Annotated in this window: 56 protein-coding genes (2 of these 56 only partly in view); 27 read left to right on the top strand and 29 right to left on the bottom strand. The window is 63.3% G+C overall.

The window, feature by feature from the left end:
* Nucleotides 1–592 carry the 5' end (the start) of a ribonuclease R gene (rnr, locus tag I2H38_RS11850; protein ID WP_196272073.1) on the bottom strand. Its footprint begins 1718 nt before the window's first position, so 592 of the gene's 2310 nt are visible here — the first part of the coding sequence; it begins with the start codon at nt 590–592; its stop codon lies off the left edge, out of view.
* 181 nt (nt 593–773) lie between these two features.
* On the opposite strand from rnr, the gene I2H38_RS11845 reads away from it, so the two are divergent.
* Entirely contained in the window at nt 774–1346 is a 573-nt protein-coding gene (locus I2H38_RS11845) for a hypothetical protein (RefSeq protein ID WP_196272072.1), read from the top strand.
* 3 nt (nt 1347–1349) lie between these two features.
* On the opposite strand, the gene I2H38_RS11840 is transcribed toward I2H38_RS11845, so the two are convergent.
* The 4 genes from I2H38_RS11840 to I2H38_RS11825 form a co-directional block, all read right to left on the bottom strand.
* Nucleotides 1350–1706, bottom strand: a complete 357-nt coding sequence (locus I2H38_RS11840; RefSeq protein WP_196272071.1) for a hypothetical protein — start codon at nt 1704–1706, stop codon at nt 1350–1352.
* A 277-nt stretch (nt 1707–1983) separates the two neighbouring features.
* The gene (gene parE, locus I2H38_RS11835; RefSeq protein ID WP_196272070.1) at nt 1984–4050 is read right to left on the bottom strand and encodes a DNA topoisomerase IV subunit B; all 2067 of its coding nucleotides are present in this window, start codon (nt 4048–4050) and stop codon (nt 1984–1986) included.
* A 242-nt stretch (nt 4051–4292) separates the two neighbouring features.
* Entirely contained in the window at nt 4293–4700 is a 408-nt protein-coding gene (locus tag I2H38_RS11830) for a hypothetical protein (protein WP_324617386.1), read from the bottom strand.
* Between the two features lie 326 nt (nt 4701–5026).
* On the bottom strand, nt 5027–5587 hold the full coding sequence (locus I2H38_RS11825) for an MgtC/SapB family protein (RefSeq protein ID WP_196272069.1): 561 nt from the start codon (nt 5585–5587) through the stop codon (nt 5027–5029).
* Between the two features lie 164 nt (nt 5588–5751).
* Between I2H38_RS11825 and I2H38_RS11820 the strand changes: the two genes are divergently transcribed.
* Nucleotides 5752–6285 carry a GNAT family N-acetyltransferase gene (locus I2H38_RS11820; protein WP_196272068.1) on the top strand — a complete coding sequence of 178 codons (534 nt, stop codon included), beginning with the start codon at nt 5752–5754 and terminating at the stop codon, nt 6283–6285.
* Nucleotides 6286–6343: 58 nt separating this feature from the next.
* On the opposite strand, the gene topA is transcribed toward I2H38_RS11820, so the two are convergent.
* Both topA and I2H38_RS11810 read right to left on the bottom strand, forming a co-directional pair.
* Entirely contained in the window at nt 6344–9058 is a 2715-nt protein-coding gene (gene topA / locus I2H38_RS11815) for a type I DNA topoisomerase (protein WP_196272067.1), read from the bottom strand.
* Nucleotides 9059–9195: 137 nt separating this feature from the next.
* Nucleotides 9196–10851 (bottom strand): isovaleryl-CoA dehydrogenase, encoded by a 1656-nt coding sequence (locus I2H38_RS11810; protein WP_196272066.1) that lies wholly within the window; start codon nt 10849–10851, stop codon nt 9196–9198.
* 164 nt (nt 10852–11015) lie between these two features.
* Between I2H38_RS11810 and I2H38_RS11805 the strand changes: the two genes are divergently transcribed.
* The gene (locus I2H38_RS11805; protein WP_196272065.1) at nt 11016–12146 is read left to right on the top strand and encodes a calcium-binding protein; all 1131 of its coding nucleotides are present in this window, start codon (nt 11016–11018) and stop codon (nt 12144–12146) included.
* A 73-nt stretch (nt 12147–12219) separates the two neighbouring features.
* On the opposite strand, the gene I2H38_RS11800 is transcribed toward I2H38_RS11805, so the two are convergent.
* Entirely contained in the window at nt 12220–12909 is a 690-nt protein-coding gene (locus I2H38_RS11800; protein WP_196272064.1) for a phosphatase PAP2 family protein, read from the bottom strand.
* Nucleotides 12910–13071: 162 nt separating this feature from the next.
* Here I2H38_RS11800 and I2H38_RS11795 point away from each other — a divergent pair, with 162 nt between their 5' ends.
* The 5 genes from I2H38_RS11795 to dprA are packed head-to-tail and all read left to right on the top strand — an operon-like array spanning nt 13072 to nt 17508.
* A complete protein-coding gene (locus I2H38_RS11795; RefSeq protein WP_196272063.1) occupies nt 13072–14019 on the top strand; it encodes an aspartate carbamoyltransferase catalytic subunit in 948 nt (315 codons plus the stop codon).
* 7 nt (nt 14020–14026) lie between these two features.
* Nucleotides 14027–14401 (top strand): DUF4406 domain-containing protein, encoded by a 375-nt coding sequence (locus I2H38_RS11790; protein WP_196272062.1) that lies wholly within the window; start codon nt 14027–14029, stop codon nt 14399–14401.
* Complete coding sequence (locus I2H38_RS11785) at nt 14401–15699, top strand: dihydroorotase (protein ID WP_196272061.1); 1299 nt, start codon at nt 14401–14403, stop codon at nt 15697–15699. The genes I2H38_RS11790 and I2H38_RS11785 overlap by 1 nt, the downstream gene beginning before the upstream one ends.
* A gap of 7 nt (nt 15700–15706) precedes the next feature.
* Nucleotides 15707–16306, top strand: coding sequence for a glycerol-3-phosphate 1-O-acyltransferase PlsY (plsY, locus tag I2H38_RS11780; protein ID WP_196272060.1), 600 nt, complete (start codon nt 15707–15709; stop codon nt 16304–16306).
* A gap of 5 nt (nt 16307–16311) precedes the next feature.
* Nucleotides 16312–17508 carry a DNA-processing protein DprA gene (dprA, locus tag I2H38_RS11775; RefSeq protein WP_196272059.1) on the top strand — a complete coding sequence of 399 codons (1197 nt, stop codon included), beginning with the start codon at nt 16312–16314 and terminating at the stop codon, nt 17506–17508.
* A gap of 2 nt (nt 17509–17510) precedes the next feature.
* Here the strand turns inward: dprA and I2H38_RS11770 are convergent, their stop codons facing one another.
* Both I2H38_RS11770 and I2H38_RS11765 read right to left on the bottom strand, forming a co-directional pair.
* Complete coding sequence (locus tag I2H38_RS11770; RefSeq protein WP_210324785.1) at nt 17511–17759, bottom strand: hypothetical protein; 249 nt, start codon at nt 17757–17759, stop codon at nt 17511–17513.
* Nucleotides 17760–17842: 83 nt separating this feature from the next.
* On the bottom strand, nt 17843–18793 hold the full coding sequence (locus I2H38_RS11765) for an AEC family transporter (protein ID WP_196272058.1): 951 nt from the start codon (nt 18791–18793) through the stop codon (nt 17843–17845).
* A 149-nt stretch (nt 18794–18942) separates the two neighbouring features.
* Between I2H38_RS11765 and arfB the strand changes: the two genes are divergently transcribed.
* Nucleotides 18943–19365: an alternative ribosome rescue aminoacyl-tRNA hydrolase ArfB gene (gene arfB, locus I2H38_RS11760; protein WP_196272057.1), complete on the top strand. Its 423-nt coding sequence runs from the start codon at nt 18943–18945 to the stop codon at nt 19363–19365.
* A 50-nt stretch (nt 19366–19415) separates the two neighbouring features.
* Nucleotides 19416–20129, top strand: coding sequence for an alanyl-tRNA editing protein (locus I2H38_RS11755; RefSeq protein ID WP_196272056.1), 714 nt, complete (start codon nt 19416–19418; stop codon nt 20127–20129).
* Nucleotides 20130–20151: 22 nt separating this feature from the next.
* Here the strand turns inward: I2H38_RS11755 and I2H38_RS11750 are convergent, their stop codons facing one another.
* The 3 genes from I2H38_RS11750 to epmA all read right to left on the bottom strand — a co-directional run bounded on the left by I2H38_RS11750 (nt 20152) and on the right by epmA (nt 23387).
* On the bottom strand, nt 20152–21156 hold the full coding sequence (locus tag I2H38_RS11750; RefSeq protein ID WP_196272055.1) for a hypothetical protein: 1005 nt from the start codon (nt 21154–21156) through the stop codon (nt 20152–20154).
* 129 nt (nt 21157–21285) lie between these two features.
* Nucleotides 21286–22338, bottom strand: coding sequence for a lysine-2,3-aminomutase-like protein (locus tag I2H38_RS11745; protein WP_196272054.1), 1053 nt, complete (start codon nt 22336–22338; stop codon nt 21286–21288).
* Nucleotides 22335–23387 (bottom strand): EF-P lysine aminoacylase EpmA, encoded by a 1053-nt coding sequence (gene epmA, locus I2H38_RS11740; protein WP_196272053.1) that lies wholly within the window; start codon nt 23385–23387, stop codon nt 22335–22337. The genes I2H38_RS11745 and epmA overlap by 4 nt, the downstream gene beginning before the upstream one ends.
* 155 nt (nt 23388–23542) lie before the next feature.
* Between epmA and efp the strand changes: the two genes are divergently transcribed.
* The 6 genes from efp to I2H38_RS11710 all read left to right on the top strand — a co-directional run bounded on the left by efp (nt 23543) and on the right by I2H38_RS11710 (nt 28978).
* Complete coding sequence (efp, locus tag I2H38_RS11735) at nt 23543–24109, top strand: elongation factor P (protein WP_196272052.1); 567 nt, start codon at nt 23543–23545, stop codon at nt 24107–24109.
* Between the two features lie 131 nt (nt 24110–24240).
* Nucleotides 24241–25425, top strand: a complete 1185-nt coding sequence (locus I2H38_RS11730; protein ID WP_196272051.1) for an aminotransferase — start codon at nt 24241–24243, stop codon at nt 25423–25425.
* 194 nt (nt 25426–25619) lie between these two features.
* A complete protein-coding gene (locus tag I2H38_RS11725) occupies nt 25620–26657 on the top strand; it encodes a Ppx/GppA phosphatase family protein (protein ID WP_229426681.1) in 1038 nt (345 codons plus the stop codon).
* On the top strand, nt 26654–27355 hold the full coding sequence (locus I2H38_RS11720; protein ID WP_196272049.1) for an RlmE family RNA methyltransferase: 702 nt from the start codon (nt 26654–26656) through the stop codon (nt 27353–27355). Before I2H38_RS11725 ends, I2H38_RS11720 begins: the two co-directional genes overlap by 4 nt.
* Nucleotides 27356–27397: 42 nt before the next feature.
* Nucleotides 27398–28378 (top strand): Gfo/Idh/MocA family protein, encoded by a 981-nt coding sequence (locus I2H38_RS11715; protein ID WP_196272048.1) that lies wholly within the window; start codon nt 27398–27400, stop codon nt 28376–28378.
* Nucleotides 28379–28504: 126 nt separating this feature from the next.
* Nucleotides 28505–28978, top strand: coding sequence for a hypothetical protein (locus tag I2H38_RS11710; protein ID WP_196272047.1), 474 nt, complete (start codon nt 28505–28507; stop codon nt 28976–28978).
* Nucleotides 28979–29077: 99 nt separating this feature from the next.
* On the opposite strand, the gene I2H38_RS11705 is transcribed toward I2H38_RS11710, so the two are convergent.
* Nucleotides 29078–29932: a dienelactone hydrolase family protein gene (locus I2H38_RS11705; protein WP_196272046.1), complete on the bottom strand. Its 855-nt coding sequence runs from the start codon at nt 29930–29932 to the stop codon at nt 29078–29080.
* Between the two features lie 43 nt (nt 29933–29975).
* Nucleotides 29976–31409: a DHA2 family efflux MFS transporter permease subunit gene (locus I2H38_RS11700; RefSeq protein ID WP_196272045.1), complete on the bottom strand. Its 1434-nt coding sequence runs from the start codon at nt 31407–31409 to the stop codon at nt 29976–29978.
* A 172-nt stretch (nt 31410–31581) separates the two neighbouring features.
* Here I2H38_RS11700 and guaB point away from each other — a divergent pair, with 172 nt between their 5' ends.
* Genes guaB through I2H38_RS11685 form a run of 3 tightly spaced genes read left to right on the top strand, consistent with a single transcriptional unit; the run spans nt 31582 to nt 34134 of the window.
* A complete protein-coding gene (guaB, locus tag I2H38_RS11695; RefSeq protein ID WP_196272044.1) occupies nt 31582–33075 on the top strand; it encodes an IMP dehydrogenase in 1494 nt (497 codons plus the stop codon).
* Between the two features lie 11 nt (nt 33076–33086).
* Nucleotides 33087–33659, top strand: a complete 573-nt coding sequence (locus I2H38_RS11690) for a hypothetical protein (protein WP_196272043.1) — start codon at nt 33087–33089, stop codon at nt 33657–33659.
* Between the two features lie 43 nt (nt 33660–33702).
* The gene (locus tag I2H38_RS11685; RefSeq protein ID WP_196272042.1) at nt 33703–34134 is read left to right on the top strand and encodes an MAPEG family protein; all 432 of its coding nucleotides are present in this window, start codon (nt 33703–33705) and stop codon (nt 34132–34134) included.
* A gap of 45 nt (nt 34135–34179) precedes the next feature.
* Here I2H38_RS11685 and I2H38_RS11680 read toward each other — a convergent pair whose 3' ends face one another.
* Complete coding sequence (locus tag I2H38_RS11680) at nt 34180–34326, bottom strand: hypothetical protein (protein WP_196272041.1); 147 nt, start codon at nt 34324–34326, stop codon at nt 34180–34182.
* Between the two features lie 123 nt (nt 34327–34449).
* On the opposite strand from I2H38_RS11680, the gene I2H38_RS11675 reads away from it, so the two are divergent.
* From I2H38_RS11675 to rpiB, 4 genes are all read left to right on the top strand, one after another.
* The gene (locus I2H38_RS11675) at nt 34450–35745 is read left to right on the top strand and encodes an RsmB/NOP family class I SAM-dependent RNA methyltransferase (protein ID WP_196272040.1); all 1296 of its coding nucleotides are present in this window, start codon (nt 34450–34452) and stop codon (nt 35743–35745) included.
* A gap of 361 nt (nt 35746–36106) precedes the next feature.
* A complete protein-coding gene (locus I2H38_RS11670; protein WP_196272039.1) occupies nt 36107–36808 on the top strand; it encodes a hypothetical protein in 702 nt (233 codons plus the stop codon).
* Nucleotides 36809–36982: 174 nt separating this feature from the next.
* A complete protein-coding gene (gene guaA / locus I2H38_RS11665; RefSeq protein WP_196272038.1) occupies nt 36983–38539 on the top strand; it encodes a glutamine-hydrolyzing GMP synthase in 1557 nt (518 codons plus the stop codon).
* 62 nt (nt 38540–38601) lie between these two features.
* The gene (gene rpiB, locus I2H38_RS11660; RefSeq protein WP_196272037.1) at nt 38602–39051 is read left to right on the top strand and encodes a ribose 5-phosphate isomerase B; all 450 of its coding nucleotides are present in this window, start codon (nt 38602–38604) and stop codon (nt 39049–39051) included.
* Between the two features lie 153 nt (nt 39052–39204).
* On the opposite strand, the gene I2H38_RS11655 is transcribed toward rpiB, so the two are convergent.
* Both I2H38_RS11655 and I2H38_RS11650 read right to left on the bottom strand, forming a co-directional pair.
* Nucleotides 39205–39840, bottom strand: a complete 636-nt coding sequence (locus tag I2H38_RS11655) for a DNA-3-methyladenine glycosylase (protein WP_196272036.1) — start codon at nt 39838–39840, stop codon at nt 39205–39207.
* Nucleotides 39819–40199, bottom strand: a complete 381-nt coding sequence (locus I2H38_RS11650) for a nuclear transport factor 2 family protein (RefSeq protein WP_196272035.1) — start codon at nt 40197–40199, stop codon at nt 39819–39821. Before I2H38_RS11650 ends, I2H38_RS11655 begins: the two co-directional genes overlap by 22 nt.
* Nucleotides 40200–40383: 184 nt before the next feature.
* Here I2H38_RS11650 and I2H38_RS11645 point away from each other — a divergent pair, with 184 nt between their 5' ends.
* Nucleotides 40384–40752 (top strand): ArsC family reductase, encoded by a 369-nt coding sequence (locus tag I2H38_RS11645; RefSeq protein ID WP_267875963.1) that lies wholly within the window; start codon nt 40384–40386, stop codon nt 40750–40752.
* A 23-nt stretch (nt 40753–40775) separates the two neighbouring features.
* Here I2H38_RS11645 and I2H38_RS11640 read toward each other — a convergent pair whose 3' ends face one another.
* The 3 genes from I2H38_RS11640 to I2H38_RS11630 form a co-directional block, all read right to left on the bottom strand.
* The gene (locus I2H38_RS11640) at nt 40776–41459 is read right to left on the bottom strand and encodes an alpha/beta hydrolase family protein (RefSeq protein WP_196272034.1); all 684 of its coding nucleotides are present in this window, start codon (nt 41457–41459) and stop codon (nt 40776–40778) included.
* A 184-nt stretch (nt 41460–41643) separates the two neighbouring features.
* Nucleotides 41644–43530, bottom strand: coding sequence for a TRAP transporter large permease (locus I2H38_RS11635; protein WP_196272033.1), 1887 nt, complete (start codon nt 43528–43530; stop codon nt 41644–41646).
* Nucleotides 43531–43571: 41 nt separating this feature from the next.
* Nucleotides 43572–44192 (bottom strand): TRAP transporter small permease subunit, encoded by a 621-nt coding sequence (locus tag I2H38_RS11630; protein ID WP_196272032.1) that lies wholly within the window; start codon nt 44190–44192, stop codon nt 43572–43574.
* Nucleotides 44193–44520: 328 nt separating this feature from the next.
* On the opposite strand from I2H38_RS11630, the gene I2H38_RS11625 reads away from it, so the two are divergent.
* The 3 genes from I2H38_RS11625 (at nt 44521) to der (ending at nt 47371) form a co-directional block, all read left to right on the top strand.
* Nucleotides 44521–45102 (top strand): NnrU family protein, encoded by a 582-nt coding sequence (locus tag I2H38_RS11625; protein ID WP_196272031.1) that lies wholly within the window; start codon nt 44521–44523, stop codon nt 45100–45102.
* Between the two features lie 240 nt (nt 45103–45342).
* Nucleotides 45343–46014: a tetratricopeptide repeat protein gene (locus I2H38_RS11620; RefSeq protein WP_196272030.1), complete on the top strand. Its 672-nt coding sequence runs from the start codon at nt 45343–45345 to the stop codon at nt 46012–46014.
* Nucleotides 46015–46027: 13 nt separating this feature from the next.
* The gene (der, locus tag I2H38_RS11615) at nt 46028–47371 is read left to right on the top strand and encodes a ribosome biogenesis GTPase Der (protein WP_196272029.1); all 1344 of its coding nucleotides are present in this window, start codon (nt 46028–46030) and stop codon (nt 47369–47371) included.
* 158 nt (nt 47372–47529) lie between these two features.
* Here the strand turns inward: der and I2H38_RS11610 are convergent, their stop codons facing one another.
* The 8 genes from I2H38_RS11610 to I2H38_RS11575 all read right to left on the bottom strand — a co-directional run.
* The gene (locus tag I2H38_RS11610) at nt 47530–48273 is read right to left on the bottom strand and encodes an SDR family NAD(P)-dependent oxidoreductase (RefSeq protein WP_196272028.1); all 744 of its coding nucleotides are present in this window, start codon (nt 48271–48273) and stop codon (nt 47530–47532) included.
* A gap of 6 nt (nt 48274–48279) precedes the next feature.
* Nucleotides 48280–49767: an amidophosphoribosyltransferase gene (purF, locus tag I2H38_RS11605; protein ID WP_196272230.1), complete on the bottom strand. Its 1488-nt coding sequence runs from the start codon at nt 49765–49767 to the stop codon at nt 48280–48282.
* A 115-nt stretch (nt 49768–49882) separates the two neighbouring features.
* Entirely contained in the window at nt 49883–50494 is a 612-nt protein-coding gene (locus I2H38_RS11600) for a CvpA family protein (RefSeq protein ID WP_196272027.1), read from the bottom strand.
* An 87-nt stretch (nt 50495–50581) separates the two neighbouring features.
* Nucleotides 50582–52006 (bottom strand): DNA repair protein RadA, encoded by a 1425-nt coding sequence (gene radA, locus I2H38_RS11595; RefSeq protein ID WP_196272026.1) that lies wholly within the window; start codon nt 52004–52006, stop codon nt 50582–50584.
* A complete protein-coding gene (gene alr, locus I2H38_RS11590) occupies nt 52006–53157 on the bottom strand; it encodes an alanine racemase (RefSeq protein ID WP_196272025.1) in 1152 nt (383 codons plus the stop codon). The genes radA and alr overlap by 1 nt, the downstream gene beginning before the upstream one ends.
* A gap of 8 nt (nt 53158–53165) precedes the next feature.
* A complete protein-coding gene (locus I2H38_RS11585) occupies nt 53166–54659 on the bottom strand; it encodes a replicative DNA helicase (protein ID WP_196272024.1) in 1494 nt (497 codons plus the stop codon).
* A gap of 267 nt (nt 54660–54926) precedes the next feature.
* On the bottom strand, nt 54927–55490 hold the full coding sequence (gene rplI, locus I2H38_RS11580) for a 50S ribosomal protein L9 (RefSeq protein WP_196272023.1): 564 nt from the start codon (nt 55488–55490) through the stop codon (nt 54927–54929).
* Nucleotides 55491–55515: 25 nt separating this feature from the next.
* On the bottom strand, nt 55516–55995 hold the 3' end of the coding sequence (locus I2H38_RS11575) for a DUF2232 domain-containing protein (RefSeq protein WP_196272022.1). 492 nt of this gene lie beyond the right edge of the window; the window shows 480 of its 972 coding nt (coding positions 493–972); its start codon lies off the right edge, out of view; its stop codon occupies nt 55516–55518.

The raw sequence follows: 55995 nt of genomic DNA, 5'->3' as shown, positions 1-55995 counted from the left end.
CCTCAGCACCCGCTTCGTCACCCGGCCGGATCAGAAGTTCCCGCTCGCGGGATTTCTTGTCGACGGGGATCAGTCGCCCGCCGCCTTCCGGGATCGCCTTGAAGATGCCGAGCAACTGCGCACGCTGCTTGGCGATGATCTTGGTCACGCGGCCGGAATAGCGATGGATGTCGCCGGGTTTCAGCGGCTCGACGCGCAGGAGCGCGCGGTCGCCGACGCCCGCCACCGGCATTCCGGGGCGCGGCTTGCGCGATGGCATGATGACGATGGTCGGGACGGGGCCGTGCTCCTCCGCATCCCACTCGGTCGGCTCGGCGATGAGTTCGCCGTCCCGGTCGCGCTTCTTGATGTCGGCCAGCACCACGGGAGGAAGTTGGCCCGCCTTGTGGACGTTCTTGCCCCGGCGATCGACGATTCCCTCGATCTCCAGACCCTTCAGCATCTGCTTGAGCCAGATGCGATCCCCGCCCTTGATGCCGAAGGCCTGCGCGATCTCGCGCTTGCCGACCTTGCCCGGCGTCTTGGCGATGAAGGCGACAATGTCCTCCCGGGAAGGGAGTGTGGAAGGGACTGGTTTGATACGTTTGGCCAAGGTCACACCTTTTTACGGCGTGCCGAAAAGGACGCTCTAAAAACAGAGCTTTGTCGCATGCAGGCGAAGCTGCCGCTAGGGGGCGTCACGCGGGAGCCATAAGAGAATGACACAAGGCTCGCGAAGCCGTGTAGCTTTAGCATCGGCTGAAGCAGCAACCGCCGCCTTGAATGAGGATATCATGCGTCTCAAACACTCTCTTTGCCTCTCCTTTGCATTAGCCCTGCTGTCGGTTCCCGCCGGCGCCCAGGATTTCGACGTCAAAGCCTTCTTCGCCAAGGCGGCGGAAAATGGCCGCGCCGGAATGGCGCAGAAGACGAAGATGGTGGACGCGAAGCCCGCCGCCGCCGGCGAGGTGGTGGTCACCATCATTCGCTCGGAAGGCGTCGAGACCAAGAGCAAGCCTGCCGAGAGCGGCGACATGGTGGTGCGCAACCGCTGCCCCGAGACAGGCCACGAGATCTACTTGGTGAAGGCGGCGTCTTTCGCCAAGCGGTATGGCGCTGCCCAGAACGAGGCGGACGGAGAAGGGTGGCGGGCCTATCGGCCTTCCGGCGTGCCGATGCGCTACTTGACCCTCAGCGCATCGGAAGGTCCGTTCAGCTTCATGGCGCCCTGGGGCGAGGCGATGGTCGCGAAGCCCGGCGACGCCATCGTTCAGGATCCGACCAATCCGACAGACACCTATCGCGTTGCGGCGGCGTCCTTCTCCTGCACCTACGACATCGTCGAGAAGCCGAAGGCAGGCTCATAGGGCCTAGCCTCCCTTCCGGCAGGAAAAGGGCGGGAAGGTGCTCGCGGTCCCCGCGTTCATGGCGGCGACGACCATCATGTTGGCGAGGGCGAACTCTTCGTCGGTCTGTGGACAGACTGCGGGTCTGTCCGTGCAGCCGGATGCCAGGAAGGTCTCGTGATTGTCGAGGAATTCCCGTCCCAGCCCCTTCGTCCCGCGCACGGCGAGCGCGTCGGTCCAAGCTCTCTTGTAGCGGGCGCACTTCACTTCGGACCAACTTGGGGACCGGCTGTCCTGGGCGGTCGCGGGCAGAGCGAGACTCGCCGTCGCGACGAAGGTCAGGGCGGCGAGGGTGACAGTCGGTTTCGTGGGGCGGCTCATGATGCTCGGCATAGGTGAGAATTGCGGCCTGTTCACGCTTCCCCGGGATGCGGCGGACAAAAAAAAGGCCCCTTGCGGAGCCTTTGAGGGACCGGCCCGTGGGGGCAGAATGAGCCGGTGATGCTCATTAACGTAGGAGGTATGGGGAAGGTTCCAAGGGATCCGAAAAATATTTCAAATATTTTCGGATTTTTGAAATATCGAAGAAACCAAAGGGTTTTAACCCCACACAGCTCGAACAGGCGCGGAGGATCGGTTCCGCGCCTCTTCTTTTTTGTCAGATGTCGAGCTGGGCCTCGTCCGCGAAGGCCGCCCGTTCCTGGATGAAGGTGAAGCGGGCCTCGGGTTTGTTGCCCATCAGGCGCTCGACCGCATCACCGGTCTCCGGCCGCTCGTCCGCCTCGACCACGACTTTCAGAAGCAGGCGCTTCTTCGGGTCCATGGTGGTTTCCTTCAGCTGGGCGGGCAGCATCTCGCCGAGGCCCTTGAAGCGTCCGATCTCGACCTTCCCGCTGCCTTTGAAGGTGGTCTTCAACAGCCGCTCGCGGTCGGCGTCGTCCCGGGCATAAGCCGATTTCGAGCCCTGCGAGAGCCGGTAGAGCGGGGGGACCGCGAGGTAGAGGTGCCCGGCATCGATGAGGCGCGGCATCTGGCGGTAGAAGAAAGTGATGAGGAGCGAGGCGATGTGGGCCCCGTCCACGTCCGCGTCGGTCATGATGATGACCTTCTCGTAGCGCAGATCCGCATCGCGGTAGTGAGAGCCCATGCCGCAGCCCAGCGCCTGAACCAGATCCGAAAGCTGCTGGTTTTGATGCAGTTTGTCTCGACCGGCGGAGGCCACGTTCAGGATTTTGCCGCGCAAGGGCAGGATCGCCTGGCTCTTGCGGTCGCGCGCCTGCTTGGCCGAGCCGCCCGCCGAGTCGCCCTCGACGATGAACAGTTCGGACCCCGCCGCGCCCGCGTTGGAGCAATCCGCGAGCTTGCCGGGCAGGCGCAGCTTGCGGGTCGCGGTCTTGCGCGCGACCTCCTTCTCCTGACGGCGGCGCAAACGCTCCTCGGCCCGGTCGATGACCCAGTCGAGCAGCTTGTTGGCCTGTTGCGGCGAGGCAGCGAGCCAGTGATCGAAGGCGTCGCGGATGGCAGCCTCGACGATGCGGCCCGCCTCCAGCGTCGCAAGCTTGTCCTTGGTCTGGCCCTGGAATTCCGGCTCGCGGATGAAGACGGAGAGCATCGAGGCGCAGGTCGCCATCACGTCGTCGGTGGTCGCGGGCGCGATGCGCTTCTGCTGGCCGACGCGCTCCGCATGGTCGCGCAAGCCGCGCAAAAGCGCGATGCGCAGGCCGTTTTCGTGCGTGCCGCCCTCGGGCGTGGGCACGGTGTTGCAGTAGGATGAGGAGAAACCGTCCTCGTTCGCCATCCAGGCGACGGCCCATTCGAGCGAGCCATGGCCGCCCGGCTTGGTGATCTTGCCGGAGAAGATCTGGTCCGTGACCAGCTCCTTCCCGTCGATGTCGTGGGAGAGATAGTCCTTCAGCCCGTTCGGGAAGCGGAAGGTCGCCTCGGCCGGAACGCTGTCGACGCCCTCAAGCAGGGACGGGGCGCATTTCCATCGGATCTCGACGCCACCGAAGAGGTAGGCCTTGGACCGCGCCATCTTGAACAGACGGCGGGGCAGGAAATGGGCGTCCTTGCCGAAGATCTGATGGTCGGGCAGGAAGCGCACCTTGGTGCCGCGCCTGTTCAGCACCCGGCCCACGGTCTCCAGCTTCGTCTGCGGAATGCCCCGCGAAAAGATTTGGCGATAGAGGGTCTGGCCGCGCGCCACCTCGACTTCAAGGGTCTCGGAGAGCGCGTTCACCACCGAAACGCCGACGCCGTGCAGGCCGCCCGAGGTTTCATAGACCTTCGAATCGAACTTACCGCCCGCGTGGAGCGTGGTCATGATGACTTCGAGCGCCGACTTCTTCGGGAACTTCGGGTGCGGGTCGATCGGAATGCCGCGCCCGTTGTCCATCACTGAGAGCCAGCCGCCTTCCTCCAGCTCCACCTCGATGAAGGTCGCGTGGCCCGCTACCGCCTCGTCCATGGAGTTGTCGATCACCTCGGCGAAGAGATGGTGCAAAGCCTTCTCGTCCGTGCCGCCGATATACATGCCAGGGCGACGGCGGACAGGCTCGAGTCCTTCCAGCACCTCGATGGACGAGGCGTCATAACCATTTTCGCCCGGCGTGCCTTGTTGAACGGGGCGGGCGGCCTTGGCGGCAGCGGCTTTGGCCGGGGCGGGCGCGGCCCGTTTCACAGGCGCAGCCTCGTCGCCCCCGAAGAGATCGTCATTATCAGTCATTGGGACCTTGGTCCGAGATGATTCGCGTTTCTTTGCACTATAGCCCATCCGCAAGTCATACGTGAACGAAACGGAAACGAAAAGAGCGGCGTCGGGTCACAACGCTGCTTGATCGCTCCGACGGCGGTTGGACGCCGACGTGTCCATAACGCAACAAGCCTGACGGCACATACGGCGCATCAGGCTTGTGGTTCTTTTCTGGCGAGAAAGCCAGCGAAGAGAAATGTCGCTGGCCCCTATCCTCAGCGTGCGGGGGCGACGGCTGCCGGTTTGGAGGCGGCTGAGGATTTCGTCGTGGAGAAAACGTTCCACGCGAAGATCAGCATCGAAGCGAAGGTCACCAGCGAGCCGACGATGGCGAGGGGCTCGAAGGACCCGTTGCCGAGCATGAGGCCGGCGACGCCAGCCATCATGGCCAGAAAGCCCGGCAAAGCGACGTAGTAGTGGATTTTCGCCAGCTTCGAATCCGCAGCGGGCACTACGTGATAGTAGAGCCCGAACAGGAACATCGAGGCCCAGCCGACAAGATTGATATGGGCGTGGACGCTACGCAACGTATGGTCCTGGGTAATGCCCATCGAAATGCCCAGGCCCATGCCGAAGATGGCCGCGAGAGCGCCGGTCCGCAAAAAGAGTGAGCTCGCCTTCACGATGATCTCCTGTGTGATAGCTTGACGGTGAACTCTGTAGCATAAATTTCGCGCGGGTAGAATTGTTTCCGTGAGGTTGGAACCTTGCAATTTGGAGCGGTGCAACCTGCGTGGATAGAAGCGGAACCGTTCGGCTATCGTTCACGTTTGGGTTCTAAGCTTGAGGATGACGGAGGGGAGATTCGACGTTGACGTCAAGAACAGCACTCGGATCCGCACGGAACCTGCACCTCAATCGCGCGGCCCGCGTGGCCGGTGAGGCCTTCGCTTTCAATGAACCGGAATACACGCCCGTTGCCGCCGGCCGCTCGCTTCCATCCAACGCCTTATGGCTGACGATTGCCCTGGTCGCCGCTTTTGCCCTCTGGCTGACTTTCTGAGTTCGAAGCGGTCGATCCGTTTGAATCCTCGCCGCTTGTGCCGCCGAGCAGCTGGATAAGGTTGCGTTCAACGGGCTTGCCCAAGCTCAACAGAGACAAGGCGATCAGGCTGCCGGCGAAGGTGATGAACCAGGCCCCGACCCCTGCCGTCACACCGAGGGCCGCCGCGATCCAAACCGTGGATGCCGTCGTCAGGCCGTGAACCTCGAAATTGTCCCTGCCGCGCATGATGACGCCCGCGCCGAGGAAGCCGACGCCGGTCAAGATGCCCTGCACGACACGGCTGAGTGCATCTTGATGGAATTGCAACTCGCCGAAGGCGGTACCGGACAATACGACCGCCGCGGCGCTCAGCGAGACGAGGCCCAGCGTCCGCATGCCGATCGGTTTGTTGCGCCTGTCGCGATTCAGGCCAATCGCCATTCCCGCAAATGTCGCGACGACGAGGCGCAGCAGGATTGCGAGATTGCTTTCATACTCGGCAAACTTCGTTAAAAGCCAATCCATGGTTTTGCCTCAACGGCCGCCGTTTCAGGAGCGCGGCCTTACCATCTTCGAATAGGTTGTCATTATTCTTCATCGGGGACTTTGGTTCGAGGGCAATTCGCGTCTCTCGACATAATATTCAACCGTCACGCATAAGCAGGGGAGAGAAGAGACAGGGGAGAGATATGAGGGAGGTCACCTTGCGCCGCGCGCAGCAGGGCGACGCGCAAACCATCGCGCGGCTGCATGTCGATGTCTGGCGTGAGACCTATCGGCATCTAGCCCCGGAAGCGGCCTTTCTGGCACTCGATGAAGCTTCGCGGCTTTCGCGCTGGCGGGGGATCCTTGCTGCACCGGAAGCCCGGCAGACGGTCCTCCTAGCCGAGACACAAGGCCGTGTGGCAGGTTTTGGCTTCGCCGGTTCACCTTCCACCGAGGCTTTTGGAGAGCGCGGTGAGATTAGGTTTCTCTACGTGGATCGCACTTGCAAGCGCCAAGGCATAGGGCGTCGCCTTCTCGCCGCGCTGGCACGCGACCTGCGCAGCTTCGGCTACAAGAGTGCAGCTCTCGGCGTAGTTGTCGGAAACAAGCCAGCCATTGAATTTTACGAGGCCTTGGGAGGAAAGCCGATAGGTCGGTATGTCGACCCCGGCCCTCTGTGGCGTTCGGAAAACATCATTTACGCCTGGGACGACCTTGAGCGATTGATCGCCGCGTGAGCCCGGGGTCGCGCGGAGCGATCCCGGAGCGTCGGTTCAAACTTGAGTTCGGCGAAGATTAATCTGCCGTGCTTGCCTTCGCCGGAGGCTTTTTCGTCGCGACCTTTTTCGCGGCGCTCTTCTTCGCCGCCGTTTTTGTCGCCGCTTTCTTCGCGGGAGCCTTCTTGGCCGCGGCCTTCTTCGCAGGAGCCTTCGCGGCCGCTTTCTTGACCGGGGCCTTGCGTCCGCGCGCCTTCTTGCTCGGCCCAGCTGCACGCCGTGCGGCGAGGAGGCTGATGGCCTCGTCGAGCGTCACGGCTTCGGCCGTGACCGTCTTCGGCAGTGTCGCGTTTGTCTCGCCGTCGGTCACGTAAGGCCCGAAGCGTCCGGCTTTCACCACGATGGGCTTGCCGGATACGGGATCGTCACCAACTGGACGGCCCGGGTCGGCAGCACCCCGCCGGAAGCCGCCCGCGCCGCTTTCCTTGGCGATGATGAGGTCGATGGCCCGGTTCGCGCCGATCTCCAGCACGTCATCGTCCTTGCCGATATTGGCGTAGACCTTGCCATGCTGAACATACGGCCCGTAGCGGCCGATATTGGCGAGGATCGGCTCGCCCGTTTCCGGGTGCATGGCGACCGTGCGCGGAAGCGAGAGGAGCTTGAGCGCCTTTTCCAGATCGACCGAACTCGGCGACGTGCCCTTCGGGACGGAAGAACGCTTCGGCTTCTCGCCTTCGCCGAGCTGGACGAAGGGGCCGAAACGGCCATCGCGAAGCGTGACCTGCATTCCGGTTTCCGGGTCGTCTCCCAGAACCTTCACGCCCGGCGTGCCGCCGTTTTCCGACGAACCCTCGCCGTCGCCCGAAACGCCGGAGGCGGCAAGCTGGCGGGTGTATTTGCACTCAGGATAATTCGAGCAACCGATGAACGCCCCGAACTTGCCGAGCTTCAGCGAGAGCTGGCCTGAACCGCATGTCGGGCAGGTGCGCGGGTTCGAGCCGTCGCCCTTATCGGGGAAGATGTGCGGGCCGAGCAATTCGTTGAGCGCGTCCAGCACCTCCGTGGTGCGCAGCTCCTTCGTCTCGCCGATGGCGGCGTTGAAGTCGCGCCAGAAGTCGCGCAGAACCTGCTTCCAATCGATCTCGTGGTTCGAGATGCGGTCGAGCTGCTCTTCGAGATCCGCCGTGAAATCGTATTCCACGTAGCGGCGGAAGAAGCTTTCCAGGAATGCGATGACGATGCGGCCCTTGTCCTCGGGGACGAGGCGCTTCTTGTCGATGCGCACATATTCGCGGTCGCGTAAGACCTGAAGCACGGCGGCGTAGGTGGAAGGACGCCCGATGCCGAGTTCTTCCATGCGCTTCACGAGGCTCGCCTCGGAGAAACGCGGCGGCGGCTCGGTGAAATGCTGATTGGCGGCGATACGGCGGCGTTCCAGGCCGTCGCCCGCCTTCATGGGCGGCAGGCGGCCTTCATCCTCGTCCGTCTCGTCGTCCTTGCTCTCGTTATAGAGCGTGAGGAAGCCGTCGAACTTCACCACCTGGCCGGTGGCGCGAAGATCGAGCTTGCGGGGGCCGACCTGCGCCGAGATGTCGGCGGTGGTGCGCTCAAGCTCAGCCGATTCCATCTGGCTCGCGATCATGCGGGTCCAGATGAGATCGTAAAGGCGCGCCTGTTCCGGCTCGAGATATTTCGCCACGTATTTCGGCAGGCGACTCATATCGGTCGGGCGGATGGCCTCGTGCGCTTCCTGTGCGTTCTTCGCCTTCGTGGTGTACTTGCGCGGCACACCCGGCACGTACTTCTCGCCGTATTCCTTGCCGATGACGCGGCGGGTCGCCTGCACGGCCTCCGGAGCCACGTCGACGCCGTCGGTACGCATATAGGTGATGAGACCGACCGTCTCGCCGCCGATATCGACACCCTCATAAAGCCGTTGCGCGACGCGCATGGTCTGCGCCGGAGCAAGGCCGAGCTTGCGCGAGGCCTCCTGCTGCAAGGTCGAGGTCGTGAAGGGCGGGTAGGGGTGACGCCTGGCGGGCTTCGATTCGATATTCGCCACCGAGAAGGTCGCCAGTTCCAGATCGCGCTTGAAGGCTTCGGCCTGTTCGCCGTTGCCGATGTCGAGGCGCTGGATCTTCTTGCCGTCCGCGCCGACGAGGCGGGCATCGAACACGGCGCCTTCCTTCGTGGCAAGGGTGGCCAGGATCGACCAATATTCCTGCGTCTTGAAGGTCTCGATCTCGAGTTCGCGGTCGCAGACGAGGCGAAGCGCCACGGACTGAACGCGGCCTGCGGAGCGGGCACCCGGCAGTTTGCGCCAGAGCACCGGCGAGAGAGTGAAGCCGACGAGGTAATCCAGCGCACGGCGGGCGAGATAAGCATCGACCAGTGCCTGGTCGATCTCGCGCGGGTTGCGCAGAGCCGTCTGCACAGCATCCTTGGTGATGGCGTTGAAGGTTACACGCTCAACGGGCAGGTCCTTGAGTACCTTCTTCTCGCGCAGGGCCTCCAGAACGTGCCAGGAAATAGCTTCTCCTTCACGATCCGGGTCGGTGGCGAGAATGAGCTTCTCGGCCCCCTTGATCGCCTTCGCGATATCGGAGACTCGCTTCGAGCCCCGGTCCTCAAGGGTCCAGATCATGCGGAAATCGGCATCCGGGTCGACCGAGCCATCCTTGGCGGGCAGATCGCGGATATGCCCGAAGGAGGCCAGGACCTCGTAGTCCTTGCCGAGATACTTGTTGATCGTCTTGGCCTTGGCAGGCGACTCGACGACGAGGACTTTCATAGAGCGATTTCCTAAAAGCAGCCGCGAGGGATGCTCAATGGTCACAGAAAAACCGGCGGTCAGCCCCTGACCGCCGAAAGGCGGGATAAGTGGTCAATGATTGCCGACAAGTCAAATCGACTCGAAGGACGGGGTCGTTATATGGCGGTAAAGACCCGGTCCAGCAAGGGTTTGGTGGCGGACCCGAGATCGTTCGCGCCCGGCATCCGGGCAGGAGATGCCAGCCGGGTGAGAGCATAGGCCTCCGCAACCTCGGCTGGAGCCGATCGGGCAAGCGCTGCCGTTGCGGCCAATGTGAACAGCCGGTCGGCGATCAACCGGGCCTTGGCTTCAGCCTCCGGCGACTGGAGCGCGAGCACGATGTCCCGCGCCGCGTCCGATGCGCCGGGAAGCGCCCCGATATCGCTCATGAGGTGGTCGAGAACGGAGGCCGCCACTTCCGGCTCGCGGTTCTCGGCGCGCAGAATGTCGAGGGCGATGACATTGCCCGACCCCTCCCAGATCGCGTTGACCGGAGCCTCCCGGTAGAGCCTGGGCAAGAGGCTTTCCTCCACATAGCCGTTGCCGCCAAGGCTCTCCATGGCCTCGTAGAGCAGGCGTGGGGCGGCCTTGCAGATGCCGAACTTGGCGGCGGGCGTCATCAGCCGCGCATAGGCGGCCTCGTGCTGGTCCGCCTGCGCAAGGTCGAAGCTGCGCGCCAGCCTCAAAGCCAAAGCCGTCATGGCCTCGGTCTCCAAGGCGAGATCGGCGAGGACGGCGCGCATGGCGGGCTGGTCGATGAGCTTTTTCTGAAACACGCTGCGGTGCCGAGCGTGGTGATGGGCGAGCCCCAAGCCCATACGCACGAGCCCGGCGGAAGCCACCGCGCAATCGAGGCGGGTCAGTTGCACCATGTTGAGAATGGTGCGCACCCCGCGCCCTTCCTCACCAATTCGCCACGCGAAGGCCCGCTCGAACTCGACCTCGGATGAGGCGTTCGAACGATTGCCGAGCTTGTCCTTGAGCCTTTGAAGATGAAGCGCGTTCACGCTGCCACCCGGCCGGAAGCGCGGAACGAGGAGGCAGGTCAGCCCTCCGGGGGCTTGCGCCAGAACCAGGAAGGCGTCGCACATGGGCGCGGACATGAACCATTTGTGGCCCGTCAGCTCATATTCCTCGCCGCTCGTCGGATCGGCGCGGGTGGTGTTCGCGCGAACATCGGTGCCGCCCTGCTTCTCGGTCATCCCCATGCCGAGGGTGACGGCCTTCTTCTCCCAGAATGGGATGAAGCGCGGGTCGTATTCCCGCGTCCGGATCTTCGGCAGCCATTCCTTCAAGAGGTTCGGAGCTTCCGCCAGCGCCGCGACGGCGGCGTGGGTCATGGTCAGGGGGCAGACATGCCCGCTCTCGACGCCGGACACGGTGTAGATCCGCGCCGCCCGCGCCGCGTGGCCGTGGCTGACGAGGTGGGCCGGCTCGGCATCGTCCCAGGTCGAGGCATGAAGCCCGTCCTCCATGCTCGCCTGCATCAGAATATGATAGGCCGGATGAAACTCGACCACGTCGAGCCGGTAGCCGCGCGCATCGTGCGTGCGCAGCTTCGGCGGGTTTTCGTTGGCGAGCCGCCCGAGATCGAACCGCTCAGCAGAGCCCCAGTGCTGCCCGAAGACGGAAAGCCCTTCCTCGTCGAGATCCACCCCATTCGCCTGCAACGCGTCAAGCAAGGGCTGGTCATTCGCGATGAGGTTGATGTCCACGAAAGGCGGCGTCTGGTTGAAGACGTCGTTTGTGTCATGGGCCTGGGAGACGTTCATGGGGTGGCTCCGCGTTCGCCGACCGGCGGATTATGCCACAGATCCCGTCGTGGTGATCGCCTGCCCTTGTTGTCGCGTCACAGCCGAAGCGCGTCGTTAGTTTATACTGTTGCAAACAATATAGGCCCGAGCTACTGCTCTACGATGCGACATCAGGAAGTGCCATGACATCCTACGTAGGAGCTTTTACCGCTGGAGCAGGTTTTCGCGTCGACACGCGGACGATCGATTTCGGTAAGTTCGCCACTGATGGCACCCCGGTCCTTCGCACCCCAACCCTCTATCGCATCGAGACCGCGGCGGGGACCTACACCGACTTCATCGGCAATTTCTTCCGTTACACCAGCGTTGGCGACATCATCGACGGTAATGTCACCCAGATCGTGCATATCTCGAGCGGTCAAACAGGCTTTATCGCGCAGGGCCATGCCACTTTTTCCAGCCTCGTCGGTGGGGGAAAGGGGGCAGGGTCTTTCGTGGGCGACGCATCCGTTGGTAAGATTGCTCCTGCGATCTATAAAGGCAGCGACAAGAAAGACGTCTTGATTGCCTCCGGCCTTGGTGGGAGCTTCATCGACGGAAAGGGTGGCGCCGACTTCATGAAGGCCTACGGAGGCGGAAACAGGTTCATCGTGGATGCTTCGGCAGATCGCGTGATCGTTTCAAAGGCCGGGCCAGGGGCTGGTTTCGACAAGCCGAACCTGATTTATGCGAAGGTCAGCTACGCTATGCGTGCGGAATCTGGCCTGTCTGATATTAAAGCCTTCAGCGTTACGTCCACCAAAGCCATCAACCTATCCGGAAACAACCTCGACAATACTGTTACCGGAAGCAATGGTTCCAACTACCTGCAAGGCAACGACGGGGACGATAAGTTGATCGGCTTGGGCGGCAACGATGTTCTGATCGGTGGCAATGGCAACGACATCCTCGTTGGTGGCACCGGTAGAGATGCGTTTGTGTTTGATTCTGCCCTTGGACGTGATCCTTTCGATACGCCCGCCAATCCCTTCGCACCTCAGAACATAGACACAATCTCGGACTTCACCGTTGGGGAAGACACGATCCACCTGGCAAATTCGATCTTCAGCACCTTGACGGTGAAGGGGGCGTTGGCTCCGTCGGCCTTCGTTGCTGGAACCGAGGCGACAAAGGCGGACCAGCATATCGTCTACGACCCAGCGACTGGGCGATTGTCCTATGATGCGGATGGATCGGGTGCGCAGAAGGCGGTTGTCTTTGCCATCCTCTCGGCGCGGCTGCCGCTCTCCAGCTCGGATTTCTTGGTGATCTAGGCGCAAAGGCGCGCTCGGCGCGACATCGTCAATTCAGATGCGATCCCCCGGAGCCGAATCATTGAAATAACTTCTAGAGTCCCAGAGCGCCGCGCAATTCCGGGGCGACGTTGTCGAGCCGTTTCACAAAGGCCGGATCGTTCAGAAGCGCCGCCGCAGCGAGACGGCCGCCTGTCCGTCCCGCTTCGATGTCCGATGGATAGTGGAACCCGCACACGACGCGGCTCCAGCCGTAATCGAGCCCGCGCGCCTCGAGCTCTGTCTTTCGCTCGGGGGCGATGTGGGCGAGGAGGGCTGCAAACAGCGTTCCTGTGCCCGCATGGGTCGAGGGGAAGGAGCTACTCGGGGGCAGCTTGATTTGGCAGGTTTTCACCTCCGCGCTCGCGCGGAACGGGCGCGGCCGCTCGAAGCGGCCCTTCACGGGAGCGAGAGCCTCTTCGAGCGCCGCCGTCGCCTCCTTGAACAGGCGGCGCGCCTTCTTCAACCCGTCCTTGTCGGCAGTGGCGTCCATACCTTTGAGAAAGCTCGACAGGGATTGTTTCGCGTCCGCGACGGCCAGCTCCTCGCGCGACGGCGTCCGCTCGGCTTGCGTCGAGAGAACGGAGGCGAGCTCCTTCGCGGTGGCGGCCGCATCAGGCGGCGTGCCGACCTGGGCCGTGTCGATCACCACGGTGAGACGTGCTTTGTCCTTGGCGACGGCGTGCGTTGCCGGGGAGAGGCAGAGGGCGAGGAGCCCCGCGATCAGGAGAGCTTGGCGTTTCATTCCCCTTGCATCGAACCGAACGCGAATGCCGTCAAGGGATCAACGCTCAGGATCAACACTCGGGATCAACACTTGGCGGATGCTGTTCGATTGAAGAACGCCGCAAGAAATCAGACTTCGCTTGCCGCTGCCGCCGTCTGAGCCTATAGCCATCATTTTAAGATGAAAGACACAAGCTCCACCGCATTTCCTCACCGTCACCTGCTCGGGATCGAGGGGCTTTCGCCTTTGGATATCAAGGCGCTGCTCGATTTGGCTGATGATCAAGTCGAGGTCAGTCGCCAGGTTGAAAAGAAGAAGACGACTCTTCGGGGTCGGACACAGATCAATCTTTTCTTCGAACCGTCGACCCGTACGCAGTCCTCATTCGAGATCGCGGGCAAGCGTCTCGGCGCGGACGTGATGAATATGTCGGTGGCGTCGTCCTCGGTGAAGAAGGGCGAGACGCTGATCGACACGGCGGCGACGCTCAACGCCATGCACCCCGACCTCATCATCGTGCGCCATCACGCGGCGGGCGCCGTGCATCTTCTGGCGCAGAAGGTCGATTGCTCGGTGGTGAATGCCGGCGACGGCGCGCATGAGCACCCGACCCAGGCGCTGCTCGATGCTCTCACCATCCGCCGCAACAAGGGCCGCATCGAGGGCCTGACGGTGGCGATCTGCGGCGACATCCTGCATTCGCGGGTCGCCCGCTCCAACATGATCCTGCTCGCCGCCATGGGCGCGCATGTGCGCCTCGTCGCACCCTCGACCCTGCTGCCGCCCGGCATCGAGCGCCTGGGCTTCGAGATGCACACCAACATGCGCGACGGCCTGCGCGATGCCGATATCGTCATGATGCTGCGCCTGCAGCGTGAGCGCATGAATGGCTCCTTCGTGCCTTCAGTGAAAGAGTATTTCCGCTTCTACGGGCTCGATCAGGAGAAGCTCAGCTATGCGAAGCCCGACGCGCTGGTGATGCATCCGGGGCCGATGAATCGCGGCGTCGAGATTTCATCCGATGTCGCCGACGGCGCGCAGTCGCTGATCCGCGAACAGGTCGAGATGGGGGTTGCCGTACGCATGGCGGTGCTCGAGGCTCTCGCGAGCCATCTGCCGAACCGATAGGATCATCATGGACGCGCTTCCGCCGCTCCAAATCCTCATTGCCGGCCCTTACCGCTCCGGCACGAGCGACGATCCGGCGAAGATTCAGGCCAATGTGGACGCCATGATGGAGATGGCCCTGCGCCTCTTCCGAGCCGGGCACCTGCCTGTCTTGGGCGAGTGGTACGCGTTACCGTTGATCGAATTCGCCGGTTCCGAACGGATCGGTGATGCGATTTTTGATGAGATTTTCCACCCCATCGCACGCCGCCTTGTGGCGAGATGCGATGCCTGCCTGCGGATCGGCGGCCCCTCGACCGGAGCCGACGAGATGGTGGCGCTGGCACGGGAGAACGGAAAGCTCGTTTTCCATCGATTTGAAGATATTCCAGGTTGCGCATAATGACCTCTGACCGTCCCATCCTGTTCAAGAACGCGCGCCTCATCGATCCCGCCAGCGGGCGTGAGGAGCGGGGCGGCCTCCTGGTTAGGGACGGCGTCATCGAAGATGTCGGCCCGCAGGTGAATGCGGCCGCTGATGCCGAAATCGTCGATTGCGGTGGTCAAGTGCTCTCCCCCGGCCTCATCGACATGCGTGCCTTCATCGGCGAGCCGGGGGCGGCGCATCGCGAGACCTTGAAGAGCGCGGGCGAAGCGGCGGCGGCGGGCGGCGTTACCACCATCGTGTCGATGCCGGACACGAATCCGGTGCTCGACGATCCGGCGATCATCGACTTCGTGCTGCGCCGGGCGCGCGACACCTCCATCGTCAATGTCCGCCCCGCGGCAGCCCTGACCAAGGGGCTGAAAGGTGAGGAAATGGCCGAAATCGGCCTGCTCCAGGAAGCTGGCGCGATTGCCTTCACCGACGGCGCGCGCTCGGTCACCAACGCCCAGGTGATGCGTCGCGCGCTCACCTATGCCCGTGATTTCGATGCTCTGATCGTCCACCACGTGGAAGACCCCGATCTCGTCGGGCAGGGCGTGATGAACGAGGGCGAGTTCGCAGCCCGGCTTGGATTGCCGGGCATCCCGCGCGAGGCTGAAACGCTGATGCTGGAGCGCGACATCCGCCTCGTGCGCCTGACCGGCGGGCGCTATCATGCGGCGATGATTTCATGCGCGGATTCGGCGGAGATCGTCCAGGCAGCGAAGGCGAGGGGGCTTCCTGCCACCTGCGGCGTCTCGATCAACAATCTGGCGCTCAACGAGAACGACATCGGCCATTATCGCACCTTCTTCAAGCTCTCGCCGCCGCTCCGGCACGAGGAGGACCGGCAGGCAATGATCGATGCGCTCGTGGACGGCATCATCGATGTGATCGTCTCCGACCACAATCCACAGGATGTAGAGACCAAGCGGCTGCCATTTGCGGAGGCCGAGGACGGGGCCGTGGGGCTGGAAACGCTGCTCTCGGCGGCTTTGCGGCTGGTCCAGGCGGAGCGCATCTCGCTGCCGAAATTGCTGCGTGCCTTGTCCACTCGACCGGCAGAAATCCTTGGTTTGCCGGGCGGACGGCTGCGGCGCGGCGCGCCGGCCGACCTTATCGTATTCGACCCGGAGACGCCTTACGTACTCGACAAGCGCCAGCTTCGCTCGCTGTCCAAGAATACTCCTTTCGACGAAGCCCGTCTGGAAGGACAGGTGACGGTGACGATGGTTGCGGGCAGGATCGTTTTCGACCGCCGCACGGTTTCATGAGAATCGAATGTCTGACGCCACTCTTCTGCCTACCCTCGTAGCCCTGGTCTTCGGCTACCTCCTCGGCTCCATCCCCTTCGGCGTGATCTTCACCCGAATGGCAGGCCTCGGGGACATTCGCAAAGTCGGCTCGGGCAATATCGGCGCGACGAACGTGCTGCGCACGGGGCGCAAAGGGCTCGCAGCCGCGACCCTGGTGTGTGACGCCCTGAAGGGCACCGCCGCCGTCGTCATCGCCGGACGCTGGGGCGCGGATCTTGCGACCGTCGCAGCGTTGGGCGCTTCTCTCGGCCATCTCTTTCCGGTCTGGCTCAGTTTCAAGGGCGGCAAGGGCGTCGCCACCTTCATCGGCATTCTCATCGGCCTGAAGCCGCTTGCCGCGCTGATCTTCGCGGTGATCTGGCTCGGGCTTGCCTTCACGACCCGCTATTCCTCCCTGTCCGCGCTCATCGCCAGTGCCCTGTCGCCAGTGGTGTTGTGGTTCCTCGGTGAGCCCAGGATGGCAGGAGCGGCTGTGATCCTCGTCGTGCTCCTGTGGTGGAAGCACAGCGAGAACATCAAGCGCCTTCTGGCCGGCACCGAGGGCAAGATCGGGCAAAAGGGATGAGCGGCGTGCGCCTGACTGATGAGCAGCGCCTGGACTGGCTGCGCCTCATCCGTTCAGAGAATGTCGGGCCTCGCACCTTTCGCGCCCTGATCAACCAGTTCGGCGGCGCGTCGGCCGCCCTCGATGCGTTGCCGGATCTCGCCCGCCGTGGCGGCCGTCTTCTGCTGAAAGTTACGAGCCGCGCGGAGGCCGAAAAGGAAATGGCGGCGGCAGCGCGGCTTGGCGTCCGTTTCATCGCCATGGGCGAGCCGGATTATCCGAAAACGCTGCAAGCCGTCGATACGGCCCCGCCCTTGATCGCGGTGCGCGGCTCCAGCGAGGTCCTGTCGAAACCCTCTGTCGCCATCGTCGGTTCGCGCAACGCGTCAGCCTCCGGGCTCACCTTCGCCGAGCGCCTGTCAAGGCAACTCGGCGAGGCAGGTTACGTCGTGGTCTCGGGCCTGGCGCGCGGCATCGACACGCGGGCGCACAAGGCGACGCTCGCGACCGGCACCATCGCCGTGATGGCGGGTGGGCATGACCGGATCTACCCGGCCGAGAACGAGGGGCTTCTCCACGCCATTATCGAGCAGGGTGGGGCGATCATTTCCGAAATGCCCCTTGGCTGGGAGCCGCGCGGACGCGACTTCCCGCGCCGGAATCGAATCGTCTCCGGCTTGTCCTACGGTGTCGTGGTGGTGGAGGCGGCCCGCCGTTCCGGCTCGCTCATCACCGCCCGCTTCGCGCTCGAGCAGGGTCGCGAGGTCTTCGCGGTGCCGGGCTCCCCGCTCGATCCGCGTGCGGAAGGCACGAACGACTTGATCCGTGACGGCGCGACGCTCTGCGCCGGGCTCGACCATGTCACGAGCGTTCTGGAGCCGTTGATTGCGGCAGGACCCAAGGTCGAGACCGAAATCAGCGAGCCGCACCATCTGGTTGGGACAGAGGAGCTATGGGACGAACTCGACCTGCCGGATATTGCACGCGCCCCGGTCGGGCTTGTCGCGCCGGATGCGGGATTGTTCGAGGATCGGGCCGGCGCTCAAGAGGCTGACGTCAGCGTGATCGGACTGCTCGGCCCCTCGCCCATCGCCATCGATGATCTCGTGCGCCAATCCGGCCTCCCGATCCGAGTGGTGCAGATGGCTTTGCTTGAACTTGAAATTGCAGGGCGGCTCGAACGCCATGGCGGGAACGCGGTTTCGCTCCTCGCAAGCCGCTGAGCCTACGCCTTCCGACCCTCAGCCTGAACAGTGCGGATAGCTTCCAGACGCGCCATATCGAGAAGATAGGCCAGCAGGTCAAGCCGTCCCTTCCGGGCGAGATACGACAATTCGGCGGTGAATTCGGCGATGTACTGGGCGACCTCGACCGGAGAGGCGTCATATTTTACCGGCTGAGCCGCCTTGGCCTCAGTGTCACGCTTTTCGGCGGATAGGGTTTTAATAGACCGTGACGCGGCTTTGGGTGACATGGTGCGGATCGCTACCTGCTAGGCTTCGGTCGCGCTAAATAGCAACACAATTATAAATAAAACAAGTGCTCATCTTGTAACTACTAATTGCATAATAATGTTGCACAATCACCGAGGGAGGCAATCAGCAGCGGCATCGAGAGCAGTGCAACCAGTGTTTGAAGGGTGAGGATTTCGGCCATGAGGGAGGCGTTCCCGCCCATCTGCCGCGCCAGCACGTAGGCCGCGCTCGCGGATGGAACGGATGCGGCGATGATGGTCACGACGAGGTCGTTGCCGGTCACGCCGATCAGCCGCGCGAGGGTGACGGCGAGAAAGGGCATGAACAGCAGCTTCAGCCCCGTCGCGATCACATGCGGTGCGCCCGGCTTGGTGAGCTTGCGGATGTCGAGACCTGCTCCGACGATGAGCAGGCCCGCGGCGAGGGCTGCCCGACCCATCAACTCGACATAGCCTGCGACCGGTTTCGGCAAGGGCGGGGCGAGGAGGTTTAGTGCGAGCCCCAACGCACAGGACCAGATGAAGGGATTGACGAGAAACGAGCGCAGGATCTGTCCCGCGCTTTGCCGGGGGCGACCCGCGAAACGGATGAAGACGTAAAAGGCAAGGAGGTTGAGAAGCGGCACCATGGCGGCGATAGCCACCGCGATCAGCGCGATTCCGCGCTGGCCGAACAGGCTGCCCGCGACCGAGAGCCCGACGAAGGTGTTCCAGCGCGTAGCGCCCTGAAAGACCGATGTGAAACTCGGCCCGTCGATGCCAAAGCGACGTTCGAGCATCGGCCGCAGCGCCAGCACGAGAAGCGCCATCGACAGAATGGCCCCGATTAGCGCTCCGCCCACGCCGAGGACCGGGACCGATGTCAGGTCCGCCCGCGCCAGAGTGTCGATGATCAGTGCCGGGAAGAAGATGACATAGGTCGCCCGCTCCAGCCCGTTCCACTGCGTATCACTGACGACCCCCGTGAGCCGACATAGCCAGCCGGTCGCGATGATGAGAAACGTCGGGATGAGGCTGGCGAAGACGGCGGTCATGAGCGGAAAAACCGGATTTGAGGGTCGAACCCACGCTGCGATTTTTCAATCCGGCGTGGCTCGGCTAGAAGAGGCGCTTAGACTTTCTCCGCCAAGGCGACAAGCGCTGCTTCCGGCGCGGTTGCCTCCGCTTTCCGTCCGAGGCTCTCATGATTCCGGTGACCGATACCATCGCGCTCGACGAGGCCGAGCTTGAGGAGAGCTTCATCCGGGGCTCCGGCCCCGGCGGCCAGAACGTCAATAAGGTCGCCACCGCCGTTCAATTGCGGTTCAATGCGCGGCGCTCGCGCTCGTTGCCCGACACGGTTGCCATCCGGCTGATGAAACTCGCCGGAAGCCGCCTGACCAACGACGGCATCATCGTCATCACGGCCCAGCGCTTTCGCACCCAGGAGCGCAACCGGCAGGATGCGCTGGACCGTCTCCTCGACCTGATCCGTCAGGCAACCGAAGTGCCGAAACCGCGCCGTGCAACGCGACCGACCCTGGCCTCCAAGCAGCGGCGGCTGGAGACGAAGGGCAGACGCTCGGACATCAAGAAGGGGCGCGGAGCCAAGCCCGGGTTCGATTAGGGCGAGACGTGATGAGATGGTTGCAATACCCACGCGACGCGGAGACCTGAATGCGCCTCTTGTGCCAAGATGAGCCTGACCTTTTCGAGCTTGAGACCCGCGTGCTCGATGCGCGCCCCGGGGGCGTGCTTTTGACGCGATCTCCCGTCTTTCCGGGCGGCGGTGGACAACTTCCGGACAGGGCATCGATCGCTTGGGCAGATGGCGAGGCTTCGGTACGGGCTGTCCACTTCGATGAGCGGGGGCTTTGGCACGATATCGATAGCGACCGGGAGATCTCCGGCGTTGTCCGCGTGACGGTCGATTCCGCGTTTCGCCGATTGATGTGCGAACTTCACACGCTGGCGCACATCGCGAACAGCATCGTCTTTCAGGATTTCGGTGGGGCGCTGCTGACCGGGGCTCAGCTCTCGGCTGATGGTACGTTCCGCGTCGACTTCGACCTTCCAGGCGGCGATGCGGACCGCCTTCGGGCTCTTCACGATCCCATCAATGACGCCATCCGACAGAATTTTACCGTCCGCACTTTTCAAATGCCTTGGGATGAGGCCGATGCGGTTCCGGGCCTGTTTCGGAGCAAAGCGGTCTCGCCGCCGCGACAGGCGGATGGGAATGTGCGCATCGTCGAGATCGTGGGGCTCGATCGCCAAGGATGTGGTGGGACGCATCTGCGTTCCACGGGCGAGGCGCGACCGGTCAGGATCCTCAAGGTCGACAACAAGGGACGGCAGAATCGCCGTATCAAGGTGGGCTTCGCGGACTAGCTTGGTGTCCCGTCTACGAGGTTCAATCGAGCTTGAGTGTCCAGGCCACCGTGGCGCGTGACCTCTCCTTCGTCTCCCAGCCACCGTCCTTGATCAATCTTGGCGACGGGGAGAGCGTCTGCTCGCCGCTGAAGGATGTCTGCTTCTTGACGACATAGGGGAAGCGCAGCGTTGCATCCCACTGCAACCGAACCGGCTTGTCGCCCGCGACCGGGTTCGTGTTCTTGGCCGGAAAGCTCAGCCCGTCGAAGAGGGCAAACGAGAAGCTGACCGTGTTGTCGGGACCGACGACGGCCTTCACTTCGCAGGGCAACCGGCCTTCCGACGCGATGGGGCGGACGGGGCCGTTGGTCTTGCTGGTGCGGTCGAGATAGGACGCGCCGCCACCTTCGCTGTTGCGCCGCTCGTGCCGGAAATAATCGATGGAGGCGTCAATCGTGCAGCTCTTGGCCGTGTAAACCCGATAATCCTGCATCGATTTCTTAAACTTCGCGCTTTCCGCGGTAAGCGCGTCCTGCGATTTGGCATCGGTCAATGTATCGATGGCCTGGCAGGCGCCTGGATTGGTCTTGCAGTCTTGCTGAAGCTTGCCTTGCAGGCCGCTCGCGAGCTTCATCATGCAGGCCTGGATCTCGGTGTCGCCTTTAAGTTCGACGCATTGCTGCATGCCCTTCATCATGCTCGCGTTAGGCGACATGACGGGCGCGGCCTTCGCTGCGGCTTCGCTCAGCGGCTTCGCTTTCGCATCGAACGCGGCGGTGGGATCCTTGTACCCCTCCGCCACGGTATCGTTGGCTTCCGCATAGGCGAACGCGAGTTCGACGCTCGCCGTGACCTCGTGGTGGTTCTTCATGTCGAAAGCCGTCAGATCGGCCTTCATCGCACCGGCCGCTGTCGCATCGACGACGATCTTGATGTCGAATTTGCCCTTCACAGGCGCATTGACCGGATCGAGCGCCCAGGCGTTGGGGGCGAGAGCCGTCGAACCAAGAATGATAAGAGCAGCCGCGGTCGCATTTTTGCGCATGGGAACCCCGTTCGGAAGAGTCGGCCGGACAACGGGATGTCCGGCAGATTTCCATTTTGGGTATCGAATAACGTTTCGGAATGCAAGCTTAGGGTTGCCGCGTCCCGCGCCTCACACGTGCGGCGCGGGTCATTCCTCGGGCGGATAGCGGTGCGTCTGTCCGCGGTAGTCCGAAACCGAATATGCACCGTCCTCGCGCGCGGTGACAGCACTCAAACCGAGAGGCGCTTTCCCATGTCCGCCGGGGATGTCGAGGATGTAGGTCGGCTGGCACAGGCCGGAGATGCGTCCGCGCAAGGCGGCGACGAGCGCCTGGCCCTCCGCGATGGAGAGGCGAAAATGGCTGGTGCCTGGGGCGAGGTCGGGATGGTGCAGATAATACGGCTTGATCCGCGTTTCGACGAAGGCGCGCATGAGGGCGGCGAGGGTCTCGGGATCGTCGTTGATGCCGCGCAGGAGCACCGTTTGGCTGAGCATGACGATGCCGGAATCGACGAGCCGCGCAGAGGCCGCGCGGGCAGCCTCGGTGAGTTCGCGCGGATGGTTGGCGTGAAGCGCGAGATAGGTGGTCTTGCCGCTCGCTTTCAGGGCCGCGATCAGCTCCGCGTTGACGCGATCCGGCTCGACCACGGGAACGCGGGTATGGAAGCGGACGATCTTCACGTGATCGATGGCGGCAAGCCGTTCCATGATCTCGGAGAGGCGGCGCGGGGAGAGAACCAACGGGTCGCCGCCGGTGAGGATCACCTCCCAGATTTCCGGATGGGTGGCGATGTAGGCGAACGCCTTGTCCATCGCCTCGCTTGAGAGCGTGCCGAGTCCCTGCGGACCCACCATCTCGCGACGGAAGCAGAAGCGGCAATAGACCGGGCAGACATGGACCGCCTTCAAGAGCACTCGGTCGGGATAGCGATGCACGATGCCCTCGACGGGGCTGTGGGTGAGATCGCCGATGGGGTCGTCGCGCTCGTCGGGCGTAACGACGAGTTCCGCCGCATCGGGGACGAATTGACGGGCGATCGGGTCGTTGGGATCGTTCCGATCCATCAACGCGGCCATGGCGGGCGTGATCGCGATGGCGTAGCGCTCGGCCACGCGCTCGATGTCGCCGAGGTGTTCAGGCGACAGATGACCGGCATCGACCAGCTCTGCCGGTGTACGGACCGGACGGACGACGGTCATCGGGAAATCTCCGGCACGGGAGCCCACAGCACTTGCTCGATGCGCGATGCGCCGGTCGCGAGCATGACCAGGCGGTCGAAGCCGAGCGCGATGCCGCTCGCCTCCGGCATGTGCGCCAGAGCCGCCAGAAAGTCCTCATCTACCGGATAGCTTTCGCCGTAAACCCGCATCTTCTCCGCCATTTCCGCTTCGAACCGGCGGCGCTGCTCCGCCGCGTCGGTCAGCTCGCCGAAGGCGTTGGCGAGTTCGACGCCGCAGGCATAGAGCTCGAACCGCTCAGCGACGCGGGAATCCCGCATGGTCGGACGCGCCAAGGCGGCCTCCGCGACAGGGTATTCGTCCAGGATCGTGGCGCGGCCATGGCCCAGATTCGGCTCGACCCGTTCCACGATGACGCGGCTGAAGAGGTCGGACCAGGTATCGTCCTCGGCCACACGCAGACCCGCTTGGCGAAGGCTTGCGGCGAGACGCTCCCGATCCGTCGTGCCGCTGGGGTCGATGGAGGCCAGAAGATCGATCCCCGCGAAGCGCGAAAACGCCTCCGCGACACTGAGACGCTCGGGCTCCAGGAATGGGTCGGTCGTGCGGCCCCGGAAGGTGAGGGCTCGCGTCTTCGCCGTCTCCGCCGCCAGCGCCAGGATCTTGGCGCAATCGCCCATGAGCGTCTCATAGGTTTCGCCGACGCGGTACCATTCCAGCATCGTGAATTCCGGGTGGTGCAGGGGGCCTCGCTCGCGGTTGCGATAGACATGGGCGAAGCAACTGATGCGGGTTTCGCCCGCCGCGAGCAGCTTCTTGCAGGCAAATTCCGGCGAGGTGTGGAGATAAAGTGGCGCCCGCGACCCATCGAGCGCGATGGCTTCAGTGGCGAAGGCGTGGAGATGGGCCTCGTTGCCGGGGGAGGTCTGTAGCGTGGCCGTATCCACCTCAACGAAATCCCGTTCGGCAAAAAAGCCGCGCAAGGCCGCCTGAATGCGGTTGCGGTTTAAGAGAAACGGGCGGCGATCCGCATGGACATGCGGCGTCCACCAGGGCGAGGGGGCGGGCATGGCTTCTTTCCGTTTCAAGGGGTTCCGTCAGGTCAGACTGGCGATTTGCGCCAATATGGGTTAGTGCGGCAGCGAAATTGATTTTCGCGCCACCGGAGGGGCAGGAGAGCCCGACCCTCATGGCGCGCTTACATGTGTCATAAGGAAGGCTTCTCGTGAAGGTCATCGCCTCTACGCTGCGCAAAGGCAATGTCGTCGATATGGACGGCAGGCTTTATGTTGTGCTCACCGCCCAGAACATCCACCCCGGCAAGGGCACGCCTGTGACCCAGCTCGACATGCGCCGCATCTCCGACGGCGTGAAGGTGTCGGAGCGCTACCGTACGACCGAGCAGGTTGAGCGCGCCTTCGTGGAAGACCGCGAATACACCTTCCTCTACGAGGACGGCGAAGGCTTCCACTTCATGAACCCGGAAACCTACGAGCAGGTCGCGGTTCAGGATGACATCATCGGCGACCTGAAGGCCTACCTGCAGGAAGGCATGGCCGTGATGCTGAGCGTCCACAATGGCCTACCGATTGCTATCGAACTGCCTGCACGCGTGGTGCTCGAGATCACCGAGACCGAGCCGGTCGTGAAGGGTCAGACCGCGTCGTCGTCCTACAAGCCCGCCATTCTGTCGAACGGCGTGCGCACCCTGGTGCCGCCCCATATCCAGGCTGGCACCCGCGTCGTCATCATGACCGAAGACGGTTCCTACGTGGAACGCGCCAAGGACTAAGCCGGATTGCACCGGCCTTGATCGCGACGGTTATTCGTCGGCGATTTGATCTTGAAGGATAGGACTTTCCGGGAGAGCTTCTCATTCCCCGAGATTCCTATCCTTTTCACTTTCCGGAGCACGCGACCTTCATGACGAGCGGATTTTTGGCGCCCATCAACCCCCTCGTCGCTGATGTCGGAAGCCCGCCAATTCCCGAAGCGCAGAGCTGGACCAAGCGCTATGACGGCGCATATGGGCCGCTCATCAATCTGTCGCAGGCCGTTCCGGGGAACGCCCCCCATCCGGGCCTGCTTGAACGCATGGCAGCCACCGCCGGCTCGGCTGCCGGCTCGCAATACGGCCCCATCAATGGCGATGCCGGCCTGCGTCAGGCCTACGCCACCGAACTGTCCCGCCTCTATGAGGGCCGCATTGCGCCGGAAGACACGGCTGTTACCGCGGGGTGCAATCTGGCCTTCTTCGCAGCGATGATGTTGCTGGCGCATCGCGGCGAGGCGGTGCTTCTGCCGACGCCGTGGTATTTCAACCATCAGATGAGCCTCGACATGTTGGGCATTGAGGCGCGCGCGCTGCCGTGCCGCCCGGAGGCCGGTTTCGTGCCCCGCGTCGAAGATGCCGAGGCGCTGATCGATGACAAGGTTCGGGCCATCGTTCTCGTGACCCCGAACAACCCGACCGGGGCGGTTTATCCGGCGCACGTGATTGAAAGCTTCGCGGAGATGTGCCGCAAGCGAAAAATTTATCTCGTTATTGACGAGACTTACCGGGACTTTTTGCCGAGCGGCATGAACCGGGCACACGGCTTGTTCGCCAACGAGAAATGGCGCGACACCGTCGTCCAGCTCTACTCGTTCTCCAAGTCCTACGCGATCCCGGGTCATCGCATGGGCGCGATCACGGCGGATGCCGGGCTGATCGAGCATGTGGCCAAGATTCTGGATTGCATCCAGATCTGTCCGCCACGCACCGCGCAAGCGGCGCTGCCCTGGGCCATCGATGGCCTGCGCGACTGGCGCGAGGAGAATCGCGCCGAGATCAACGGGCGCGCGAAAGTCTTCCGCGCGGCGCTCGCGCCCTTGCCGGAATGGCGCATTGAATCGGTCGGGGCCTATTTCGCGTATCTGCGGCATCCGTTCCCAGGAAAGACAGCCCAGGCGGTGGCAGAAAAACTGGCGACGGAGCGTGGCGTCTTGTGTCTCCCGGGGACTTATTTCGGACCGGGTCAGGACGGGCACCTGCGCGTGGCTTTCGCCAATGTGGGTGCGGATATTCTTGAGTATCTGACGGAGCGCCTCGGCGGCCTCACACTCTGATCGCCCACAGGGCATACCCACAAACTTCCTTCAAACCCTTGGCAGGACCATGGGGCGGTTGTTACTCTTATCATCAACCAGGCACCTGACGCGGGATGCCGAAGGATTTCGTTTTGACTGTGAAGTACGATTCGATCGCCGCATCTGGTGAACGACGGACGAGCCCGCATTCCGGGGCCGATTCCGGCGCATCGATGCTTGCGGCGCGCGTGCACGAAACGGCCAAGCGGAACCTGCGGCATCACGCGCCGCGAAGCTATGCGGCGCTCGATCTCGGCACCAACAATTGCCGGCTCCTCATCGCCGAACCGGCCTCCGTTGGCTTTCGCGTCGTGGATGCGTTCTCGCGCATCGTTCGCTTGGGAGAGGGCCTCGGGCACGGCAATCAGCTGAGCGACGACGCGATCGACCGCACCCTCGAAGCGCTGCGGGTCTGCCGGGACAAGATGATGGCGAAAGGCGTCGCGCGGGCTCGACTCGTGGCAACCGAAGCCTGTCGTCTGGCCGAGAACGGGCCGTCCTTTATCGAGCGCGTGCGTAACGATCTCGATCTGGACCTCGAGGTCGTCGATCGTCAGACGGAGGCTTATCTTGCGGTCACCGGCTGCGCTTCGCTTGTCGATCCGAAGGCGCAATCGGTCATCGTATTTGACATCGGAGGGGGCTCGACCGAGGTCGCTTGGCTCGACGGTGCCGCGCCGCATGCCTTGGCAGATCCCTGCAATCGCATCCGGGCATGGGATTCTCTTCCTGTCGGCGTGGTGACGCTGGCCGAGCGCCACGGTGGCATTCACGTGACCCGCGAGGGTTTCGAGGACATGGTCGGGGAGGTCTCCGAGCGGCTGATCGATTTTGCCGCCATCGCGGCCGGAGCCGGGGAGGGACCACATTTCCATCTCCTCGGAACCTCCGGAACCGTCACGACGGTCGGCGGGATTCATCTGCGCCTGCCGCGCTACGACCGCCGCCGGGTCGATGGCATGTGGATGCGCAGCGGCGACATCTCGACCGTCATCCAGCAATTGCTGCATTGCAATTTCGATCAAAGGGCCGCAAACCCCTGCATCGGCAAAGATCGCGCCGATCTGGTTCTGGCAGGCTGCGCGATCCTCGAAGCGATCCGCCGGGCGTTCCCCTCGGACCGCCTGCGCATCGCCGATCGGGGGCTCCGCGAAGGAATTTTGATGAATATGATGAGAGAGGACAGTGTGTGGCAGGAGAGCCATCGGTGACCACAAAGACCGGCTCCGGCACGCGCAACCTCAAGCAACGGGTAAAGACGGCGCATAAGCGCACTTTGTCCTCGCAGAAATGGCTTGAGCGCCAGCTCAACGATCCATATGTCGCCCGCGCCAAGCGCGAGGGCTATCGCTCGCGCGCGGCCTTCAAGTTGCTTGAAATCGACGAGAAATTTCACCTCCTCAAGTCCGGCCAGCGGGTCGTCGATCTTGGCGCGGCCCCCGGCGGCTGGTCGCAGATCGCGGCGAAAAAGGTCGGCGCGAAGGGCAAGGTCGTCGGCATCGACCTGTTGCCCATTGACCCCCTGCCGGGCGTCGAGTTCATCGAACTCGACTTTCTGGACGAGAGTGCCCCGGGCAAGCTGATCGCGATGCTGGGCGGGCCTGCGGACATCGTGATGTCTGACATGGCCGCCAACACCACCGGTCACAAGAAGACCGACCACTTGAGGATCATGGGCCTTGCGGAGGCCGCGATCTACTTCGCCCGTGAGATTCTCGCTCCTGGCGGGGCCTTTGTCGCCAAGGTCTTCCAGGGCGGTACCGAGAGCCAGCTTCTGGCGGACCTCAAGCGCGATTTTGCCCTGGTGCGGCACGTGAAACCCTCCGCCAGCCGATCGGACTCGGCGGAACTCTATGTGCTGGCGACAGGTTTCAGAGGTGGTGCGGCGGACGAGACGCCTTCCGCCTGACAGGCGCTCGCTCAAGTCCCCGCGGGATCGAGGACCTGAGCCATGGCACCCCACGCGATCGGTATTATCGGCCTGGGCAAAATCGCCCAAGATCAACACCTGCCGAACATCAGGGCCAACCCGGATTTCACGTTGCTTGCCGTCTCAAGCCAGCGCGGTTTGTCGCCCGAGGACGCGAAATATACGTTCCAGGACTATCGCGAGATGCTCTCCGGCGTGCCGGACCTCGAGGCCGTCGCCATCTGCACGCCGCCCCAGGTGCGCCACCAGATCGCGCGGGAGGCGCTGCTCGCCGGAAAGAGCGTTCTTCTGGAAAAGCCGCCCGCGGCGACCTTGAGCGAGCTCGAGGACCTGAAGCAGCTCGCCGAAAAGGTCGGCAAGACGATTTTCACCACCTGGCACGCGCAGTACAACAAGGGCGTGGACGAGACGGCGAAGGCGCTCGCCGGGCAGACGGTCAAGCTTTTGCGAGTGACCTGGAAAGAGGATGTGCGGCGCTGGCATCCGGGCCAGCAATGGATCTGGCAGGCAGGCGGCTTCGGGATCTTCGATCCCGGCATCAACGCGCTCTCCATCGTCACCCGCATCATGCCGCAGCCGGTCTTCATCAAGCGGGCCGACCTGAAATTTCCCGCCAATCGGGATGCACCCATCGCGGCCGATCTCGAACTATCGACCGGCCAACCCGATGCCGAACTGACGGCCGCGTTCGACTGGCGTCAGACCGGCCTGCAGAGCTGGAACATCGACGTGGAGACGCAAGCCGGATCGCAGCTCAAACTGTCGCAGGGCGGTTGCCGTCTCGAAATCGACGGGCGGGTGGTGGTGGATGAAAAGCCCTCCGAATATGAGGGGGTCTACAAGCGGTTCGACCTGCTGCTGTCGGAGGGGCGGTCGGTGGTCGATGTCGCACCGTTCCGCCTGGTGGCGGACGCCTTCATGGTCGGGCGTAGGGTGCAAGTGGAGCCGTTCCAGGACGACGCTCCGGCTCGCGATGGAACATATCAGGCACCTTCGACATAGTTTATGCACTCGCTTGCTGAGAGGGCATCGAGAGCGTTGCTGGTCGCGACACATGTTGCCATTGCCGTCGTTGCAGCGCGGCTCCCTTCAGGATTTGCCGAGTGCGAACTAAAGAAAGGTTCGACCATGCAACGGCATCTTATCCTATCCGCTATCCTTGTCGGCGCGGCTGGGCTGGCGCTCGTCCACGCGACGCCAGCATCTGCGCTGACCATGAAGGAATGCAGCGCCAAGTATAAGGCTGCTCGAACCGGCGGAACGCTCGGGACCATGACCTGGAACGATTTCCGCAAAGCGCAATGCGGAACGGTGGCGAGCGCTCCGGCAGCGGCTTCGCCGCCGGCGACCGGAGCGGTCACGGCGCCTCCACGGCAAGCCAACCCGCCGGTGTCTCAGCCGGCCATCAAGGGCAATGTTGTCTTCCCGACGGCGGTCTCATCGAAATACTCGAATGAATCCGCTGGGAAGGCGCGGATGCACACCTGCCTTGACCAGTACAAGGCCAACGGCGAGTCACAAGGGACCGCCAATGGTGGCCTGAAATGGATTCAGAAAGGCGGCGGCTATTATTCCCAGTGTAACGCTCGCCTGAAGGGATGAGCGTCCAGGTCCCCGGGGTCTCCAAGTCTCCCGTCATCCCGGATCGCCTGCGGCGTCCGGGACGACCGGGTGTTGGGCATTAGCCCAAGTACTTCTTCATTAGGCCAAGTACTTCTTGAAGAACGCAACCGTGCGGCTCCAGGCCAGATCAGCGGCGGATTTGTCGTAGCGGGCGGCGTTGGTGTCGTTGTTGAAGGCGTGGTTCGCGCCGTCATAGACGTAGATCTCGTAAGTTTTTCCCGCCTGTTTCAATGCCGCCTCATAGGCGGGAATGCCCGCATTGATGCGTTCGTCAAGGCCGCCGTAATGGAGAAGCATGGCGGCGTGGATCTTCGGCACATCCTCGGCCTTCGGCTGTCCGCCATAATAGGCCACGCCCGCCGACAGGTTCGGTTCCGCGACCGCGAGGGTGTTGACCGCGCCGCCGCCCCAGCAGAAGCCGACCGCGCCCACCTTGCCATTGCCGTCCGGGCGGCCTTTCAGATACGCGACGGCGGCTTTCCCGTAGGCGGTCACGTCGGGTTGCTTCAACAGGCCGATCATGTCGCGGCCCTTGTCCTCATCCTCGGGTGTGCCGCCCATGGGGGAGAGATAATCGAGACCGAGCGCGATGAAGCCCTCCGTCGCCATGCGGCGGGTCACGTCCTTGATGTGCGGGTTGAGACCCCGGTTCTCATGAATGACGATGACGGTGGGAAGCTTGTCGCCGGTCTTCGGTCGGGCGAGATAGCCCTTGAGGCCGGGCACGCCGGGGATATCGACCATCTCGGTGGTGATCCTCGGGTCGTTGTCCGACACGGTCTGGGCCTGCGCATAGTTGTTCTGCAGGATCGGCAGGAGGGCGGTTGCGCCCGCTGCGCTCCCGACCAGGGCGGCGAGCCGGTCGAGGAAGCTACGGCGGTTCATGCCGCCATGGGTGAAGTCGTCGTAGAGGTCGATAATGCGCTGGTCCATGGGTGCCTCCTCGTAATGAGGCCCTCAACATAGCGTCATTCGATCAACCTTCCATCCCGTCGCCCATGCCTGTGGACGGTCTCTGGCGCTTGACCGCGCGATGACCGGACATCTCGGCACCGGCGGTCGGTGCGAGCCGCCAGAACATGAAGCCCGACAAGGCCGAGATGACGGCGACGGTCCAGAAGGCCGGGCCGAAATCCGCTGCGGTGATCGTCGAACTTCCCCGTGCCGCAGCTGCGGTTTCGAGCGCAAAGGCTCCAAGCGCGACGCCCACGCTGAGCGCGAGTTGCTGCGCCACGCTCGACAGGCTCGTGGCATAGCTCATGTCCCGGTTCGACACCTCCGCATAGCCGATGGCGTTGAGGCTTGTGAATTGGAGTGAGCGGAAGCAGCCGCCGACCAGCAGGATCGCCATGATCAGCCAATGCGATGTCTCGGGCGTGAAGAACCCGTTCAAGGCAATGAAAACCGCACCCACGAAGGCGTTGATTGTGAGCAGCATGCGAAAGCCCGTCTGCTCCAGGATGCGCTTGGCCATGGTCTTCATGAACAGCGCGCCGACCGCGGCGACGAAGGTCAGCGATCCGGAGGCCAGGGGGGACAGGCCGAAGCCGATCTGCAGCATGAGCGGCAGCAGGAATGGGATCGCGCCGATGCCGACGCGAAACAGCGAGCCGCCAAGGACGCTCGCGCGGAATGTCGGGATCTTCAGCAGGCGAAGCTGAAGCACGGGATAGGGCGTGCGACGCGCGTGCCGGATATAGAGGAGAAGGCTGATCGCACCGACAACCGTGAACGCGATGGACACCTCGATCGGGATCATATGCCGGCCGCCCGTGGCGAGGCCGAGCATCATCAGCGCCAGGCCGATGCCGGAGAGCAAGAAACCCACCACGTCGAGCGGTGGCGTGTCGTCTTCCTTGATATTCGGAATGTAGATCGAGGACAGCACGATCCCGAGGATGCCGATCGGGATGTTGATGAAGAAGATCCAGCGCCAATCCCAGTACGTGGTGATGAAACCGCCGAGCGGGGGGCCGACGATGGGGCCGATAAGGGCCGGAATGGTCAGGGTCGCCAGCGCCTGAACCACCTCGTTCCGGGGGACGCTTCTCAGCAGCACCAGACGTCCCACCGGCACCATCATCGCGCCGCCCATGCCCTGGGCGAAACGGGCGAGGACGAACCCTTCCAAGGACCATGAGGCCGCGCAGGCCAGCGACCCCGCCATGAACACGGCGAGCGAGGCGCGGAAGATCGTCCTGGCGCCGAAGCGGTCAGCCATCCAGCCGGAGATGGGAATGAAAATGGCCAGGCTCACCAGATAGGAGGTGAGAGCAAGTTTGAGGGCGATGGGCTCTGCGCCGAGGTCCTGCGCAATCATCGGCAACGAGGTCGCGATGACCGTCGAATCCGTGTTCTCCATGAACAATGCGGTGGCGATGATAAGGGGAAGGAGGCGGGTCTGGCGCATAACCCCCGCACTTAAGCCGAAGGCGTGCGGTTGCATAGGGGTTTGATGCACGGCAGACCCCATGAAGATGCGGGGCTTTGAGCCCTTTGCGAAATCGAAAGCTCGTGCTACGGACCCTCGCCAACTCGTCGCTGCTTTTTCGCACCCGCACAAATTATCTTAGGAGTTGGCTATGGCCCGCATTATCGCCGATAAGCTCATCGAGGGATTGACCTTCGATGACGTTCTCCTCCGGCCTGGCCGCTCCGAGGTTTTGCCCGGCGATGTGAATGTCGCCACGCAGCTCACCCGCTCGATCCGCCTCAACATGCCGATCGTTGCTTCCGCGATGGACACGGTGACCGAGGCCCAGATGGCGATCACCATGGCGCAGAGCGGCGGTATTGGCGTGATTCACCGCAATCTCGATGCCGACGTGCAGGCCGAGCAGGTCCGCCTCGTGAAGAAATATGAGTCCGGCATGGTGATGAACCCCATCACCATCTTCCCCGACGAGACGCTGGCGGACGCCTTCGCGGTCATGAAGCACCACGGCATTTCCGGAATCCCGGTCGTGGAGCGGGGGCCGAGCGGGTCGAAGGGCAAGCTGGTCGGCATCCTGACCAATCGCGACGTGCGCTTCGCCAACAACACGGCGCAGCCGGTCTCCGAGCTGATGACGAAGGATCGGCTCATCACCGTTCGCGAGGGCGTGACCCAGGACGAAGCCAAACGTCTTCTCCATCAATTCCGCATCGAGAAGCTTCTGGTCGTCGACGATCATTATCGCTGCATCGGCCTCATCACGGTCAAGGATATCGAAAAGCAGGTCGCTCACCCCAATGCCGCCAAGGACGAGCAGGGGCGCCTTCTCGTCGCTGCAGCCACGACGACGGGCGAGCAGGGTTATGAACGCTCTGAGCGCCTCATCGATGCGGGCTGCGATGTGATTGTGGTCGATACCGCGCACGGCCATTCGGTGCGCGTGCTCGAGAGCGTGACGCGGGTGAAGAAGCTCTCGAACGCGGTTCAGGTCATCGCCGGAAACGTGGCGACCCGCGAAGGCGCAAAGGCGCTCATCGATGCTGGCGCGGACGCGGTCAAGGTCGGCATCGGCCCCGGCTCGATCTGCACCACCCGTATCGTTGCGGGCGTCGGCGTGCCGCAGCTGACCGCGATTATGGAGGCGGTGGAAGCCGCATCCGAGGCCGGCATCCCGGTCATCGCCGATGGCGGCATCAAAGTGTCGGGCGATCTCGCGAAGGCGCTTGCGGCAGGCGCGTCCTGCGCCATGGTCGGCTCGCTGCTCGCAGGCACGGACGAGACCCCCGGCGAGGTGTTCCTCTACCAGGGCCGTTCCTACAAAGCCTATCGCGGTATGGGCTCGGTCGGCGCCATGGCGCGCGGTTCGGCGGACCGCTACTTCCAGGCGGAAGTGCGCGATACGCTCAAGCTCGTGCCGGAAGGCGTCGAGGGCCAGGTGGCGTACAAGGGCCCGGCTTCGGCGGTTCTGCACCAGCTCACCGGCGGTCTTCGCGCCGCCATGGGCTATGTGGGTGCTGCGACGCTGCCGGAATTCCGTGAGAAGGCCCAGTTCATCCGCATCACCAATGCGGGCCTGCGCGAAAGCCACGTCCATGACGTGACCATCACGCGGGAAAGTCCGAACTATCCGACCCGCAGCTGAGGCGGGTGAGCGTGAGGGCCGGGAAGGGGATTGCCTGGGGCATCGTGCTCGCAGCGCTCGTCGTTTACGCGGTGATGCTGACGGTGACCTTGCCCCATCTCGCGAGCCTCGCAGGCGGCGTCCCGGTCTTCGATCTGCGCCCCACGGGCTACACGCTCGCGGAGGCCAAGACGGTTCTGATGGCCTTGGGCGATGAGGGGCGCCGCTATTATCTCGATGTGCAGCAGCCCCTCGATACGGCGTTCCCGATCCTCAATGCCGCTGCGGCGGCCGTCGGATTGACGGCCGCCTTCAGTGGGGGGCGTTGGAGGCTGTTTCAGCTCGGAAAGGGGGCTCACGCGCTGCTTCTGGCTGCGATTTGTCTCCCCGTCGCGGTGTTCGATCTTCTTGAGAATGCGATGGTTCGCCGGCTTCTGACGATGGATCCGAGAACGATCTCCGCCGAGGCTGTCGCGATGGCGAGCGGATTTACACTGGCCAAATCGGTGGCCGTCACCGTCGCCTATTGCCTTGTTCTCGTGGCTCTGATGGTACTGATGTCGGATCGCCTTCGGGCAAAGAAAGCCCGGGCGTCACGCGTCTAGTGCTGTGGCGTCCGTCAAGAATGAGCCGGCTTAAGGATCGAAAATGAGCATTCCTGCAATCCTCGCGCCGGTCTTCGTCCAGGTCGCGCTGACGTTTTTCCTCATGTTCTGGATGGGGCGCTCGCGCATAGCCCGCATCCGGGAAGGGGAGGTGAGGATCAAGGACATTGCGCTCGGCGAGCGCAACTGGCCGAAACAGACGCAACAGATCGCGAACGCCTTCGGCAACCAGTTCGAGATGCCGGTTCTGTTCTATGCGCTGGTGATTCTGGCGCTGATCACGCGCAAGGCCGATCTCGCCTTCGTGGTCATGGCTTGGACCTATGTCGCGGCCCGCGTCGTTCACGCTTATATCTACACCACGTCGAACCGGGTCACACGGCGCTTCCAGGTCTTTCTGATTAGCGCGCTGATCCTGTTGCTCATGTGGGTTCTCTTCGCGGCGCGGATCTTCTTCGCCGAGGTCGGGGTCTAGCCCCAAGAAAAAAAGGCGGGGTGGGCCTGGGCCCCGCCTTCGCGCTTACATGCGCTTGCCGCTCTCGAGCTGCGTCTTGGCGTCGACGGCTTTACGCGGTGGCGGCGTGAGGTCCGGCGTTGCGGTGGCGGCGCAGGCGGCGATCGTGAGGGTAAGGCCAACGGCAACGAGGCGGGCAAGGCTATTCAACATGGACGAAAGCTCCAAAAAAGGCAGTGTGCGACATGCACCCGCTCGTTTTCATTCGAGTCGGATTGCGGTTGAAGCTTAGCAATATTGTGGCAATTTTTCTCCCTACCGGAGTTTTGTTTTCCTATGACACCAGCAGCCCGCATCTCGGCCGCCATCGAAGTCCTCGGTGACATCGAAACGCGCCGCCGCCCGGCGACCGACGCTCTCAAGGATTGGGGGCTGTCGCACCGCTTCGCCGGCTCCAAGGACCGCGCGGCCATCGCCAGCCTCGTCTATGACGGCTTACGCCGGAAAGCCTCTGCCGCGTCGATCATGGGCGAGAACACGCCGCGCGCCGTCGTGCTTGGCATGTTGCGATTGCAGCGCGGCCTGACGGTCAATGCAATTGCGGCGCTTTGCTCCGGCGAGCGTTTCGCACCCGAACCCCTGACCGCGACGGAGCGGGAAAAGCTCGAGGTAGCGACCCTAGACGGCGCACCGGCCCCTGTCGCGGGCGATTTTCCGGAATGGATCGAAGCCTCGCTCACACGCCTCTTCGGGGAAGACGTCGTGCCTGAATTGCAGGCGCTGACCACCCGCGCGCCGCTCGATCTTCGCGTGAACACGTTGAAAGTCTCCTCTCGCGAGGAGGCCCACAACGCCCTGCCGCATCTGGGCGCTGTCGAAACGCCGCTCTCGCTCCTCGGCTTGCGGATCATGCCCGGCGAGGACGGCCGCGGCCCCGCTGTGCAGTCGGAGCCGGAATTCATCAAGGGCTGGATCGAGATTCAGGACGAAGGCTCGCAGCTTGCGGCTCTTATCTCCAACGTGAAGCCAAACGAACAGGTGGTCGATCTCTGCGCAGGTGGCGGCGGCAAGACCCTGGCGCTCGCGGCGATGATGGAGAACCACGGCCAGCTCTACGCGACGGACTCGGATGCCCGCCGTCTTGCGCCAATCCACGACCGGCTGACGCGGGCGGGTGTGCGCAACGTCCAGGTCCGCACCCCGCGTGGTGGGGCGGATGCTGTGTCGGATCTCAACGGCAAGATCGATTGCGTCCTCGTCGATGCACCCTGTACGGGCGTCGGCACATGGCGGCGCAATCCCGATGCGAAATGGCGGCTACGCCCCGGCAGCCTGGAAGTTCGCGTGAAGGAACAGGCGACGGTGCTCGACCGCGCTGCTGCGCTCGTGAAGCCGGGCGGCCGCATCGTCTACATCACCTGCTCGATCCTGCCGGAGGAGAATGACGATGCGGTCGAGGGCTTTCTCTCTCGCTCGAAAGGGTTCTCGGCGTTACCCGCGAGCGAGGCGCTGGCTCGCGCCGGTCTCGGACGGCTGACCGATCTCGTTCGCTTCACGAAATCCGGCCTGCAGATGACGCCTCTCAAAACCGGAACGGACGGCTTTTTCGTCTCCGTTCTCGTCAAGGGATAGGTTCGTATTACGGCACCTCTTCACCTCTCCCGTGGGGAGAGGTCGAGCGAAGCGAGGGTGAGGGGTTGCGCCTTGCCCGGAGAAGGCGCAACCCCTCACCCCAACCCTCTCCCGACGGGAGAGGGAGCTTTCTCATCGCGTAACCCTGTCGCATAGCTCTCTTTTTTCCTGCATCTTTTCCTGCTAAGGGAAAATCATGACCAACCGTTCGACCATGTATGCCGCCAATTTTGCAACACGCCTGAAAGGGTGTGCGGGATTGATGCTGCGCTGACGACGGTGTGATCATTCTGCGGACCCTTCCCGAGGTGGGTAGGGTCTTCGCGCTTCTGCTCTCCTCATTTTCATCAGGAGAGCAATCATGGACGGCATACCCCCTTATCAATATTCGGCGCGGCCCTCGGGATCAGCCTTGAAGCGGCGCTGGTGCGCGGCTATCGCGCTCATCTTCGCTCTGGCGCTGCTGTTCGCCGTCTATCCTCGTCCACCCGACTGCACACCCGCCGATGTCTTGCGCGTGTCCATCGGCGGGGTCGGTTATCGCGTGTCGGCACTGCTGCAGCCGGAGATCAACGGCCTGGCACGGGCGGCGCCGGCTCAAGATGGGATCAGGTTCCTGCGGCGTTATTGCCAGAAGCCGGATGAGCCCGCATTCGCGGTGAATGCCCTCACACTCCATCACGGGGGGCTGGCGGAAACGGCGGCGCTGAAAGCCGAGCTCGCGCCGCTGGCCGGTATTCGGTCGGTCGTCCTGAGGGCGGCTGATCTCGCGACGCTCGATGCTGGGCAAGGCTCGCCGGTCGCAAACGGGACATATCGAAGGATCGACCGGTCGGGTCCCTACGATCTGGTCTCCACACGCCCCATGCTCTTTGGATCGCCCATTATCGCCCTGTGCGATCAACGCGCCGTCCCGGTGGATCAGGGAAATCCGGCTTGCATGATCTGGGGGCGGATTGGGGCAGGTTCCGCGCTGCGCATCCAGGTCGGCGATGTTCCGGTCGAGGCTTGGCCGGAGATGCTGAAGAGCGTCGAGAGATTGATCGTCTCCTTGAGGGAATGACGGCGATGAGCGGCGGTTTCCCCCGCATCATTGTGATCACCGGGCCTGCGCGTCGCTAAACCCTTGGCGCGCGGGCCCGACAAGGGATAAGGAGAGCCCCAAGAATTCTTTTCACGCCAGGCATGAAGTCGCCCCGGGTTGCGCCGGGCGGCCCGAACGCTTACCCGAAAGCCCATGACCCAGACCCACGATAAAATCCTCATCGTCGATTTCGGCTCCCAAGTGACCCAGCTCATCGCGCGGCGCGTGCGTGAGGAGGGTGTCTATTCGGAGGTTGTCCCGTTCCAGAAGGCGGCGGAAGCCTTCCGCGAGATGAAGCCGAAGGGCGTGATCCTGTCGGGCGGACCGGAATCGGTGACGATCGATACGTCGCCCCGCGCGCCGCAGGATCTGTTCGACGGCAACGTGCCGGTGTTCGGCATCTGCTACGGTCAGCAGACCATGGCGGCGCAGCTTGGCGGGCAGGTCGAGGGCGGGCACCATTCGGAATTCGGCCGCGCCGAGGTCGAGGTTCTGAAACCGAGCGCTCTGTTCAAGGGCGTTTGGACGCAGGGCGAAAAATATCCGGTCTGGATGAGCCACGGCGACCGGGTCACGAAGCTCCCGGAAGGGTTCGAGGTTCTCGCCGTTTCGCAGAACGCGCCTTTCGCGGTCGTGGCCGACGAGGGCCGCAAGTTCTATGGCGTGCAGTTCCACCCGGAAGTCGTGCACACGCCTCAGGGCGCGCAGCTGATCCGCAACTTCGTGCGCGAGATCGCAGGCTGCACGGGCGACTGGACCATGAAGGCCTTCCGCGAGGAGGCCATCGCGCGCATCCGCGCTCAGGTCGGCTCGGGCCGCGTGATCTGCGGGCTGTCGGGCGGCGTCGACTCGGCCGTCGCGGCGGTGCTGATCCACGAGGCCATCGGCGATCAGCTCACCTGCGTCTTTGTCGATCACGGCCTGTTGCGGGCGGGCGAGGCCGATTGGGTCGTCACCCTGTTCCGCGATTCCTACAACATCCCGCTCGTTCACGTGCAGGCGCAGGATCTCTTCGTCGGCGCGCTGGAAGGCGTGTCGGACCCGGAGGTCAAGCGCAAGACCATCGGCAAGCTCTTCATCGACGTGTTCGAGGCGGAAGCCAACAAGATCGGCGGGGCCGAGTTCCTGGCGCAAGGGACGCTCTATCCGGACGTGATCGAGAGCGTGTCCTTCACGGGCGGCCCATCGGTCACCATCAAGAGCCACCACAATGTGGGCGGTTTGCCTGAGCGCATGAACATGAAGCTCGTGGAGCCGTTGCGCGAATTGTTCAAGGACGAGGTGAGGGCGCTCGGCCGCGAGCTGGGCCTGCCCCAGGCCTTCGTCGGACGCCACCCGTTCCCGGGGCCGGGCCTCGCCATCCGCGTTCCCGGCACGATCACCCGCGAGAAGCTCGACATTCTGCGGAAGGCCGACACGATCTATCTCGAAGAGATCCGCAATGCGGGCCTCTATGACGAGATCTGGCAGGCCTTCGCTGTCCTGCTTCCGGTGAAGACCGTCGGCGTCATGGGCGACGGGCGCACCTACGATCACGTCTGCGCGCTACGCGCCGTGACCTCGGTCGACGGCATGACGGCGGATTTCTACCCCTTCGACATGAAGTTCCTGGGCCAGGTCGCGACCCGCATCATCAACGAGGTCAAGGGCATCAACCGCGTCACCTACGACATCACGTCGAAGCCCCCGGGCACGATTGAGTGGGAGTAAGGGTGAGCTGATCCAACTTGGACAAGCCGCCAAATTGCTTCGGGAAACGAGACGACATCTCCATGCCAGCCAGCAACCGCATCGTCCTCTCCAGCGACCACGCCGCGATCCAGCTCCGACAGGCCATAGCCGCTCATATCGCGGCGCATGGCTGGGTGGTGGTCGACATCGGGCCGACGACGCCGGAGAGCACACACTACCCTAAGCATGGCGAAGCTGCGGCGCGGCTCGTCGCCTCCGGTGATTGCCGGTTCGGCATCATCCTATGCGGCACCGGCCAGGGCATCATGATGGCGGCGAACAAGGTAAAGGGCATCCGTTGCGGCGTCTGCGCCGACACATTCTCGGCTCGTATGATCCGCCAGCACAACGACGCCAACATGCTGTCGATTGGCGTGCGCGTGGTGGGCGAAGGGCTGGCGTTGGATATCGTGGATGCGTTCCTGACGGCCCAGTTCGAGGGCGGCCGGCATGCGACGCGGGTGGAGATGATTGGGGCGCTTGAGGGGTAGCGCCGTTCTCTGCTTCATTTTCAGAATTGTAGCACCAGCACCAGTCACGTGGGGTAGAGCGTGATCCGAGCCATGTCTGTCGGCCTCCGCTCGGCGCCTTTGTCTCGGCGATGCGGTGGGACCCCTTTCGCGCCATATTGGGCACTCCGACGATTATTCATTGAGGGATCTTGGACCGCTGACGAACGGGCTGTCCCGAAGATAAAATCGTAGGAGGCGGTTCGCATCCCGCGAAATGCCGATCCTGATGCTCTGCCCGATTTCGCCGGGTTCATGGTCACTGGGTCCGAGCCAAAGAGGGCCTTCTCGGCAGAGATCGAGCCCGTCGAGTCGACCATCAACCTGCAACGCCGCGGTGAGTTTTCCTGGTCCTCGCGCCAGGTCGCGCAAGCGCTCGATACCACGATTCCGCCGCATGATCGGGATGCCTTCGAGCGGCTCGAGCGCTCTCAGCAGGACGCCGGCTCCGATCCCAGGCGTCTCGCTTGAGACATTCAGCATGTATGAGCTGCCATAGGCGAGATAAACATAGGCGTGCCCACGCTCGAGGAAAAGCGAGCGATTGCGCCGGGTCATTCCCCGATAGGCGTGCCCTGCGGCGTCGCCGACGACATACGCCTCGGTCTCGACAATTCGGCCGCTGGCAGCGCCTTCCGGCAAATCCCGCACCAATACCTTGCCAATGAGATAGCGGGCGAGAGAGACTGTATCCGTCGGTAGGTCAGAGCGCGCGACCGGCATGTGACCCTCCTCATGGCAGCCAGGTTTCAGGGCATCTGCTCGACCCATTGTGCGCGCGAAGGCCCCGGATCGAACGGATCGCTGAAATACTGGGTCTCGTGGGCCACCTTCCCATCGAGGAACTCCATGATGCTCACAGTGTAGGACGGCCGCCCGTCATAGGTCAGGACATATTCGGTGACCCAGAGGTCGCCTGCGCCGACGATCCGCCGCACTGTGAAACGCTTCCGGTTCGGCTGCGCGGCGCGAGATGACTGAATCCTCCGCCGCCCGCGGATGCGCTCGCCCGACTGGGGATATTCGAGCACCGCGTCCTCTCGATAAATCTGGTGTTCCACCTCGAAGTCGTTTGCATCGGAGGCGGCCCAGTGGCGATCCAGAGCCGCTCGAATCTCTCGGTCTTCCATATGGAATCTCCTCGATCATCGAACTTCCTATTTCAGATCAATAGCCAAACTCATCTGACGGTTCGATCGACGGAAATTTCAGCGACAGGAAAAATTTGCCCCGAAAGATCAAACCATTACAATCGATGAGAACAATCGCGTGGGAATGAGAAACTTGTCCCTGTGATCGAGCGGAGCGATATCGTTGGAAGCGTCGAAGCAAGCCATCACCCTCTACGGCATCAAGAATTGCGACACGATGAAGAAGGCGCGCGCCTGGCTCGATGAGCGCGGCGTCGCCTATGCTTTCCATGACTACAAGGTTGTGGGCATCGATCGGCCTCGCATTGAAAGCTGGATACGTGGTGTCGGTTGGGAGGCGCTGCTCAATTGCGCGGGAACGACCTTTCGCAAATTGCCGGAAGCCGACAAGGCCGGGCTCGATGAGAGCAGGGCCGTCGTGCTGATGCTCGACCAGCCGTCGATGATCAAGCGGCCGGTGCTCGAGGTCGCGGGACGCCTGCTCGTGGGTTTCAGCGCAGAAAAATACGAAGAGGCTTTCGCTCACCTCTGATCGATGCGCGGGAAGGTCCGGCTCTACGATTGTTTCAGGACTGCATCGATCCAGGCGGCTGCGGCATCGAGCAAATCTGCCATCACCTCCACATCCTTCCGGCCCGTCTTGGCCGGAACATGGAAGGAGTGATCGGCGTCATCGAGCAGTTTGAGGGTGGCCCGCGCGCCAAGCTTGGCAATGACCGGCTCAAGCAGATCACGCGTTGCAAGCTCGTCTCGCGTCCCTTGCAGAAACAGCATCGGAATCCCGATGGCCGATAAATGCTCTGCCCGCTCGTCGGAGGGCTTTCCCGCGGGATGAAGCGGAAAGGCGAAGAATAAGATGCCTCGGACACCCGGTAACAGCGCGAGCGCCTGCGCTTGCGACGTCATACGCCCGCCAAACGATCTGCCTCCGGCTAAGAGCGGTAGATCCGGTGCCCGCCGCGCCGCTTCGGCGACAGCCGCGCGCACGGCCCCATGGGCGATTTGGGGAGTGTCGGGGCGCCGTGAGCCGCGCTCAATATACGGGAACTGGTAGCGCAGTGTTGCGATGCCGCGCGCCGCAAGCCCATCCGCTAGCGCGGTCATGCCTTTGTGCGTCATGCCGGCGCCGGCACCATGGGCAAGAACGACACATGCTCGCGCTTCAGGCGGCGCTTGCCAGAGCCCGGAGACGCTCGTGTCATCGCCGATTGCGATCGTGATCGGTTCCGCTGCGGTCATGATGGCATCATAACCTCGCCAGCCTTGAGCACCAGCCCGCGCTCTCGATCTCCAATGAAAAAGGGCAGGTTCTCGCGAACCTGCCCTTTCCTCGTGGCGGATGTTTTTATGCCGCCCCCCTGTTTAGCCTTGGATCAGAGAGCCATAGCCGAGCACCGGCTCTCCGAGAATTCATGCTTTCGCTTTACTGGATCTTCGGTGGTTCGTCGAAGTTGAGACCCGGCAATCCGCCGCCCGCGCCACCGAGACCCGGCACGAGCAATTCGTCGAGCTTTTTCTGGACCGCAGCGGGATCAACCTGCGGGCCCGCCGCCTTGTAGTGCGTCACGATTTTCGGGAAGAGCACGACAATCGCGACCATGATCAGCTGGATGATCACGAAGGGGACTGCGCCCCAGTAGATCTGTCCCGTGGTGACCGGCTCCATGCGCTTGCCTGTAACGCGGTCGATATACGGCACTTTCGGCGCAACCGAACGCAGGAAGAACAGGGCAAAGCCGAAGGGCGGATGCATGAACGAAGTCTGCATGTTCACGCCCAGCATGACGCCAAACCAGATCAGGTCGATGCCGAGCTTGTCCGCCGCCGGTCCCAAAAGCGGAACGATGATGAAGGCGAGCTCGAAGAAGTCGAGGAAGAAGGCCAGGAAGAACACCAGTATGTTGGTGAACACCAGAAAGCCGATCTGACCGCCTGGGAGCGAGGTGAGCAGGTGCTCGACCCAGACGTGGCCGTTGACGCCGTAGAAGGTGAGCGAGAACACGCGCGCGCCGATGAGGATGAAGAGCACGAAGGCGGAGAGCTTTGCGGTCGCGTCTGTTGCTTGACGGACAAGGGCGAAGTTGAAGCGCTTCGGGTTGTTGTCGAGCTTGCGCTTGATTGCGGCAAGGATCACGGAGCCGAGCGCGCCCATCGCGCCGCCTTCGGTCGGCGTGGCGAGCCCGATGAAGATGGTACCGAGCACGAGGAAGATCAGCAGCAGCGGAGGCACCATGACGAAGGTGACCTGCCGCGCCATGCGCGACATGAGGCGAAAGCCGGTAAAGCGCTCAATGATGCCGACGACCAGCGCGTAGATCGCACCCGCGGCCACCATTTCCATGAGCAGCGCCAGCGAACCCTTGCCCTGCTGGTGCAGATAGACATAGACGCCGAGGAGGGCTGCCGTCAGCACGGCGGAGATTGCGATGCGCTCCGCGCCGAGCATCTTGTTCATCAGAGCGCAGATCAGCGCGACCACGGTCGCGACGCAGATCGTGAGGATGACGAAATCCGCACCGGCCTTGGTCGCCGTCTGCGACAGCACGTAATAGCCGACGAGGCCGGAGAAGACGACCAGAACGCCGAGCTGCCAGACGCCGCGGGCGCCGTTGGGTTCGCGATAGCCGATCGCCTCCTGCGGCAGGCCGGGAGCCGATTTCGGGCTGACGAAGGTCATCAGCAGCACATAGCCGGCATAGAGGCCCGCCAGAATGATGCCGGGCAGGAACGCGCCCTCGTACATGTCGCCGACGGAACGGCCGAGCTGGTCGGCCATGACGATGAGAACGAGCGAGGGAGGGATGATCTGGGCGAGCGTGCCGGAGGCGGCGATGACGCCTGAGGCCAGACGCCGGTCATAGCCGTAGCGCAGCATGATCGGCAGCGAGATCAGGCCCATGGAGATCACGGAGGCCGCGACGACGCCGGTGGTGGCCGCGAGCAGCGCGCCCACGAAGATGACCGCGTAAGCCAGACCGCCGCGAACAGGGCCGAAGAGCTGGCCGATGGTGTCTAGCAGATCCTCCGCCATGCCGGAGCGTTCGAGGATCAACCCCATGAACGTAAAGAATGGGATCGCTAGCAGCACCTCGTTCGACATGGTGCCGTAGATTCGGTCGGGCAGGGCCTGGAGGAGCGGCCAGGAAAGCGTGATCGTCTGCGGGGCGAGCGGCGCGAGTTCGACCGCGACGAAGAAGAACAACAGCCCGTTTGCCGCCAGCGAGAAGGCGACCGGATAGCCGAGGAGGAGGAAGATGACGAGCGCCGCGAACATGATCGGCGCGAGGTTCTGGGCAATCAGCACAGCCATGGGAGGGAGCTCCGGGAATTCAGATCAGGGCGGGCACAGGGTCAGCGGATGCCATCGCCCGGAGGTTCGCCGGTCGCTGGGGCGTCAGGGTCGGCCAGTTCAGTGAGAAGTCGCTCCGCCTCGGCCTCAGCGCTGTGAACCTCGGCATGTTCATCCACCAGGTCGCCCCGCATGATCGCGACGCGCTTGATCACCTCGCTTACCCACTGGAAGGACAGGGAGATGAAGCCCAGAAGGATCAGCGCCTTGGCCGGCCAGATCGGCAGCCCGCCCGCATTCGAGGACACTTCGCCCGAGGCGAAGGAGCGCAGGAAATACGGTACGGCGAGCCACGTCATGACTGCCAGGAACGGCAGCAGGAAGAAGACGTTGCCGAACATGTCGATCCAGTCGCGGCCGCGCTTGGAAAGCCGGTTCGAGATGATGTCGATGCGGATGTGCTCGTTCGACTTAAGGGTCCAGGCGGAACAGAGCATGAAGACCGCGCCGAACAGATACCATTGCAGCTCCAGCCAAGCATTCGATGAGACGCCGAAAACGCGCCGGATGATGGCGTTGATCGCCGACACCAGGATCGCGACGACGATGGCCCACGCTGCGGTCTTGCCGAGGCGCACGTTAACCGAGTCGATGATGCGGGATAGCCGAAGGAGCGCTGCCACCTGTTTCTTCCCCTAACCGGTCTTATTCGTTTTGTCTGAATAGCCTAGCTACCGAACTCGAAGTTCCCGCGCTAGGCCCGCATAAGCGCAACCATACTCGACTTAAGGCGAGTATCCGGGGTGCTTTCATGTCGCAAGGTGCCGGGTCTTTAAAAGTTTCGGTCCGCGTAATGCGTTCCAAAGCAAGGAAAAGTCGCCTCAGATGCTTGCGCGGTAGGCTTTTAATCAAAGTCGATTAGGATCGCTCTCGTGGCCGGCGATATGACAGTCGTCCGATGCCTATAATTTAGTCACATCCTGTAATTTAGTCCCATCCTGGGAGATCGTCGTGACGTTGCTCGTCGTTGGCCTGATCGTTTTCCTCGGCATACATCTTTTTACCATGGCGCGCGGCTGGAGGGCCGGGCTCATCGCGAAGATCGGGGAGGGACCTTACAAGGGGCTCTTTTCGCTGCTCGCGCTTTCCGGCCTCGTCCTGATCGTGATCGGCTACGGCCAGTATCGGCAGGCGGGCTATATCCCGGTCTGGGACCCTCCGGTCTGGGCCCGGCATCTCGCGCTTCCCCTGGTGTGGATCGCTTTCGTCTGCTTCCCCGCCGCTTACCTGCCGGGGCGGATCAAGGCCCTGCTGAAGCATCCGATGTTGGCTGGCGTGAAGACCTGGGCTTTCGCTCATCTTCTTGCCAATGGCGATCTCGGCTCCATCCTGCTGTTCGGCTCGTTTCTCGCCTGGGCGGTCATGGCGCGGATCAGCGTCAAATATCGAGGCGAGCCGGTTCCGGCCCCTCCTCCGCCGGGGATTCGCAACGATTTGCTGGCCGTTCTCATCGGAACCGCTGCATATGTGGCCTTTGCCGTCTGGCTCCATCCGCTGCTGATCGGCGTGCCTGTCTTGCCCGGCCGAGGCTGACCGCGTTCTTCCCCATCCTGAGGAGCAGCCAAGCTGCGTCTCGAAGGGAGGGACCAATCCGCACGGACACGCCTCGCCCTTCGAGACGGGCTGACGCCCTCCTGAGGTTGAGGGTGTGGGATGAGGCAGCAAGAGATGCGCAGAAAATACCTGCGACGCGATCAGCCCCTCGCCTTATGCGGGGGTCTATGCTAGGCGACCCAATTCGATAATGGAGGCGGCATCGGCCGCGAAATGAGTATGGCTCCGAACGACGAGTTCATCCGCGAGGTCGACGAGGAATATCGCCGCGACCAGATGGCCCAGATCTGGAAGCGCTACAACGGCGTCATCATTGGCGTTGCCATTCTTGTCGTGGCCTCCGTGGGGGGCTGGCGCTTCTGGGAACATACCCAGGAAACCCGCGCCCAGGCCGCCGCCGTTCGCTATGAAGAGGCCCTCAAGTTCTCCCGCGAGGACAAGAGCAAGGAGTCCGAAGCGATTCTGGAGGCGCTGGCCAAGGAAGATAGCTCGGGATACGCCCTGTTGACGAAGTTCCGCCTGGCGGCCGAGCTTGGCACCCAGAACCCGGAAAACGGCGCTTCGGCCTATGACGCTCTGGCGAGCGACGCCAAGCTGGGTTCGCTCTGGCAGGATCTGGCGCGTCTTCGCGCCGCCTGGCTGCGGTTGGACAGCGCCGATCCGGCCACGATCCGTCCGGCGCTTGAGCGCCTCGCGGTTCCCGGCAACGCGTGGCGGCACTCCGCGCGCGAGCTTTTGGGCCTGTCCGGTCTGAAGGCTGGCGATATGGATTACGCGGGACGTTGGTTCGATCAGATCGCGGCGGATCGCGACACTCCACCCAGCCTGAAGCAGCGGCTTACCGTCTACACGGCACTCGTGGCAGGCGGTCCGGTTCAGGTCACCCAATAAAGAGAGGCATGACATGACGCCTACCGTCGCCATTGTCGGGCGGCCGAATGTCGGCAAATCGACCCTTTTCAACCGCCTCGTCGGCAAGAAGCTTGCACTCGTTGATGACCGTCCGGGCGTGACCCGCGACCGGCGCGAGGGTGACGCGCGTCTCGGCGACCTCGAGTTCCGCATCATCGACACGGCGGGTCTGGAAGAGGCGACCGAAGAGTCGCTTCTCGGCCGCATGCGCGCCCAGACCGAGGCCGCCATCGGCGATGCCGATGTCATCCTCTTCGTGATCGACGCCCGCGTCGGCATTCTGCCGGCCGACCGGCCCTTTGCCGAAATGGTGCGCCGCTCCGGCAAGCCCGTCATCCTCATCGCCAACAAGGCGGAGGGGGGAGCCGGCATGGCTGGCGCCTATGAGGCGTTCTCTCTCGGTCTCGGCGATCCCGTGCCGCTTTCCGCCGAGCATGGCGAAGGAATGGCGGATCTCTTCGAATCGCTGATGCCTTTCTTCCCCGAACCGGGCGAGGAGGAAGAAGAGGAAGATCCGAACAAGCCGCTTCAGGTCGCCATCGTCGGGCGGCCGAACGCGGGCAAGTCCACGCTCATCAACCGCATGGTCGGCGAGGATCGCCTGCTGACCGGCCCGGAGGCGGGCATCACCCGCGACTCCATTTCCATCGATTGGGATTGGCGTGGCCGCGCGATCAAGCTGTTCGACACGGCGGGTCTGCGCAAGCGCGCCCGCGTCGAGGACAAGCTCGAAAAGCTCTCCGTTGCCGACGCCCTGCGCGCCGTGCGCTTTGCCGAAGTCGTCGTCATCCTCCTCGACGCCACCATTCCGTTCGAAAAGCAGGATCTCTCCATCGTCGATCTGGTGGAGCAGGAAGGTCGCGCCCTCGTGATCGGCCTCAACAAATGGGATCTGGTCGCGGATCAGCCAAATCTCCTCAAGGATCTTCGGGAAAAGGCAACCCGTCTTCTGCCGCAGGTGAAGGGTGCTCCGGTGGTGCCGCTTTCGGGTCTGGCAGGCAGCGGCATTGATCCGCTGATGAAGGCCATTCTGCAGGTCTACGAGACCTGGAACCGCCGCGTATCGACCGCGCGCATCAATCAATGGCTGAGCGAGGCGCTGGAAGCCAATCCTCCGCCGGCGGTGTCGGGGCGGCGCATCAAGATCCGCTACATGACGCAGATCAAATCCCGCCCGCCGACCTTCGCGCTTTTCGGTAACCAGCTTGACGCCCTGCCGAAGAGCTATAGCCGCTACCTCGTCAACAGCCTGCGCGAGTCCTTCGAACTTCCCGGCGTGCCGATCCGCATGTTGCTGCGCATGGGCAAGAATCCGTTCGACAAGGGGCGGGGGTAAAGCCGCTCAGTTTGTGATCATCGGTCTTCTGCCGGCGATCTCGCTTTGAAGCGCGCAGCCTCATGAATCGAGATGGCCGGGACGAGCCCGGCCATGATGGTGAAGGGACATTATGGTGCTCGCCTCGTCCCTGCGGCGTCGGGGACGACGTCCCCAGCTTATGCCGGCATCTGCGGCGTCAGCACCTTTCCATCTTGCGTGAAATCGTAGATCTTGCCGGTCTCGCTCCATGAGGGCAGGGCGAGCTTCAGGATGTGGGGGGCGAGATCTTCCGGTGTCTTCAAGGTCAGCGGATCTTCACCCGGCATCGCGGCGCGGCGCATGGAGGTGCGCAAGGGGCCGGGGTTGATCAACATTGCCTTGATCGGCGTCGTCACCGTCTCGGCGGCATAGGTGAGCACGAGTGCGTTTAGCGCCGCCTTCGAGATGGAATAGACACCCCAATAGGCGTTGCACTTGTTCGCCGCGCCCGAGGTGACGAAGATCGCGCGGCCCGCATCCGAGGCGCGCAACAGCGGATCGAGGGAGCGGATCAGGCGGTAATTGGCAGTCACGTTAATCGCCATCACCTCGTCCCAGACCGGCTGGTCGACATGGGTGATCGGCGCGAGCTCGCCCAGGATGCCCGCATTACCGAGAACGATGTCGAGCTTACCCCAACGCTCATAAATCGCAGCGCCGAGCCGGTCGAGCGCGTCGAGATCCTTCAGGTTCACCGGAACGAGGGTCGCCGAAGAGCCCTTGGCGCGGATCTCGTCATCGAGGGATTCCAGTGCGCCCTGCGTGCGGGCGAGCGCGATGATGTGCGCACCCGCTTCCGCGAGAGCGAGCGCCGCAGCGCGGCCGATGCCGCGCGATGCGCCGGTGACGACCGCGACGCGGTTCGAAAGAGGCTTGTTCATGGATGCTCAGTCGGCTTCGGCAAGAAGGGAAAGGCGGCGCGGCGTGGCGACGGTCAGATCCGTCAGAGGCGTCGGATAGTCGCCCGTGAAGCAGTGGTCGGTGAATTGCGGCTGCGCCGGATTGCGGCTCGTCTCGCCCATGGCCCGGTAAACACCGTCGACCGAGAGGAACGCAAGCGAATCCGCGCCGATATACTGGCGCATCTGCTCGAGGTCGTGGGTTGCGGCCAGGAGCTTCTCCTTCTCCGGCGTATCGATGCCATAGAAGTCGGGATGTGTGATCGGCGGGCTGGCGATGCGGAAGTGCACTTCCTTCGCGCCGGCCTCGCGCATCATGCGCACGATCTTCACCGAGGTGGTGCCGCGCACCAGGCTGTCGTCCACGAGCACGATGCGCTTGCCCTGGATGGCCGCGCGGTTGGCGGAGTGCTTCATGCGCACGCCGAGCTCACGCACCGACTGGGTCGGCTGAATGAAGGTGCGGCCCACATAGTGGTTACGGATGATGCCGAGTTCGTAAGGAAGGCCGGAGGTCTGTGCGAAACCGAGCGCGGCGGGCACGCCGGAATCCGGAACTGGGATCACGACATCCGCATTTGTGGGGGATTCGAGCGCCAGTTCGCGGCCCATGCCTTTGCGGACCTCATAGACATTGCTGCCGTTCACGACTGAATCGGGGCGCGCGAAATAGATGTATTCGAAGATGCAGGGGCGGGCCGGTTGCTTCGGAGCGAAGCGGAAGGATTCGATTCCCTCGTCGGAGATCACGACGACCTCGCCGTTCTCGATGTCGCGGACGAAGCGCGCGCCAATGATGTCAAGCGCGCAGGTTTCCGACGCGAGAATATAGCGCCCGTCGAGTTCACCCAACACGAGGGGGCGGATGCCGAGCGGATCGCGCGCGCCGAGCAGTTTCTTGTTGGTGAGCGCCACGAGCGAATAGGCACCTTCGATCTGCTGGATCGCCTCGACGAAACGGTCGATGAAGGGTTGGCGGCGGCTGCGGGCGACGAGGTGGACGATGACCTCGGTGTCCGTCGTGGACTGACAGATCGCGCCGTCGCGGATGAGGTTGCGGCGCAGCGTCAGGCCGTTGGTGAGGTTGCCGTTGTGGGCGACCGCGAAACCGCCGCCGTCGAGTTCGGCAAAGAGCGGCTGCACGTTGCGAAGGATCGTCTCGCCGGTGGTCGAATACCGCACATGGCCGATGGCCGAATGGCCTTCAAGGCGCTCGATGACGGCGCGGTCCGAAAAGCCGTCGCCGACAAGGCCGAGCTTGCGTTCGAGATGGAAGACGTGGCCGTCGAAGGAGACGATGCCCGCCGCCTCCTGGCCGCGATGCTGCAGGGCATGGAGGCCCAACGCCGTGATGGCGGCGGCATCCGGATGTCCGTAGATGCCGAAGACGCCGCATTCCTCACGCAAGGTATCGCCGTCGAGGTCGAGGTCTACCGCCTTGGGTTGGACCTGCCGCGTCTCAGACCATGCAGACATCATCATTTCCCTGGATGCACGCCAAAACCAAAGGCGTGAAGCCCCTATGTAAGCGGCCAAACGCCGGCCGCCAATGCCTATTCCTGTCGCTCCCCAAATGCGAGAAGCGAATGGCTCAGCTGCGCCGTTGCGGAGGCTGCGGCGCGGCCGGAGCGCCCGGCGTCGTTGGACGCTGCGGATCGGGCTCGGCGGGTTCCGCCGGTTCGCCCTCGGGTGCGCCCTTCTTGCGGAGTTTCTGGAGCAGCGCCTCGGTATTGTCCGGCAGCATGGCGATGATGCTGTCGCGTGCATTTTCCATGGCGGGCCGGGTGCGGGAGGTCGTCGCCCATTCCGGGTTCTTGCCCTGGAGAAGCCAGCCCATGAAGGCCCAGCCGATCACGCAGATCAGGAAGCCGCGCGCCGCACCAAAAAACAGGCCGAGCGTCCGGTCGAGTGCGCCGATGCGGGAATCAAGGATGAGGTCGGAAATCTGAACGGTGATGATCGAGACGATGATGAGCGTGACGACAAAGATCGCGCCGATGGCCGCGATCAGTGCTACTGTGTTGCTATGAATGTATTGCTGGGCGATCGGCAGGGCCGCCGGATGCAGATACCAGGCCGCTGCCGCTGCCGCGACCCAGGCCACGATCGCCAGGACCTCGCGCGTGAATCCGCGCACGGCAGCCAAGAGGGCCGATATCAGAACGACGCCGATAACGACGAGATCCAGGATTGAAACGGGCATGGGCCAAGCCTAACGCAATAATAATAGGGTGGGAGCCGCGTTCGCGGGTTCAAGGCGTCGGCTGTATAACCTCAAGAAGCGCTTTCGTCACCCTTCGGAGCGGTTCAACATTGGTTTTCCTCGCGGACGCGAAGCGGCGATGCCCGCCACGAGGTCCGTGATATGGCCGATTGCCGAGGTGCCGAGAGCCGGACGCTCCTTTTTGGCTTTGTCGTTGCGTGCCGCAGGTGAAACCGCGTTGGCAAAGCCAAGCTTCGCCGCCTCCTTCAGTCGCGCCTGTTCCTGCGCGACGGGGCGGATGGCTCCAGAGAGGCCCATTTCGCCGAAATAGACCGTATCGGGCGGCAGCGGCGCGCCCGAGAGGGACGAGACGAGGGCGGCGGCGGCGGCGAGATCGGCGGCGGGCTCGGTGATGCGCAGACCGCCCGCGACGTTCAGGTAGACGTCGTGCATGCCTAGCCGAAGGCCGCCATGGGCCTCCAGAACGGCGAGCACCATGGAAAGCCGGTTCTGATCCCAGCCGACCACGGCGCGGCGGGGATTGCCGAGCGAGGTCGGGGCGACCAGCGCCTGGATTTCGACCAGAAGCGGGCGCGTGCCTTCCATTCCCGCGAACACGGCGGTGCCGGGGGTCGCAAGATCGCGTCCGGCGAGGAAGAGCTCGGAGGGATTGGGGACTTCGCGCAGGCCCTGATCCGACATCTCGAACACGCCGATCTCGTCGGTGGGGCCGAAGCGGTTTTTTACCGCGCGCAAGATGCGGAAATGGTGGCCGGTATCGCCCTCGAACGACACGACCGCATCCACCATGTGCTCGACCACGCGGGGCCCGGCGATTTGGCCGTCCTTGGTGACGTGTCCGACGAGGATCACTGCCGTGCCGGTGGTCTTTGCGAAGCGGATCAGCGCCTGCGCGCTGCCGCGCACCTGGGTGACGGTGCCGGGGGCGGATTCCACCGTCTCAGTCCACATGGTCTGGATCGAATCGATGATCGCGAGTGCGGGCGGACGGCCTTGGGTCAGGGTTGCGACGATGTCCTCGACATTGGTCTCGGAGGCGAGTTCGACTGGAGCCTGCCCCAGGCCCAGCCGCTCGGCGCGCAGGCGCACCTGCGCGACCGCCTCCTCGCCGGAGATGTAGGCGACGCGATGGCCTTGTTTCGCCAAGGCGGCGGAGGCCTGCATCAGCAACGTCGATTTGCCGATGCCGGGATCGCCACCGAGCAGAATTACCGAGCCGTGGACGAAGCCACCGCCGGTCACGCGGTCGAGTTCGTCTATGCCTGACGGCGTGCGCGGTGCTTCCTTGGCCTCGCCGGAGAGGCCCTCAAGCGGGAAGATCCGTCCCTTGGCGCGCGAGGGCCGCGTGGCGACGGGGCCGACCATCGGATTCGCGGAGCCGGTTTCTTCGACAATGGAATTCCATCCGCCGCAGGCTTCGCACTTGCCCTTCCAGCGGTTGTAGACTGCACCGCAGCTCTGGCAGGCGAAGGAGGCTTGCCGCTTCGCCATCAGATCTCCGTCTCGCGGTGGGTGCGGGCGTAGCGGCGGCCAAGATTGGTGAGGATCTCGTAGCCGATGGTGCCGGCACGACGGCCCACCTCGTCGACGGTCAAATCGCCGCCGATCAGCGTCACAAGATCGCCGCGCTTCACCTCGTTTTCCGGTACGTCCGTGACATCGACGATGATGAGGTCCATCGAGACCGTTCCGGCAAACGGGCAGGGCCGTCCGGCGACGATGGCCATTCCGCGTTCGCTGATTTCGCCGCTCGCGCCGATTCCGCTCGACGGTCGCGGATAGCCGTCCGCATAGCCGATCGAGAGGGTGGCGAGGCGGCGCTTGGTTTGCGCTGTCCAGCGCCAGTTGTAGCCGACCCCATCGCCAGCATCGACCGTCCGCAACTGGATGATGCGGCTCTGCAGGCCGACGACGGGGCGCATGGGATTGTTCCGGTCAGGTGTCGGGTTGCCGCCATAAAGCGCATAGCCCGGCCGCACCAGATCGAAATGCGGTTTCTCTTCTCTCAGGATGCCGGACGAGTTGGCAAGCGAGCCGGGAATGCCGGGGAACGCTTCCCGGATGGCCGAGAAGGCCGCGATCTGGCGTTGGTTGAGCGGATTGTCACGCTCCTCGGCGCTGGCGAAATGGCTCATCAGCAGCGCCGGCTCGAAATCGGCAAGGCGCGGATCACCCTTCAGCGCGAGGCCTTGGGGCACCGTGAGCCCGAGACGGTTCATGCCCGTGTCGAAATGAACCGCCGCCTTGAGCCGCCGGCCTTCAGCGCGGCAGAACGCGGCCCATTCGTCGATCTCCTCACGGGAACCAAGAACAGGGCGGAGGTCGAACTCCGCATAAACGTCAGCCGTGCCCGGCGGCAGGCCGTTGAGGATGTAGATCGTCGCCTCGGGTGCCACGGCGCGGGCGCGGATCGCTTCGCTCAAATGGGCAACGAAGAACGTGCGGCACCCGGCTCGATGAAGCGCGGGGACTGTTGTCTCGATTCCGGTGCCGTAGGCATCCGCCTTGACCACAGCCGCGGCTTCCGCGCCGCCCGCACGGTCGCGTAAGAGGCGCCAGTTCGAGACGAGCGCGCCAAGATCGATATGGAGAAGGGAGCCGGCTTCGGAACCGGCAATGAAACGGGCCTGTGAGGCTTTCATGATGTGGTTCAATCGCCCATCCGTTCAGGAAGTTTGTCTTCGTCCGCGAGGTCGGTGAAGCGGGTGATGTCGGCCTGGAATGCGAGCTGGACGGTGCCGGTGGGACCGTGACGCTGCTTGCCGATGATGACCTCCGCCTTGCCGTGGACCTGGTCCATTTCCGCCTGCCACTTGAAGTATTCCTCGGTGCCGGGTTTCGGCTCCTTGTTCTTCAAATAATACTCTTCACGATAAACGAACATGACAACGTCGGCGTCCTGCTCGATCGAGCCCGATTCACGCAGGTCGGAGAGCTGGGGCCGCTTGTCATCGCGCGATTCCACCTGACGCGAGAGCTGGGAGAGGGCGATGAGGGGCACCGCAAGCTCCTTGGCCAGCGCCTTCAGGCCGGTGGTGATCTCGGTCAATTCCTGCACGCGGTTCTCGCCCTTCTTGGACGAGCCGGAGAGGAGCTGCAGGTAGTCGACGATCAGAATGTCGAGGCCGCGCTGCCGCTTGAGGCGCCGCGCGCGCGCCGCGAGCTGCGCGATCGAGATGCCGCCGGTCTGGTCGATATAGAACGGGATCGACTGCATCTCGCGGGCGGCTTCGGTGATCTTGTAGAAATCGTCCTCCCGCATGTCGCCGCGGCGGATCTTGTAGGAGGGCACGCCCGATTGCTCGGCGATGATACGGGTCGCCAATTGTTCGGCCGACATTTCGAGCGAGAAGAAGCCGACGATGCCGCCGTTGACGGTCTTCATGCTGCCGTCTTGCTGCTTCTCGGCCTTGTAGGCCTTGGCGATGTTGAAGGCGATGTTGGTGACGAGCGAGGTTTTACCCATAGCCGGACGGCCTGCGAGAATCACAAGGTCGGAGGCCTGAAGGCCGCCCAGCGACCGGTCGAGGTCCACGAGGCCGCTGGAAACGCCGGAGAGCTGGCCCTCGCGCTTGTAGGCGGCGGCGGCCATGTCGATCGCGTTGGTCAGGGCGTCCGAGAAACGCTGGAAGCCGCCGTCATAGCGGCCCGTTTCAGCCAGTTCGTAGAGACGGCGCTCGGCCTCTTCGATCTGGTCGCGCGGCGAGGTCTCGACCGGCGCGTCATAGGCGACGTTCACCAACTCCTCGCCGATGCCGATGAGGTTGCGGCGAATGGCGAGGTCATAGACCGTGCGGCCGTAATCCTCGGCATTGATGACGGTGGTCGCTTCCGCCGCGAGGCGGGCGAGGTACTGCGAGACGGTGAGGCCGCCGAGGTCCTGATCGCCTAAGAAGGTCTTCATGGTGATCGGCGTCGCGACCTTGCCCGCCTTGATGAGGCTCGTCGCCACCTCGTAGATGCGCCGGTGCAGGTCCTCGAAGAAATGACCGGCCTCAAGGAAGTCGGAGACCCGGTAGTAGGCGTCGTTATTGACGAGAATCGCGCCCAAAAGCGCCTGTTCGGCGTCGATATTGCTGGGGGCGGCGCGGAATTGCGGCTCGGCCGCTTCGAGACGGGCGATCAGGGCATTGGCTGTGGCCATCTGGCGCTCCGGAAACGAGAGAAAAGGGACGGACCTCATAACCAGATTCGGCGGGACAAAGGTTGCTCGCCGGCCACAGGCGCGGACTCGTGCGAGAACGGCCGAGCTTGTCCTCGTTGTCCTCGATACTCACACCATGCCGCGCTCCGAAGGAAAGCCGGCTTGACTCTTCAATGCACCCTCAAACCCAACGAAAAAGCGCTCCCCACCGAATCGGCAGAGAGCGCTAATTTAGAACGAAGCAAGAACTAGAACAAGCGGTCCAGCTTAGAGCTCGACGTCGCCGGCTTCGGCGAGAGCCGCGCCGACTTCGAGACCGAGGTCGGCGAGGTTGGTCTCTTCGCGGGTCGTGACCGACTCGCCGCGAGCCTGACGCTCGGCTTCCTCAGGGCTGCGGGCGATGTTGATCGTGATCTCAACCTCGACCTCCGGGTGGAGGGTGACCGGAACCGAGTGAAGGCCCAGGGTCTTGATCGGGGTGTGGAGAACGACCTGATCGCGGCTGACCGAGAAGCCGTCCTTGGTGACGATCTCAGCGAGGTCGCGGGTCGAGACCGAACCGTAGAGCACGCCGGTTTCGCCAGCCTGGCGGATGATGGTGAAGCTCTTGCCGTTCAGCTTCTCGCCGACGGCTTCCGCGTCCTTGCGGCGCTCGAGATTGCGGGCCTCAAGCTGGGCGCGCTGATTCTCGAAGTGCTCCTTGTTCGCCTTGGTGGCGCGCAGCGCCTTGCCGCGGGGGAGCAGGAAATTGCGGGCGTAACCATTGCGAACCTTAACGGTTTCGCCCATCTGGCCGAGCTTGGCGACGCGCTCGAGAAGGATCACTTCCATCGGTTTTCTCCTTTGACGTTTGTGATCAGATTGAAAGGGTTGGAGGCTGCTTCGGGCCCGGCTTGCCTGATCCGAAGCGATTACGGAGACCGAACACCGTGTCGGCCAAGCCGAACAGGGACAGGACGAGGAAGAGAACGCCCTGGGTCATGAAGATGAGCACATAAAGGCCAAACAGCAGGACAAAGCGTCCCGGCTTGCCCCGGGTCCTGTCGTGGATCGCCGCGAGCCCCTGGAGGGCGAACGCCATGAAGAGGGCTCCGGCCAGCGCAAGGCCGAGCATCCCGATGAAGCCGCCTAGACTGGCCAGGACGATGGCGGCGACCAGGACGAGGCTCATGGTGCGCGGCATCATGAGTTCGCAGACATTCGGCCAGGGACGCGGCAGACGCTTCGAAGCCGATACGATCTTGGCGGCCGCCCAGAGATAGAGCGCCAGAACGAACGTGAATCCTTGAGTCGACAAGAACGGCGTCAGCACCGCGATGAGGTCGATCAGTTCGCT

Source organism: Microvirga alba (assembly GCF_015694465.1).
In the GTDB taxonomy this organism is placed as follows: Bacteria; Pseudomonadota; Alphaproteobacteria; order Rhizobiales; family Beijerinckiaceae; genus Microvirga; species Microvirga alba.
This window is presented reverse-complemented; position numbering and strand designations above follow the sequence as displayed.

Coding starts and splice junctions, on each gene's coding strand:
- I2H38_RS11845 (WP_196272072.1), top strand. CDS start 774: ATGCGTCTCAAACACTCTCTTTGCCTCTCCTTTGCATTAGCCCTGCTG.
- I2H38_RS11840 (WP_196272071.1), bottom strand. CDS start 1,706: ATGAGCCGCCCCACGAAACCGACTGTCACCCTCGCCGCCCTGACCTTC.
- parE (WP_196272070.1), bottom strand. CDS start 4,050: ATGACTGATAATGACGATCTCTTCGGGGGCGACGAGGCTGCGCCTGTG.
- I2H38_RS11825 (WP_196272069.1), bottom strand. CDS start 5,587: ATGGATTGGCTTTTAACGAAGTTTGCCGAGTATGAAAGCAATCTCGCA.
- I2H38_RS11820 (WP_196272068.1), top strand. CDS start 5,752: ATGAGGGAGGTCACCTTGCGCCGCGCGCAGCAGGGCGACGCGCAAACC.
- topA (WP_196272067.1), bottom strand. CDS start 9,058: ATGAAAGTCCTCGTCGTCGAGTCGCCTGCCAAGGCCAAGACGATCAAC.
- I2H38_RS11810 (WP_196272066.1), bottom strand. CDS start 10,851: ATGAACGTCTCCCAGGCCCATGACACAAACGACGTCTTCAACCAGACG.
- I2H38_RS11805 (WP_196272065.1), top strand. CDS start 11,016: ATGACATCCTACGTAGGAGCTTTTACCGCTGGAGCAGGTTTTCGCGTC.
- I2H38_RS11800 (WP_196272064.1), bottom strand. CDS start 12,909: ATGAAACGCCAAGCTCTCCTGATCGCGGGGCTCCTCGCCCTCTGCCTC.
- I2H38_RS11795 (WP_196272063.1), top strand. CDS start 13,072: ATGAAAGACACAAGCTCCACCGCATTTCCTCACCGTCACCTGCTCGGG.
- I2H38_RS11790 (WP_196272062.1), top strand. CDS start 14,027: ATGGACGCGCTTCCGCCGCTCCAAATCCTCATTGCCGGCCCTTACCGC.
- I2H38_RS11785 (WP_196272061.1), top strand. CDS start 14,401: ATGACCTCTGACCGTCCCATCCTGTTCAAGAACGCGCGCCTCATCGAT.
- plsY (WP_196272060.1), top strand. CDS start 15,707: ATGTCTGACGCCACTCTTCTGCCTACCCTCGTAGCCCTGGTCTTCGGC.
- I2H38_RS11770 (WP_210324785.1), bottom strand. CDS start 17,759: ATGTCACCCAAAGCCGCGTCACGGTCTATTAAAACCCTATCCGCCGAA.
- I2H38_RS11765 (WP_196272058.1), bottom strand. CDS start 18,793: ATGACCGCCGTCTTCGCCAGCCTCATCCCGACGTTTCTCATCATCGCG.
- arfB (WP_196272057.1), top strand. CDS start 18,943: ATGATTCCGGTGACCGATACCATCGCGCTCGACGAGGCCGAGCTTGAG.
- I2H38_RS11755 (WP_196272056.1), top strand. CDS start 19,416: ATGCGCCTCTTGTGCCAAGATGAGCCTGACCTTTTCGAGCTTGAGACC.
- I2H38_RS11750 (WP_196272055.1), bottom strand. CDS start 21,156: ATGCGCAAAAATGCGACCGCGGCTGCTCTTATCATTCTTGGTTCGACG.
- I2H38_RS11745 (WP_196272054.1), bottom strand. CDS start 22,338: ATGACCGTCGTCCGTCCGGTCCGTACACCGGCAGAGCTGGTCGATGCC.
- epmA (WP_196272053.1), bottom strand. CDS start 23,387: ATGCCCGCCCCCTCGCCCTGGTGGACGCCGCATGTCCATGCGGATCGC.
- I2H38_RS11730 (WP_196272051.1), top strand. CDS start 24,241: ATGACGAGCGGATTTTTGGCGCCCATCAACCCCCTCGTCGCTGATGTC.
- I2H38_RS11725 (WP_229426681.1), top strand. CDS start 25,620: ATGCTTGCGGCGCGCGTGCACGAAACGGCCAAGCGGAACCTGCGGCAT.
- I2H38_RS11715 (WP_196272048.1), top strand. CDS start 27,398: ATGGCACCCCACGCGATCGGTATTATCGGCCTGGGCAAAATCGCCCAA.
- I2H38_RS11710 (WP_196272047.1), top strand. CDS start 28,505: ATGCAACGGCATCTTATCCTATCCGCTATCCTTGTCGGCGCGGCTGGG.
- I2H38_RS11705 (WP_196272046.1), bottom strand. CDS start 29,932: ATGGACCAGCGCATTATCGACCTCTACGACGACTTCACCCATGGCGGC.
- I2H38_RS11700 (WP_196272045.1), bottom strand. CDS start 31,409: ATGCGCCAGACCCGCCTCCTTCCCCTTATCATCGCCACCGCATTGTTC.
- guaB (WP_196272044.1), top strand. CDS start 31,582: ATGGCCCGCATTATCGCCGATAAGCTCATCGAGGGATTGACCTTCGAT.
- I2H38_RS11685 (WP_196272042.1), top strand. CDS start 33,703: ATGAGCATTCCTGCAATCCTCGCGCCGGTCTTCGTCCAGGTCGCGCTG.
- I2H38_RS11680 (WP_196272041.1), bottom strand. CDS start 34,326: ATGTTGAATAGCCTTGCCCGCCTCGTTGCCGTTGGCCTTACCCTCACG.
- I2H38_RS11675 (WP_196272040.1), top strand. CDS start 34,450: ATGACACCAGCAGCCCGCATCTCGGCCGCCATCGAAGTCCTCGGTGAC.
- I2H38_RS11670 (WP_196272039.1), top strand. CDS start 36,107: ATGGACGGCATACCCCCTTATCAATATTCGGCGCGGCCCTCGGGATCA.
- guaA (WP_196272038.1), top strand. CDS start 36,983: ATGACCCAGACCCACGATAAAATCCTCATCGTCGATTTCGGCTCCCAA.
- rpiB (WP_196272037.1), top strand. CDS start 38,602: ATGCCAGCCAGCAACCGCATCGTCCTCTCCAGCGACCACGCCGCGATC.
- I2H38_RS11655 (WP_196272036.1), bottom strand. CDS start 39,840: ATGGGTCGAGCAGATGCCCTGAAACCTGGCTGCCATGAGGAGGGTCAC.
- I2H38_RS11650 (WP_196272035.1), bottom strand. CDS start 40,199: ATGGAAGACCGAGAGATTCGAGCGGCTCTGGATCGCCACTGGGCCGCC.
- I2H38_RS11640 (WP_196272034.1), bottom strand. CDS start 41,459: ATGACCGCAGCGGAACCGATCACGATCGCAATCGGCGATGACACGAGC.
- I2H38_RS11635 (WP_196272033.1), bottom strand. CDS start 43,530: ATGGCTGTGCTGATTGCCCAGAACCTCGCGCCGATCATGTTCGCGGCG.
- I2H38_RS11620 (WP_196272030.1), top strand. CDS start 45,343: ATGGCTCCGAACGACGAGTTCATCCGCGAGGTCGACGAGGAATATCGC.
- der (WP_196272029.1), top strand. CDS start 46,028: ATGACGCCTACCGTCGCCATTGTCGGGCGGCCGAATGTCGGCAAATCG.
- I2H38_RS11610 (WP_196272028.1), bottom strand. CDS start 48,273: ATGAACAAGCCTCTTTCGAACCGCGTCGCGGTCGTCACCGGCGCATCG.
- purF (WP_196272230.1), bottom strand. CDS start 49,767: ATGTCTGCATGGTCTGAGACGCGGCAGGTCCAACCCAAGGCGGTAGAC.
- I2H38_RS11600 (WP_196272027.1), bottom strand. CDS start 50,494: ATGCCCGTTTCAATCCTGGATCTCGTCGTTATCGGCGTCGTTCTGATA.
- radA (WP_196272026.1), bottom strand. CDS start 52,006: ATGGCGAAGCGGCAAGCCTCCTTCGCCTGCCAGAGCTGCGGTGCAGTC.
- alr (WP_196272025.1), bottom strand. CDS start 53,157: ATGAAAGCCTCACAGGCCCGTTTCATTGCCGGTTCCGAAGCCGGCTCC.
- I2H38_RS11585 (WP_196272024.1), bottom strand. CDS start 54,659: ATGGCCACAGCCAATGCCCTGATCGCCCGTCTCGAAGCGGCCGAGCCG.
- rplI (WP_196272023.1), bottom strand. CDS start 55,490: ATGGAAGTGATCCTTCTCGAGCGCGTCGCCAAGCTCGGCCAGATGGGC.